Origin of the sequence: Paracoccus nototheniae (assembly GCF_004335005.1) — a bacterium.
In the GTDB taxonomy this organism is placed as follows: Bacteria; Pseudomonadota; Alphaproteobacteria; order Rhodobacterales; family Rhodobacteraceae; genus Paracoccus; species Paracoccus nototheniae.
The window spans coordinates 1-51,739 of record NZ_RQRT01000026.1 but is presented as its reverse complement, the minus strand read 5'-3'; the positions used below and the strand labels follow the sequence as shown (position 1 = coordinate 51,739).

Here is a 51,739-nt window from a genome sequence, read left to right as displayed (position 1 = left end):
AAGCGGCCCCCGCGCCGCGTCCCGAGGCTGTGGATACGCCCGCACCCGAGGCCAATCCCAATCAGGATCGCCCCGCGGATACCCGGCCCATTGCGGCACCGGACGCGCCGCCGTCTGCCGTGCCTGCGCAGCCCGAGGACGATGCCCCCGAGGCCGCCCCGGCCCGCAACCCGCAGCGCCAGCAGCCCGCCGCCGAAGCCCCCGCAGAGGCACCTGCAGAGGCACCCGCAGCGGCCCCCGCTGACGCGCCGGCCGAAGCACCCGGCGAAACCCGCCCCCAGCCCGCCGACCGGTCGAATGCTGAACAGCCCGAGGCGGAAAGCCAGTTGAACGATCTGGTTGAGGCATTGGGAGGCGAGGCGCCCGCCGATGCCGACACCCCTCCGGCTGCCGCCCCCGGTGCGGGCTTTACCTTGGCCACGGGCGGTGTGCAGACCGACCGCGCCGCACAGCTGCCGGGTCTGGCGGCCGTTCTGAACCGCGAGGCGTCTGCCGGGCTGGACCCCAGCACGCTGACCTGCCTGTCGGGCGGCGCGGCCCCCTGCGCCGGTGACGGTCGCGCGATGACCCCCGAGGGGGTTGTGGTCGAACCCAACGGCTCGGGCGCATGGCGTCTGGCCCCGACCGAAGCGCAGATGTACCGCGTCGGTGAGAATGGCGAGATGGTGCAGCGCGCCGCCGAAGAGGACACCCGCGAAACCGAAGCCTCGCGCGAGGCCGCCGAAGGCACCGCGCCGCCGACTGCCGCTGCGCTGGATGCGGCGGAAGGCTCGGGCGAGGTCACCGAACAGCAGGTGACCGAGGATTCGGCCCGATCCTCGTCCGAGGATTTCACCACCAACCTGCGCGACGCGCTGGCAGGCGCCACGGGTGCACAGCCCGAGGCGCGCGAAGAGGATGACGACGACAACAACAACCTGCGCAACGCCCTGCTGCTGGGTCTGGGTGCGGTCGCCGTCGGCAGCTATCTGAACAACAATCGTCAGGTCGCCCTGTCCGCCCCCGACCGCGTGGTCGTCACCCGCGCCGATGGCAGCCAGGAGGTCATCAAGGACGAGGTCGCGCTGCTGCGTCAGCCCGGCTCGACCGTCGCGACCGAAAATTTCGACGACGGTTCCTCGCGGACCATCGTGACCCGTCAGGATGGCAGCCGCGTGGTCACCATCCGCGACGCCAACCTGCAGGTGCTGCGCCGGACGCTGGTCTCGGCCGATGGCACGACGACGCAGTTGATCGACGACACCACCGATGTGCAGCCCGTCAATATCGGCCAGCTGCCCGCCCCCGCCCCCGTCCAGACCGGCAACACGCCCCTGAACGAGGACGAGCTGCGCGACGCCCTGCAACGCGAATCAGGCATCGATCGCCGCTTTACCCTGTCCCAGATCCGCAACATCCCCGAGGTGCGGGCGCTGGTGGCACCGGTGAACATCGACGCGATCACCTTCGACACGGGTTCTGCGGCGATCCGTCCCGAACAGGCGCAGGCCCTGCAGGGGCTGGGCCGGGTCATTCAGGACCAGATCGCCCAGAACCCGCGCGAGATCTTCATGATCGAGGGTCACACCGACACGGTCGGATCGGATGCCGCGAACCTTGCGCTGTCGGATCGCCGTGCGGAAACGGTCGCGCTGGCATTGGCCGAATATTTCGACGTGCCGCCGGAAAATCTGGTGACCCAGGGCTATGGCGAGCAGTTCCTGCGCATCCGGTCCGAGGGTGACATCCGCGAAAACCGCCGCGCCTCGGTCCGCCGGATCACCGAATTGCTGGCTCAGCAGTAAGCGCCTGACATGATCAGGAAGGCTCCGGGCAGCGATGCCCGGGGCCTTTTGCGTTCAGGGTTCCGGATCATCAGCCGCCAGAAAGCCCCCCGACTGCCGGTGCCACAGCCGGGAATACAGCCCGCCCTGCGTCAGCAGGTCGGCATGCGTCCCCTCTTCGATGATCCGGCCCCGGTCCATGACGATCAGCCTGTCCATCGCGGCGATGGTGGACAGGCGATGCGCGATGGCGATGACGGCCTTGCCCTGCATCAGCACTTCCAGCCGCGACTGGATCGCGGCCTCGACCTCGCTGTCCAGCGCGCTGGTCGCCTCGTCCAGCACCAGAATCGGGGCGTCCTTCAGTGCGACCCGCGCGATGGCGATGCGCTGGCGCTGACCGCCCGACAGCTTGACGCCGCGTTCGCCGACATGCGCATCGAGGCCGCGCCGCCCGGCGCTGTCGGACAGTTCGGGGACAAAGCCCTGTGCTTCGGCCATGCGCAGCGCATCCTGGATCTGATCCTCGGTCGCGTCCGGGCGGCCATAGGCGATGTTGTCGCGCACCGACCGGTGCAGAAGAGAGCTGTCCTGAGTCACCACCCCGATGGCCGCGCGCAGGCTGTCCTGCGTCACATGGCCGATATCCTGCCCGTCGATGGTGATGCGCCCGTCCTGAATGTCGTGAAACCGCAAGAGCAGGTTGATCAGCGTCGATTTCCCCGCCCCCGACCGTCCGACCAGACCGACGCGTTCGCCGGGCCGCAGATGCAGGGTCAGATCGTCCAGCACGGCCATCGGCGCGCCCACCGCCCCGCCGCCGCCATAGCGGAAGGTCACCTTGTCAAAGCTGATCTGCGCGGGGCCCGCGCGCAGGGGCTGCGCATCGGGGGCATCGCGAACCTCGCGCGGCAGGGACAGGCTGGTGATGCCGTCACGCACCGTGCCGATGTTTTCGAACAGCGCCGCGAATTCCCACATTATCCAATGAGACATATTGTTCAGCCGCAGCGCCAGCGGCACGGCCACCGCCACCGCCCCCACCGCGATATCGCCTTGCGTCCACAACCACAGCCCCAGACCGGCAACGCTGGCCACCAGCCAGACATTCAGCAGGTTCAGCACGATATCCTGCAGGCTGGACAGCCGCATCTGAGCGTGGACGGTGCGCAGAAAGCCGTCCATGCCGTCGCGCATCCAGCGTTCCTCGCGGTCGGAATGCGAGAACAGCTTGACCGTGGCGATATTGGTATAGCTGTCGACGATGCGCCCGGTCATTGCGCTGCGGGCATCGGCCTGCGCCTGCGCCACCCGGCCAAGGCGTGGCACGATCTGCCACAAGAGCGCCGCATAGGACAAAGCCCAGATCAGGAACGGCATCGCCAGCCGCCAGTCCTGACTGGCCGCCAGCACCATCGCGCCCAGAAAATAGATCAGCACATAGCTGCCCACATCCATGATCTTCATCGCGACCTCGCGCACCGCCAGCGCGGTCTGCATCAGGCGCTGCGCGATGCGGCCTGCGAATTCGTCCTGAAAATAGCCGACCGACTGGCGCAACAGCCAGCGATGCGCCTGCCAGCGAACGCGCTGCGGCAGGTTGCCCATCAGCGACTGATGCAGGATCAGCGCGCTGAGGACATTCAGCAGCGGCACCACCGCCAGCAGCACGACCGCCATCATCGCGATCCGCCCGCCCTCCTGCGCCCAGAAAAGGTCACGGGGCGTGTCCGACAGGCGGTCGATCATCTCGCCCAGCCAGCCGAACAGCATCACCTCGACCAGTGCGATCAGCCCCGAGCCGATGGCCAGCAGGCACAGCCACAGAACCGAGCCGCGGCAATAATGCAGCACAAAGCGCCACAGCCCCGCCGGTGGCATGACCGGCGGCTGATCGGGATAGGGGTCGATCCGTCGTTCGAACCAGGCGAACATCATTCAGCCTTTGCGCTGTCCGGGTTGGCGGCCAGTACTGTCGCGGGTGGCCGGTAAAATCAAGCGATGCCGGGTGGCTGTGGTTGATCTTTGTCTGGTTCAGGGAACGGGGGCGCGGGCCGGTCGTTGAGGGGCAAGGATCGTCCATTGAAAGGCATCATCATGACCATCAAGAACCTCAAGGATCTGTATATCGACCAGCTGAAAGATCTGTATTCGGCCTGTAAGCAATCGATGCCCATCGTCACCGACATGGGCCGCGCCGCCCATTCGCGTGAGTTGGCCGAAGCGCTGATCGCAGGCAACGAGGGCATCGGACGCGGCATGGAGGCCTTGGCGCGTCTGTGCAACGATCACGGCGAAGACCCCACCGGCGAACATTGCAAGGGCATGGAGGGTCTGGTGACCGAGGCCCGCAAGCATGCCGTCGATGCCGAATTCGGGGATGACGACACGCATGACGCGGCGATCATCACCCAGTATCAGCGGCTGGCCCATTACGCGATTGCGGGCTATGGCTGCCTGCGCAGCTTTGCCAACCGGCTGGAGCTGGATGGCGACGGGGCGATCCTGCAGGACTGTCTGGATCACACCCGCAGCGGCGATCAGCACATGACCGCCATTGCCGAGGGCGGAGTCAACGCCGCCGCCGCGCAGGCCTGAGACGCCGGAGGGGGCTTCCCGCCCCCGCCGTGGCAAGCCACGGCCCCCCCGGGGGATATTTCTGCCAAGATGAAAGGCCCGGCCGGTTGATCCGCCGGGCTTTTTCATGGCTTGGCTATTGGTAGCGGCCGCCGCGCTGGATGACCTCGATCTGATAGCCGTCGGGGTCGGCGATGAAGAAGAACCGTGCAATCACGGTGCCACCGGGCGCGAAATCGGTCAGCTTACGGGGGGCAAAGCCCTCGGCGGTCAGGCGGGCATGGAGGGCGTCGAGATCCTCGACCGAGACCGCGATATGGCCGTAGCCATCGCCCAAATCATAGGGATCGGTGCGGGATTTGTTCACCGTCAGCTCCAGCTCGGTCCCGCTTTCGGGGTCGGAGAGATAGATGAGGGTGAAATCGTCGAAATCCAGACGGTCGGCGACCTGAAGATCGAAACAGCGCCGGTAGAAATCGACCGAGCGCGCCTCATCGAGGATGCGGATCATCGAGTGGATGTATTTTGCCATGTCGGTGCTTTCTGTGGGTGGGATCACGGCCCGCGGACCGGGGCCGTTGCCGGGTGGCGGCGCATGGCAAAGGGGCCGCCCTTTCGGGCGGCCCCTGATGTGGTCCATGGGCGGGCGGGGTCAGCCGCGCGCCGTCAGGATCACTTGATGATTTTCGACACCACGCCGGCGCCGACGGTGCGGCCGCCTTCGCGGATGGCGAAGCGCAGCTTTTCTTCCATCGCGATCGGGGCGATCAGCTCGACCTCGAACTTGAGGTTGTCGCCGGGCATGACCATCTCGGTGCCCTCGGGCAGCTTGACGGTGCCGGTCACATCCGTCGTGCGGAAGTAGAACTGCGGGCGGTAGTTGGCGAAGAACGGCGTGTGACGGCCACCCTCTTCCTTGGTCAGGATATAGGCCTCGGCTTCGAAGACCGTGTGCGGGTTGACCGATTTCGGCTTGCACAGAACCTGCCCACGCTCGACGCCCTCGCGGTCGATGCCGCGCAGCAGAACGCCCACGTTGTCGCCGGCCTCACCACGATCCAGCAGCTTGCGGAACATTTCCACGCCCGTGCAGGTGGTCTTGCGGGTGTCGCGGATGCCGACGATTTCCAGTTCGTCGCCGACGTTCACGGCGCCACGCTCGATGCGGCCGGTGACCACGGTGCCACGGCCCGAGATCGAGAACACGTCCTCGATCGGCAGCAGGAAGGGCTGGTCGATCGCACGCTCGGGCGTCGGGATGTATTCGTCGACGGCCGCGATCAGCGCGCGGATCGAGTTCTCGCCGATCTCGGGATCGCGGCCTTCCATGGCTGCCAGCGCCGAACCCTTGATGATCGGGATGTCGTCGCCGGGATAGTCGTAGCTGGACAGCAGCTCGCGCACTTCCATCTCGACCAGTTCCAGCAGCTCCTCGTCATCCACCTGGTCGACCTTGTTCAGGTAGACGACCATGTAGGGGATGCCGACCTGGCGACCCAGCAGGATGTGCTCGCGCGTTTGCGGCATCGGGCCGTCGGCAGCGTTCACGACCAGGATCGCGCCGTCCATCTGGGCGGCACCGGTGATCATGTTCTTGACGTAGTCGGCGTGGCCCGGGCAATCCACATGCGCATAGTGGCGCGCTTCGGATTCGTATTCCACATGCGCGGTCGAGATCGTGATCCCGCGGGCCTTTTCTTCGGGCGCGCCGTCGATCTGGTCATAGGCGCGGAATTCGCCAAAATACTTGGTGATCGCCGCCGTCAGCGTCGTCTTGCCGTGGTCAACATGGCCGATCGTGCCGATGTTGACGTGCGGTTTGTTCCGTTCAAACTTTGCCTTGCCCATGGAATGGCTCCTTGTTCTTCAATGCTTGTAAAGTGGCGGGGCTGATGCCCCGCCGCAAGATCAGGCGTATTTCTTCTGGATCTCGTCCGAGATGTTCTGCGGCACGGCCTCGTAGTGGTCGAACTGCATCGAGAACACCGCACGGCCCGACGACATCGACCGCAGGTTGTTGATGTAACCGAACATGTTGGCCAGCGGCACGAAGCAGTCGATGACATTCGCGTTGCCGCGGCTGTCCTGCCCCCGGACCATGCCACGACGGCTGGTCAGGTCGCCGATGATCGAACCGGTATATTCTTCCGGCGTGACGACCTCGACCTTCATGATCGGTTCCAGCAGCTTGGCACCGGCCTTGCGCAGACCTTCGCGCATCGCGGCACGGGCCGCGATCTCGAATGCAAGCACCGACGAGTCGACGTCGTGGAAGGCGCCATCCGTCAGAGCGACCTTGAAGTCGATGACCGGGAAGCCGGCCAGCGGCCCCGAATCCATCACCGATTTGATGCCTTTTTCGACACCGGGGATGTATTCCTTCGGTACGGCGCCGCCCACGATCTTGGATTCGAACGAGTAACCCTCGCCCGGCTCGGTCGGCATGATCGTCAGCTTGATGCGGGCGAACTGGCCCGTACCACCGGTCTGCTTCTTGTGGGTATAGTCGATATCGGCCTGCTGGCTGATCGTTTCACGATAGGCCACCTGAGGGGCACCGATATTCGCCTCGACCTTGAACTCGCGCTTCATGCGGTCGACCAGGATGTCGAGGTGAAGTTCGCCCATGCCCTTCATGATCGTCTGGCCCGATTCAAGATCGGTTTCGACGCGGAAGGACGGATCTTCGGCAGACAGGCGCTGAAGGGCAAGGCCCATCTTTTCCTGATCGGCCTTGGACTTGGGTTCAATCGCGATCTCGATGACCGGCTCGGGGAAGGTCATGGTTTCCAGAACCACCGGCTTGGCCGGGTCGCACAGGGTGTCGCCCGTGGTCGTGTCCTTGAGGCCGGCCAGCGCGATGATGTCGCCTGCAAAGGCTTCCTCGATTTCCTCGCGGTTGATCGAGTGCATCATCATCATCCGGCCGACGCGTTCGCGCTTGCCCTTGGTGGCGTTCAGCAGCTGATCGCCTTTTTTCATCGTGCCCGAATAGATCCGGGTGAAGGTCAGCGAACCGACAAAGGGGTCGTTCATGATCTTGAACGCCAGACCCGAGAAGGGCATCGCATCGTCCGCACGACGTTCGATGTTGCGCGTCTCGGTCTCGTCGCCCGGCGTGAAGCCCATATAGGCCGGCACGTCCAGTGGGTTCGGCAGATAGTCGATGACCGCGTTCAGCAAAGGCTGCACGCCCTTGTTCTTGAACGCCGAACCGGCGGTGACCGGGAAAAAGGACAGCGACAGCGTGCCCTTGCGGATCAGACCGCGCAGGGTTGCCTCGTCCGGCTCGGTGCCGTCAAGATAGGCCTCCATCGCCGCATCGTCCTGCTCGACGACCAGCTCCAGCAGGTTCTTGCGCCATTCGTCGGCCAGATCCTTCAGCTCGTCACGGATCGGACGGCGGAACCAGGATGCGCCAAGGTCTTCACCTTCCCACACCCATTCTTCCATCTTGATCAGGTCGATGATGCCTTCCAGCTTGTCCTCGGCGCCGATCGGCAGAGCGATCGGGCACGGGGTACCGCCGGTGCGTTCCTTGATCATCTTCACGCAGTTGAAGAAGTCGGCGCCGATCTTGTCCATCTTGTTGACGAACACGATCCGCGGAACCTTGTAGCGGTCGGCCTGACGCCAGACGGTTTCGGTCTGCGGCTCGACACCGGCATTGGCGTCCAGCAGACAGATCGCACCATCCAGAACCGCCAGCGAGCGTTCGACTTCGATGGTGAAGTCGACGTGGCCGGGGGTGTCGATGATGTTGAACCGGTATTTCGTGTCCGAAGTCCCCTCGGTGGTGGGGTCTTCCTGACGCTGCCAGAACGTGGTGGTCGCGGCAGACGTGATCGTGATGCCGCGCTCCTGCTCTTGCTCCATCCAGTCCATGGTCGCAGCGCCGTCATGCACTTCGCCGATCTTGTGCGACTTGCCTGTGTAGTAAAGGATGCGCTCGGTCGTTGTCGTTTTTCCGGCATCGATGTGGGCCATGATGCCGAAGTTGCGATAACGCGGAAGCTGATATTCGCGTGCCATGAATTGGATCCTTTCGCCTTACCAGCGGTAGTGGCTGAACGCTTTGTTGGCGTCGGCCATCTTATGCGTGTCTTCGCGCTTTTTCACGGCAGTGCCGCGGCCGTTGACGGCATCGGACAGCTCGCCTGCAAGGCGCTCTTCCATCGTGTTTTCGTTGCGCTTGGCCGCGGCGGTGATCAGCCAGCGAATGGCCAGAGCCTCGCGACGGATCGGACGAACCTCGACCGGCACCTGATAGGTGGCACCGCCGACGCGGCGCGAACGCACCTCGACCGAAGGTTTCACGTTTTCCAGCGCTTCGTGGAAGACTTCGATCGGCTCGCGCTTGAGACGCGTCTCGACGCGCTCCAGCGCGTTGTAGACGATCCGCTCGGCGGTCGATTTCTTGCCATCAACCATCAGGTTGTTCATGAATTTGGTCAGCACGCGATCGCCATATTTGGCGTCGGGCAGAACTTCGCGCTTTTCAGCGGCGTGACGACGGGACATATCTGCCTCTCCTTATTTCGGACGCTTCGCGCCGTATTTCGAACGACGCTGGCGACGATCCTTGACGCCCTGGGTATCCAGCACACCGCGCAGGATGTGGTAACGGACACCCGGAAGGTCTTTGACGCGGCCGCCGCGGATCAGCACGACGCTGTGCTCCTGCAGGTTGTGCTTTTCGCCCGGAATATAGGAGATGACCTCGAAACCATTTGTCAGGCGCACTTTGGCGACCTTCCGCATGGCCGAGTTCGGCTTTTTCGGCGTCGTGGTGTAGACGCGCGTGCAGACACCGCGTTTTTGCGGGCAGCCCTGAAGGTGCATGGATTTAGACCGCTGCACTCTCGGCTGCCGCGGCTTGCGGATCAGCTGTTGGATCGTCGGCATTCGGTTCCCCGTCTTGCTCTGTCAATACTCGCAACCGATCGGTTGCGCCGCTTCTCGACGGTGCCCTGCGCGAATCGCAAAACACCAAGCCCGACCGGCCCTTACAGGGCTGGCGGGCATTGTTCCAGAGGATCGGGGCGTTTCGGCCCGGATCGTGACCTCACAGGTTCTGGCACCCGTTGCGGTTTCCCGCCGGGTCGCGTGGCTATAGGAGGATTCCGGGGGGCTGTCAACCAGCGCACCCTGCCCCGCCCGACCCAAAGGACGTCAGAGCAGCTGTCGAGACAGCGCGGCCAGCGCCCCGCGTCGCAGCCCGAAACGCTGGCGCAGCAGGCGGTTGATCGACCCCTCTTCGGGCTTCCACGGCAGGCCCGGTCCCATATCGCCCGAGTCGCTGTCGCCGTGGATCGACCGGATGAACATCAGCGGACGGCTGATCTGCACCCCCGGCATCCATTGCGCCAGCTTGGTGTGGTTGAAATGCAGCGCGGTCTGTTCGGCCTGGGGCGGCAGAAACACGGTCAGGGCCACGCCCATATTATGGCAGATGCGGGGGGTAAAGCGCAGCTGCCCCTCGCGGGCCTCCATCATCAGGCCGCGCCCGTAATCCAGCGACAGCTTGCCCTCGGCCTGCCACAGTCCCTGCACCTGCGCGAAATCCCGACGCGTCAGCGCGACGTAATCCAGCGCCACGGCATCGTCGTCATCATGACGGAAATGGCCGATCACGTCGGCCTGCGGGTCCAGATGCGGCGCGATGGCGGCGCGGCAGGCCTGCAGGTGATAATCCATCGGCTCGACCAGTGACAGGCGCAGCTGCGCCACGCTGTCGCATAACGCGCGAAGCTGGCCCAGCCACGGCTCGGGCAGATCGGGTCCGGTCATCACGACCAGTGTGAAATCCGGATCGGTCTGTGCCAGCCAGCCCGGCAGGGCGACCGTCGTGAACCACAGCCAGCGCCGGGCCAGCCGGTCGGGATCGTACAGATAGGCGCGCCGCGCCTCGATGCTGTCATGTTCGACCTGATAGCCGCGCAGCCCCAGATAAGAGAACCGGCACAATCCCAGCATCTGAACCCGCATCACCGCCGCCGTCCCAATTGCGCCTCGCGCCAGATCGTATAGATGCCCGCGCCCACGACAAGCCCCGCCCCGACCCATGTCCACAGATCGGGCCATTCGCCAAAGACGACCAACCCCAGCAGGATCGCGGTCAGCAGCGAGGTATAGCGAAAGGGCGAGACGGCGGCGATTTCGCCGACCCGCATGGCGGCGACCGCACCGACATAGCCGACGGTCAGGAAGGCGCTGCCAAGCGCCAGCAGCGCCACCTGCCCCGGCTGCGGCATGATCCAGCCCTGCCCCAGACTGAGGATGAACCCCGTCAGCGTGACCAGCGCCGCCGCATAAAAGGCGATGGTGGACGAGGCGATGTCGCGGGCAAAGCTGCGCGTGACCAGATCGCGCAGCGCCACCATCATCATCGCGCCAAGCGCCACCAGAGACCAGATGCCAAAGGTGCCGCTGCCGGGTCGCAAAATGATCAGGACGCCCGCCATGCCAATCAGCACCGCGACGATGCGGCGCCAGCCCAACGTCTCGCCATAAAACAATGCCGCACCCAGCATGACCACCAGCGGCAGCGATTGCATCACCGCAGTCAGATCGCCGATCGCCATGCGTTGCAGCGCGTTCAGAAACAGCAGGGTCGAGCCGATCTCGCCGATCAGGCGCAGGGTCATGGGCAGGCGCGCGCCGGGCGCGATGCGCAGCTGCAGCCCGCCGCTGCGCCAGGTCAGCAGGATCAGCGCCAGCATGACGAACGCGCCCCGCATGGTGATCGCCTGATACAGCGGCATGTCCTGCGTGACGAACTTGATCACCGCATCGTTGCAGGTAAAGGCGATCATCGACATCGTCATCAGCGCCGCCCCGCGCAGATTGTCGCCCGGCTGCAGCGGTGCAGGCCGGATCGAGGCGGGCCGCGTGCGGCGCAGGGGGGAAATCAGGGGCGAGACCATGGATGCGTCCGGGCGATGAAGGGGATGAGGGGTCACCGGCAAGGCCGGCAAACGGGGCGATCAGGTCATCGCTGCGGGTCGGGGGCCTGCGGGTCCGAGATCTGGCGGTCAGGGGTCTGGCTGGCAGGTGTCAGGCTGTCGGGGGCCACAGGGTTGTGGGCCCGAGGTTTGGGGGCTTGAGGTTTGGGAGTCGTCAGGTCGGCTTCCTGCGGATCGCGAACAGGCAGAGGCTGATCCAGCGGCAGGGTCAGCGCGGCGCGCACCGCTGCCGGGTTCAGTCCGAAGCGGCGGCGCAGCATGCGGGTCAGTTCGGCCTCGTCGGTGGGAAGGCGGTTGTTGCCGATCAGATGGCCGCGACTGTCATTCACGTCGTGATGTCCCCGGATCCACATGATCCGGCCCGGAATGGCGATGGTCGGCGCCGTCGCCCAGACCTTGTCGTGACGGTAATTCATCAGGGACCGCACCTCGCCCCCCGGGAAATAGAAGGTCTGCGCCAGACCCCAGTTCTGCGCCTTTTCGGCATGCAGATGCAGGCGGCCCTGCTTCAGCTCGACCACCATTCCGCTGGTATAGTTGATGACCACCGGATGATGCGGCCCGGCCAGGGGGGCGGCAAGGGCGTGATCCTCGCGGATGCGCTGGACGTAATCGCGCGCCACCGCATCGTCATCATCCATGCGGAACTGCGCGACGATATCCGCCAAGGGATCAGCGTGCCGCGCCAGCGCCTGACGGCACAGGGCCGCATGGCGACCGGGGTCGAACTGTTCGATGCGGATCTGCGGCACGGCCTGCGCGCAGGCCCGGAGCCGCCCGATCCACGGCTCGGGCAGGTCCGTGCCGGTCGCAACGATCAGGGTGAAATCGGGATCGCCTTGCGCGGCCAGCGACGGCACGCACAGGGTTTCGAACCAGCGCATCCGCCGTTCCAGCCGGGCTGGATCGTACAGAATGGCCCGGTTGCGGTCCAGATCCTCGCCGGTGGTCTGGAAATCCCCCTGCACCAGCAGGGAAAATCGGCACAGGCCAAGAACTTGGATGCGCATTGCGGTTCCTTGTTGGACGGGGGCCAGTATGTGGCCCGCGCAAGGGGGGTCAACCCGAAAGACGAAGGCCCGGCACTTGCGTGCCGGGCCTTCGGGTTCGTTTCAGAAGGGACCGATCAGTCCTCGCTGCCGCCTTCGGGCAGATCGACGGGCTCGGGGGCAGCAGCCACCGTTTCCACGACCGGCTCGGGGGCTGCCAGGGCGGCAGCGGCCTCGGCCTCGGCGCGGCGTGCCTCGATCACCTCGGCATCCCGCTCGGTCGCGATGCGACGCAGGCGGCTGGTCGCGCCACCGGTGCCCGCCGGGATCAGCCGGCCCACGATGACGTTCTCTTTCAGGCCGACAAGCTTGTCGCGCTTGCCCTGCACGGCCGCCTCGGTCAGCACCCGGGTGGTTTCCTGGAAGGACGCCGCCGAGATGAAGCTGCGGGTCTGCAGGCTGGCCTTGGTGATGCCCAGCAGAACCGGTTCGCCCGTGGCGGGACGTCCGCCGCGTGCCTCGATCTTGGCGTTCTCCTCGTCGAACTCGTCGCGCTCGACATGCTCGCCCTTCAGCAGCGTGGTCTCGCCGCTGTCGAGGATCTCGATCTTCTGCAGCATCTGGCGGACGATCACTTCGATATGCTTGTCGTTGATCTTCACGCCCTGCAGACGATAGACGTCCTGCACTTCGTCGATGAGATAGTCGGCCAGGGCCTCGATCCCCATGATGCGCAGGATGTCATGCGGCGCCGGGTTGCCGTCCATGATGTAATCGCCCTTTTGCACGAAGTCGCCTTCCTGCACCGGGATATGCTTGCCTTTCGGCACCATGTATTCGACGGCGGTGTTGCCCTCTTCCGACGGCTCGATGCTGATGCGGCGCTTGTTCTTATAGTCCTTGCCGAACCGCACATAGCCGTCGATTTCCGCGATGATCGCGTGATCCTTGGGACGACGCGCCTCGAACAGTTCCGCCACGCGGGGAAGACCCCCGGTGATGTCCTTGGTCCGGGCACCTTCGCGCGGGATGCGTGCCACCACGTCGCCCGGCTGGATCTCCTGGCCTTCCTCGATCGACAGGACGGCATCCACCGACATCGGATAGCTGACCGGGTTGCCCTGGTCGTTGCGCACCGGTTCGCCATTGGCGTCCATGATGATGATCTCGGGCTTCAGCTCGTTGCCTTTCGGCGCCGAACGCCAGTCGGTCACGATCTTCTGGGTCATGCCGGTCGCATCGTCGGTCTCGTCGCGGACCGAGATCCCCGACACCAGATCAACGAACTTGGCCGTGCCGCCCTTTTCCGCGATGATCGGCAGGGTATAGGGATCCCATTCGAACAGCTTGGCGCCGCGCACGACCGGATCGCCGTTCTTCACGAACAGCTTCGAGCCGTAGAACAGCTTGTGGCTGGCCAGTTCCTGACCGTGTTCGTCCACGACCAGCAGCTGCATGTTGCGCGACATGACGACATTGTCGCCGCTGGCATTGCCCAGCAGGTTCTCGTTGCGGAACTGCACGAAGCCTTCATGCGACGCCGCCTGGAACGATTGCTGGCCACCCTGCGCGATGCCGCCGATGTGGAAAGTCCGCATCGTCAGCTGCGTGCCGGGTTCGCCGATCGACTGCGCGGCAATGATGCCGACAGCCTCGCCGATATTGACCAGCGTGCCGCGCGCCAGATCGCGGCCATAGCACAGCGCGCAGATCCCGTCGTCGGATTCGCAGGTCAGCGCCGAACGGATGCGCACGGTCTGCACGCCCGCCGCCTCGATGGCGTCGGCCTTGCGTTCGTCGATCACCTCGTTGGCACGGATGATGATCTCATCGCTGCCCGGAACCAGCACATCCTCGGCCGTGGTGCGGCCCAGGACGCGTTCGGACAGCGGGCTGATCACCTCGCCATCGTTCACGGCAGCCGATGCCGTGATCGCACGCTCGGTTCCGCAATCATGTTCGCGGATGATGCAATCCTGCGCCACGTCCACCAGACGCCGCGTCAGATAGCCCGAGTTCGCCGTCTTCAACGCGGTGTCCGACAGACCCTTCCGGGCGCCGTGGGTCGAGTTGAAGTATTCAAGAACGGTCAGACCTTCCTTGAAGTTCGAGATGATCGGCGTCTCGATGATCTCACCCGACGGCTTGGCCATCAGGCCGCGCATGCCGCCCAGCTGCTTCATCTGGTTGACCGAGCCACGCGCACCGGAATGCGCCATCATATAGACGCTGTTCGGCTCCATCTCGGCGCCGTTCTCGTCGAATTTCTTCGACGAGATGGTGGTCATCATGGCCTCGGTCACGCGGTCGTTGCACTTCGACCACGCGTCCACGACCTTGTTGTACTTTTCACCCTGGGTGATCAGGCCGTCCAGATACTGCTGTTCGAACTCTTTGACCTGATCCTGAACCTCGCCCACGATCGGCCATTTGCTTTCGGGAACGACCATGTCGTCCTTGCCAAAGCTGATGCCGGCCTTGAACGCCTCGCGGAAACCAAGCGTCATGATCTGGTCGCAGAAGATCACCGATTCCTTCTGACCGCAGTAGCGGTAGACGGTGTCGATGACGACCTGAACGTCCTTCTTGCGCAGAAGCTGGTTGACCAGATCGAACGGCGCCTTGGCGTTCAGCGGCAGAATCGCGCCTGCGCGGATCCGGCCCGGCGTGGTCTCGTAACGCTTGAGAACCTCGTTGCCGTTTTCGTCGATCTGCTTGATGCGCGCCTGAATCTTGGCGTGCAGATGCACCTCTCCGGCGGCCAAGGCGTGTTCGACCTCGTCCACGTTCGAGAAGATCATCCCCTCGCCCTTCATGCCTTCGCGCATCATCGTGACGTAATAGATGCCCAGAACCATGTCCTGCGAAGGAACAATGATCGGCGCACCGTTGGCGGGCGACAGCACGTTGTTCGTCGACATCATCAGGACGCGCGCTTCCAGCTGGGCCTCAAGGCTCAGCGGAACGTGCACGGCCATCTGGTCGCCGTCAAAGTCGGCGTTGAAGGCCGAACAGACCAGCGGGTGCAGCTGGATCGCCTTGCCTTCGATCAGGATCGGTTCGAACGCCTGAATGCCAAGACGGTGCAGCGTGGGCGCACGGTTCAGCAGAACCGGATGCTCGCGGATGACCTCGTCTAGGATGTCCCAGACCTCGGGGCGTTCCTTTTCGACCAGCTTCTTCGCCTGCTTGACGGTGGACGAAAGTCCCTTCGCCTCAAGCCGCGAATAGATGAACGGCTTGAACAGCTCCAACGCCATCTTCTTGGGCAGACCACACTGATGCAGCTTCAGTTCCGGGCCGGTCACAATGACCGAACGACCCGAAAAGTCGACGCGCTTGCCCAGAAGGTTCTGGCGGAAACGGCCCTGCTTGCCCTTGAGCATGTCCGACAGCGACTTCAGCGGGCGACGGTTGTTGCCCGTGATGACCCGGCCGCGACGGCCGTTGTCGAACAGCGCATCAACCGATTCCTGCAGCATCCGCTTTTCGTTGCGCACGATGATGTCGGGGGCGCGCAGCTCGATCAGCCGCTTGAGGCGGTTGTTGCGGTTGATGACCCGGCGATACAGATCGTTCAGATCCGAGGTCGCGAAGCGGCCACCGTCCAGCGGCACCAGCGGGCGCAGTTCCGGCGGAATGACCGGGATGACGGTCAGGACCATCCATTCCGGACGGTTGCCCGATTCCAGGAAGGACTCGACGATCTTCAGACGCTTGATGATCTTCTTGGGCTTCAGCTCGCCGGTGGCGGCCTTCAGATCCTCGCGCAGCTGATCGGCGGTCGCCGCCAGATCGATATTGGCCAGCATGGCGCGGATCGCCTCGGCCCCGATATCGGCCTGAAACGCGTCGGCGCCATAATTGTCCTGCGCGTCAAGGAATTCCTCTTCGCTCAGCAACTGGCCATAGGACAGATCGGTCAGACCCGGCTCGATGACGACATAGTTTTCGAAATACAGAATGCGTTCCAGATCGCGCAGCGTCATGTCCAGCATCAGACCGATGCGGGACGGCAGCGATTTCAGGAACCAGATATGCGCGACGGGTGCGGCCAGTTCGATATGGCCCATGCGTTCGCGGCGGACCTTCTGCAAGGTCACCTCGACGCCGCATTTCTCGCAGACGAGTCCGCGATATTTCATCCGCTTGTATTTGCCGCACAGGCATTCGTAGTCCTTGATCGGACCAAAAATGCGCGCGCAGAACAACCCGTCACGTTCCGGCTTGAACGTGCGATAGTTGATGGTTTCAGGCTTTTTCACTTCGCCGAAGGACCAGGCGAGGATCTCCTCGGGCGAGGCCAGCGAGATCTTGATCTCGCTGAACTGACGCGGCGCGGCCAGCGGGTTCAGGTGATTGGTGGCGAGTTCCTGGTTCATTTTCAATTCCTAATGAAGGGCACGGGGAAAGGCGAAGGGAGGGCTTGCGCCCTCACTCCTCCTCTTCCGCATCCAGGAGTTCCATGTTGAGGCCCAGACCCCGGACCTCCTTGACCAGCACGTTGAACGATTCCGGCACACCAGCCTCGAAGTTGTCCTCGCCCTTGACGATGGACTCGTAGACCTTGGTGCGGCCGGCCACGTCATCGGACTTGACGGTCAGCATTTCCTGCAACGTATAGGCGGCGCCATAGGCTTCCAGCGCCCAGACCTCCATCTCGCCAAGACGCTGGCCACCGAACTGGGCCTTACCACCCAGAGGCTGCTGCGTGACAAGGCTGTACGGACCGGTCGAACGGGCGTGCATCTTGTCATCGACAAGGTGGTGCAGCTTGAGGACGTATTTCATCCCCACGGTGACCTTGCGGGCGAACTGTTCGCCCGAACGGCCATCGAACACCACCGACTGCCCCGAGGTGTCGAACCCGGCACGCGTCAGCGCATCGTTCACGTCAGCCTCTTTCGCACCGTCGAAGACCGGCGTGGCGATCGGGACGCCCGTGCGCACCATGTCGGCGTGCTCGCACAGGATCGCGTCTTCCATGCCTTCGAACGTGTCGGCATACATCTCGTCGCCATAGCCGATGCGCATCGCCTCGCGGACCGGGGTCATGTCGCCATTGCGGCGATAATCTTCCAGCGCCTCGTCGATCTTCAGACCCAGTGCACGGCTGGCCCAACCCATATGGGTTTCCAAAATCTGACCCACGTTCATGCGCGACGGCACGCCCAACGGGTTCAGAACCAGATCGACGGGGGTGCCATCCGCCAGGAACGGCATGTCCTCCATCGGGACAACCTTGGACACGACGCCCTTGTTGCCGTGACGACCGGCCATCTTGTCGCCTGCCTGCAGCTTGCGCTTTACGGCAACGAACACCTTGACCATCTTCATAACGCCCGGCGGCAGATCGTCGCCCTGACGGACCTTCTCGACCTTGTCCTCGAAGCGGGCATCCAGCAGCTTTTTCTGAGTGTCGTATTGCTGGTTCAGCGCCTCGACATCCTTGGCCACATCCTCTTCGCCGACGGCAAAGTGCCACCACATGCCACGGCTCATCGTGCCCAGCAGGTCTTCGGTGATCTCGCTGCCCGAACGGATCCCCTTGGGGCCTTTCAGCGCGGTCTTGCCGGTGATCAGGGTCTTGAGCCGCGAATAGATGTTGCGGTCCAGAATGGCCTGTTCATCGTCACGGTCGCGCGACAGACGCTCGACCTCTTCGCGCTCGATCTGCAGCGCGCGTTCGTCCTTGTCCACACCGTGGCGGTTGAACACGCGAACCTCGACGATCGTGCCATAGGCGCCGGGCGGCAGACGCAGGGACGTGTCGCGCACGTCGCTGGCCTTTTCACCAAAGATGGCGCGCAACAGCTTTTCTTCCGGCGTCATCGGGCTTTCGCCCTTGGGGGTGATCTTGCCCACAAGGATGTCGCCCGGCCCGCATTCGGCACCGATATAGACGATGCCGGCTTCATCCAGATTGCGCAGGGCTTCTTCGCCCACGTTCGGGATGTCGCGGGTGATCTCTTCCGGGCCCAGTTTCGTGTCGCGGGCCGCAACCTCGTATTCGTCGATATGGATCGAGGTGAACACGTCGTCGCGGTGGATCCGCTCACTGATCAGGATCGAGTCCTCATAGTTGTAGCCGTTCCACGGCATGAACGCGACGACCACGTTCCGACCGATGGCCAGCTCACCCTGATCGGTCGAGGGACCGTCGGCGATGACCTGATTGGCGACGACCTTTTCACCCACCTTGACCAGCGGACGCTGGTTGATGGTCGAGGACTGGTTCGAACGCTTGAACTTGCGCAGACGATAGATGTCCACGCCCGCATCGCCCGCACCCAGATCTTCGGTCGCGCGCACAACGATCCGCTGTGCATCGACCTGATCGATGATGCCGCTGCGACGCGCCATGATCGCGGCGCCCGAATCGCGGGCCACGGTCGCTTCCATGCCGGTGCCGACAAACGGCGCCTCGGCCCGCAGCAGCGGAACCGCCTGACGCTGCATGTTCGAACCCATCAGGGCGCGGTTGGCGTCGTCGTTTTCAAGGAACGGGATCAGCGCCGCGGCGACCGAGACCAGCTGCTTGGGCGACACGTCGATCAGATCGATCGCATCCACCGGGTTCAGCATGAAATCGCCCGACTGGCGGGTGCTGATCAGTTCATCGACGAACTTGCCGTTGGCATCCAGCGTCGCGTTGGCCTGCGCCACGGTGTGACGCATTTCCTCGGTCGCGGACATATAGACCACGTCGTCGGTCACATGGCCGTCGATCACCTTGCGGTAAGGCGTTTCGATAAAGCCGTACTTGTTGACCCGCGCAAAGGTGGCAAGGCTGTTGATCAGACCGATGTTCTGACCTTCCGGCGTTTCGATCGGGCACATCCGGCCATAGTGGGTCGGGTGAACGTCGCGAACCTCAAAGCCTGCACGCTCGCGCGTCAGACCGCCCGGCCCAAGGGCCGACAGGCGACGCTTGTGCGTCACTTCGGACAGCGGGTTGGTCTGGTCCATGAACTGCGACAGCTGGCTGGAGCCGAAGAATTCACGCACCGCCGCCGCTGCGGGTTTGGCGTTGATCAGATCCTGCGGCATGACCGTGTCGATCTCGACGCCCGACATGCGTTCGCGGATCGCCCGCTCCATGCGCAGCAGGCCGACGCGGTACTGGTTTTCCATCAGCTCGCCGACGGACCGGACACGGCGGTTGCCCAGGTGGTCGATGTCGTCGATCTCGCCCTTGCCGTCGCGCAGTTCCACCAGCCCGCGGATGCAGGACACGATGTCTTCGTGGCGCAGCGTGCGTTGGGTGTCGGGCGCGTCCAGGTTCAGACGCATGTTCATCTTGACCCGGCCCACGGCGGACAGATCATAACGCTCGCTGTCGAAGAACAGCGAGTTGAACAGGTTCGACGCGGCCTCGACGGTGGGCGGCTCGCCCGGGCGCATGACGCGATAGATGTCCATCAGCGCGCCTTCGCGGCCAAGGTTCTTGTCGGCAGCCATGGTGTTGCGGATATAGGGGCCGACATTGACATGGTCGATGTCCAGCACCGGAACATCGGTGATGTCATTGTCCAGCAGCACCTTCAGAAGGCCGCCCGACATCTCGCCCTGCTTGTCGTATTCCGCCGTGATCTCGTCGCCCGCTTCGGCAAAGATGAAGCCGGTCTCGTCGTTGACGATGTCCTTGGCAACAAAACGACCCACGATCCGCTCGAACGGAACATACAGGTTCAGCTGTTCTTCCGAATCGACCAGTTTCTTGACCAGACGCGGGGTGACCTTTTCGCCCGCCTTGCTGATGATCTCGCCGGTTTCGGCGTTCACCAGATCAAAGGCCGGACGGGTGCCGCGCACGCGCTCGGGGAAGAACCGCGTGACCCAGCCCTGCTCGCGCCCCTCGCGGCGCAGGGTATAGGTGACGGTCTCATAGAACTTGTCCATGATCGCTTCCTGATCCATGCCGAGGGCATAGAGCAGCGTCGTCACCGGCAGTTTGCGGCGGCGGTCGATGCGCGCGAACACCAGATCCTTGGCGTCGAATTCGAAATCCAGCCACGAGCCGCGATAGGGAATGATGCGGCAGGCGAACAGCAGCTTGCCCGAGCTGTGCGTCTTGCCACGGTCATGGTCGAAGAACACGCCGGGCGAACGGTGCATCTGCGACACGACCACGCGTTCGGTGCCGTTCACGATGAACGTGCCGTTCGTCGTCATCAGGGGCATGTCGCCCATGAAGACGTCCTGTTCCTTGATGTCCTTGACGGATTTCGCCCCGGTGTTTTCGTCGACATCGAACACGATCAGACGCAGGGTGACCTTCAGCGGCGCGGCATAGGTCATGTCGCGCTGCTGGCACTCGTCCACGTCGTATTTGGGCTTTTCCAGCTCGTATTTGACGAATTCCAGCGTGGCCGTCTCGTTGAAGTCCTTGATCGGGAACACCGACTGGAAGACGCCCTGGATGCCGTCGCCATCGTTGTGACCGCTTCCCTCGCCCGAGTTCAGGAACAGATCATAGGAAGATTTCTGAACCTCGATCAGGTTCGGCATCTCCAGAACTTCACGGATGTTGCCATAATAGCGGCGGATCCGCTTTTGGCCGACATAAGCTTGCGCCATGGGGTCTTGTCACCTTTCGTCTTCGCGCGCGTCCGGGTCGGGGCCCCCGGAACGCACCTACGAATGCAGGGGTGAGGTTCCATTCGTGCCACGCGTCCCACCGCGCGGCTCCCGAACCTCGAACATGCCCTGAAGGATTGTCCGTGCCCGGACTGCCCTTCAAGACAGGTTCGGCAGGGACCGGGAAACCCCGGACCCTGCCTCAATCATCAAACGATCCGGGGATCGATTACTTCAGCTCGACCTTGGCACCAGCCGCTTCGAGTTTCTTCTTCACTTCTTCGGCATCAGCCTTGGAAGCGCCTTCTTTGACTTTGCCGCCAGCTTCGACCAGATCCTTGGCTTCTTTCAGGCCCAGACCGGTGATGCCGCGAACTTCTTTGATCACGTTGATCTTGTTCGGGCCGGCTTCGGTCAGGACGACGTCGAATTCGGTTTTCTCTTCGACGGCTTCGGCAGCAGCGGCCGGGCCAGCCATCATGACGGCGCCACCGGCTGCCGGCTCGATGCCGTATTCGTCCTTCAGGATCGTTTTCAGTTCCTGAGCTTCCAGCAGGGTCAGGCCCACGATGTCTTCGGCAAGTTTCTTCAGATCAGCCATTTTTCCGTTCTTTCCAGTTAATGTTCCAACGTCGGGTGTTCAACCACGAGTCAGGAATAGGTTGCTTACGCAGCCTCACGTTCCTCAAGGGTCGTAAGAATGCTCGCGATGTTCGAAGCAGGCGCACCAATGGCACCGGCGATGTTGGAAGCAGGCGCACCAAGGCACGACACGATCTGAGCAATCAGCTCATCACGCGACGGCATCAGGGCGACGGCTTTCACACCGGCCGGATCCAAGGCCGCGTCACCCATCGCACCACCCAGGATCACGAAGCGCTCGTTATCCTTGGCGTACTTGTCGGCGATCCGCGCAGCAGCGGTGGGATCCTCCGAATAGGCAATCACGGTCATGCCCGTCAGATAGTCGGCGATGCTTGCGCAAGGCTTTCCCTCCAGGGCGATCTTGGCGAGCTTGTTCTTGGCAACGCGAACGGAACCACCGGCATCGCGCATGCGCGCGCGGAGGTCCTGCATATGTGCAACCGTCATCCCCTCGTAGTGGGCAACCACAACGACGCCAGAGCTTTCGAAGATCTGGCCGAGTTCGTCGACCAGCTGTTCTTTCTGTGCTCTATCCACGGTTTCACTCCAAGTTGGGGGTTTCCCCCCGCTCTCACTTTTCCCGGTCTCGAACGGGACCGGGTCGGGTCCGTTAGGGCAAGATCACCCGAGGGTCGGAACCTTCGGAAAAACGCTTCCCCATCTCAGGAAGGCAATTAAGCAAGGTTTCCCCCGCACCCTCCGTCTCGGACAGGACAGGGCCGCGTGCGGCCCCGCCATCCCCCATCCCTCTCAGGATGGGGAAATTCTGTGGTCTCAGTTGGCGGTTGCCGAAACAACATCCACCGACACGCCCGGACCCATGGTCGAGCTGATCGAGACCTTTTTCATGTAGGTGCCCTTGGCACCCGCCGGCTTGGCGCGGCTGACCGCGTCCACGAAGGCGCGCAGGTTCTGGATCAGCTTGTCCTCGTCGAACGAGACCTTGCCGATGCCTGCATGAACCACGCCGGCCTTCTCGGCCTTGAACTGGACTTCGCCACCCTTGGCTGCTTCGACGGCCGATTTCACGTCCATCGTCACGGTGCCGACCTTGGGGTTCGGCATCAGGTTGCGCGGGCCCAGGATCTTGCCCAAGCGACCGACCAGCGGCATCATGTCCGGCGTTGCGATGCAACGGTCGAACTCGATCTTGCCGGACTGGATGGTTTCCATCAGGTCTTCGGCGCCGACGATATCCGCACCGGCGGCCTTGGCTTCATCAGCCTTGGGGCCACGGGCGAACACGGCGACGCGAACGTCCTTGCCGGTGCCTGCGGGCAGCGTGACCACGCCGCGGACCATCTGGTCTGCGTGACGCGGATCGACGCCAAGGTTCAGCGCGATTTCGACGGTCTCGTCGAACTTGGCGGTGGCCTGCGACTTGACCAGCTTGATCGCGTCTTCGACGGTCAGGTTGGACTTGCCTTCAAAGGCTGCGCGCGCGGCGGTCTTTTTCTTGGAATGTGCCATGATCAGCCCCTCACCTCGATACCGACCGAACGGGCCGAGCCGACGATGATCTTCATCGCGGCTTCGATGTCATTGGCCGAAAGATCCGGCATCTTGGCTTCGGCGATTTCGCGGATCTGCTTGACCGTCACGGAACCGGCATTCGCACGGCCCGGCTTGTCCGAACCCTTGGCGCGGTTGCGCTTGCCAACGGGCTTCAGACCAGCGGCCTTCTTCAGCAGGAACGACGCCGGGGGCGTCTTCGTGACGAAGGTGAACGACTTGTCGGCATAATAGGTGATGACGACGGGCACCGGGGAACCGGGCTCCATCTCTTGCGTCTTGGCGTTGAATTCTTTGCAGAACGCCATGATGTTCACGCCGCGCTGACCCAGAGCCGGGCCAACGGGGGGCGACGGGTTCGCTTGGCCCGCCTTGATCTGCAGCTTCAGGCTGCCAACAACTTTCTTGGCCATCTGGCCTTCTCCTTATCATCAGGCCCGCAAGCAGGCCGATTTAGCGGTGCGGCTCATCGCCTCCCGCAACACCTCACGAGGTCTTGGAGACCTGCGTGAATTCCAGTTCGACCGGCGTCGGCCGGCCAAAGATCGACACGGTGACCTTCACGCGCGACGAAATCTCGTCCACTTCCTCGACCATCCCCGAGAACCCCTCGAATGGGCCATCGGTCACGCTGACCTTTTCGCCCACATCAAAGCGGATCAGGTTGCGCGGCGCCGCAGGCACCCCGTCACCCGAACGGTTCAGCATCGTGTTCACCTCGTCGTCGCGCATGGGCATCGGCTTGCCCTGCGCGCCCAGAAAGCCGGTGACGCGGTTGATCGAGTTGACCAGATGATAGGTGCGGTCGGACATTTCCATGTGAACCAGCACATATCCCGGCATGAAGCGACGTTCGGACGTCACCTTCTTGCCGCGACGGATCTCGATCACTTCCTCGGTGGGCACCAGGACCTCATCGATATGCTCTTCCAGACCCTTCTCGGCGACGGACTGGCGAATCGCCTCGGCGACCTTCTTTTCGAAGTTCGACAGGACGCTGACCGAATACCAACGCTTTGCCATGTCTGGATCGACCCCTGCTCATCTTATATCGGGAATCACGCGAAGCCGCGCCAACCCTTTGAATTCCATGATGTCCGAAAAAATCGAAATCGGCGCGCACGACAAAACGCTGCACGCCGCCTTCCGGACAGTCGGGGGCAAATACCGCCCCCGGCCGGCAATTGCAAGCCCCGATCAGCCGCTGATCAGGCGCAGCCCCTGTGTCAGACCGGTGCGGATCGCCAGATCCACAAGGAAAAAGAACAGGCTGGTGATCGAGGCAAAGATCAGCACCATGATCGTGGTGGTGATGACTTCGCGCCGGGTCGGCCAGGTGATCTTGGCAGCCTCGGCGCGGACCTGATTGATGAATTGGACGGGATTGGCCACGGCGGGCTCCTTGGGCAAGTGCTGGCGCGGGTCTATCGGGACCGGCGCGGCTTATCAACCCTGAACGGCTGATCCCTGAAAGCCGGAAGGTGCCCTTGGGAGGGAGTGACGGCAGATCCGGTGGACGGACCTGGCAGGGGCAGGGGGACTCGAACCCACGACCCTCGGTTTTGGAGACCGATGCTCTACCAACTGAGCTATACCCCTGAGGTCGGGGCCTGATTAGAACCCGCCCGCGCGCCCGTCAAGCAGATAACGGGGCGCCCCTGCCCCGGTCTGCACGATACCGGCCCGCACGATACCGGCGCTTACAGAAACCGGGGAAACTCGATCTTGGGGCAGCGGTCCTGAATGACCGACACGCCCCGCGCCCGGGCCCGATCTGCGGCGGCATCGTCGCGCACGCCAAGCTGGGTCCAGATCACCTGCAGATCGGGCAGTTCCGCCAGCGCCTGATCGACGATCGCCGCCACCGCGTCCGACCGCCGAAAGACATCGACCATCTGCACCCCGGCATCCTTGGGAATCGCCGCCAGATCGGCATAGACCGTCTCGCCCAGAATCGTATGGCCTGCCTGCCCCGGATTGACCGGGATCACGCGCATGCCGCAGGCCTGAAGATAGCGCGCCACGCCCCAACTGGGCCGGTCCTCGTTGGGCGACAGGCCGACCATCGCCACGACCTTTGTCGTCCGGGCGATCCGTTCGATGTCGTGATCTTCGTCCGTGTGGATGTCCATTCCCGCCCCCTCCGGCCTGCACCACCAGAAAGGCAGGCTTACATAGAAAAGGCGCCCGGTCCATCATATGGCCGGGCGCAAGTCGCGGAACGAGGGACAGTGATCTGAACATGACCGTTCCGTGGTCATGTCCTCTGAGTTAAATGGGCATCATCGCCGAAAGTTCCAGCCGGATCGCAGATTTGTGATTCGATGGTTTCAGCGGCGCCGCCAGATCTGACGCGCCTCATCGATGATCTCTTGCGGGCGGGTTTTCAGCTGGCGTTCGGCGGCATCCGATTCCAGCAGATACAGCCGCCCGCCCACCACCGCGAAATGCCGGGGATCGCCGGGCTGGGGGTGGCCCTCGGTGATCGAGATCGGGCACATCCCGTCCAGCGCAGGGGCATAGCTGCGGGGATCGGCCTCGAACCTTGCGCGGTTCTCTTCCGAGGCAAAATGCCACAGCCGCCCTTTCCACATGGTCGAGATGTCGCTGCGCCCCGGCACGGCACGGCCCGCCGCCGTATAGCCCACCGCGTCGAACCCGCCCACGGCCCAGTCCTGCGCCGCTGCCGGAAGGGCAGAGGCCAGTGACATGATCAGGGCGAGGCACAGGGGGCGCATGGCGATCCGCGAATGAGGGTCCGGTCTTCTTGACAGCAGGCGGGGAAAATCTCAACGCGGCAGGCGGAACCGTCGCAGGGTTGTGATGGTCACGCACGTCCCGCCGCATAAAGTGCCACCGCTGCCGCGTTCGACACGTTCAGTGACCCGAAATCGGCCGCAAAGGGAACGCGCGCGACGTGATCGCAGGTCTTCATCGTCAGTTCGCGCATGCCCGGCCCCTCGGCGCCCAGCACCAGGCAGATGGCCCGCCCCGACAGATCGCCCATCAGATCGGGCAGCGATTCGGTGCCGGTGCCGTCCAGACCGACCAGAATGAAGCCCATGCTCTTCAGCTGGGTCAGCGCCTCGGCCAGATTGGGCACTCGCAGATAGGGCTGACGTTCCAACGCGCCCGACGCGGTCTTGGCCAGCGCCCCGGTCTCGGGTGCGGAATGGCGCGAGGGGGCGATGACCGCCCGCGCGCCGAACACCTCGGCCGAGCGCAGGATCGCGCCGACATTATGCGGGTCGGTCACCCGGTCCAGCGCGACCAGCAGGGGGCGCGTCTCGCCCGGGGCCTCGCGCAGGGCGACCTCGGACAGGCTGCCCCATTTCAGCGGCTTGACCTCCAGCGCGGCACCCTGATGGACGCTCTCGGTGGCCAGCCCCACGGTCTTGTCGAAAATCCGCGGATCGGTGATCTCGGGTTCCATGCCGTGCAGATCGCCAAGGCGCGTCACCGCATTCTGCGTCACCACCAGCCGCAGCTTCTCGCGCACGGGATTGGCCAGCGCGTCGCGCACGGCATGCAGACCGAACAGCCAGACGGTTTCAGCGGCGGCGGCGCGGCGGGCGCGTTCCTTGTCGATGACCCATGTGGGCTTCTTGGCGTTTCCGGGCCTGTCGGTCATGCGCGGTCTCCTGTCCTGTCCGGTTCTTCTGTGCGCGGGATGGACGGTTGGCGCAAGCCCCGGAAATCCGCTTGACGCCCCCCGACGGGGCCGCTAATCACCCCCCACGCCGAAAGCGATCGGCGGGCGACGTGCTGCAAGGTGCGGCAGCGGACTGTAACTCCGCCGGGGAGACCCACGCCTGGTTCGATTCCAGGGTCGCCCACCATTTCCCCCCTCTTTCAGACCGTTTTCACCCGGCTGCCCATGACTTGGGCGAGCGCCAGGCGCCCATGCCTCCTGCGGTTGAAGAAAATGCAGCGTGTGATCCGGCGGGGGTTTTGCTGGCCTGGTGCGGGGGTTAGGCTGACCATCAAGTCAAGAGTTTCGGGGGCACCGGTGTCAGTCCAAATCAATACCCAACCCAATCTGCTGATCGTCGCCCAGTCCGGCAGGCTGGAATACGAGGCGGTCATCTTCATGGCCAGCCTGCGCGCGCATGCGCCGGACTGGACGGGCCGGGTGATCGTCGCCGAGCCCATGCCCGAGGGCGCATGGGCCGGGCATGACACGCGCATCTCGGACCCCTGCCGCGAGATCCTGACCCAGTTGGGGGCCGAGATCACTCCCTTTGTCGCCCGCCATTTCGGCGCCGCCTATCCGCAGGGCAACAAAATCGAGGCGCTGGCCCTGCTGCCCGCGAACGAACCCTTCGTGTTTTTCGACACCGACACGCTGATCTGCGGACCGCTGGATCGGGTCGGCTTCGATACGGCGCACCCTTCCGCCTCGATGCAGCGCGAGGGGACATGGCCGCTGCCGCCGCTTTACGGGCCGGGCTATGGCGGGATCTGGAAATCGATCTTTGACCGCTTTGACGTGCCCTTCGAGGATACGCTGGATCTGAGCCAGCCGGACGAGCATTGGGAACGCTATCTGTATTTCAACGCGGGCTGGTTCTTTGGCGCCGATCCGACCGAATTCGGACAGCGGTTTCTGGACTGGGCGCTGGCCCTGCGCAACGACCCCCACGAGGCGCTGGCCAGCCAGGTGCTGGAGCCGTGGCTGGATCAGGCGGTGCTGCCGGTGGTCATCCGGTCCTTTGGCGGTGGGCGCCCGGGGCCGGAACTGGTCGGTCTGGATGGCGATATGACCTGTCATTATCGCAAGCTGCCGCTGCTTTACGCCCAGCATTCCGACGCCGCGATCGCCGCGCTGGAAAGCGCCGTGGCCCCCAACCGGATCAAAAAGGTGCTGCGCCTGTGGGAACCGGCGCGCAAGCTGGTCTATCAGGAAAAGGGCCGTGACAAGGTCCGCCCGATATTCGCCGGCATCCCCGGTGGCGCGCCCGAACGGATGATCCGCAACCAGTTGAAGTCCAAAGGCTGGTGGCTGGTCTAGATCCGCCGCACCCGGGCCTCTGCCTGTTCTCGGGCAGAGGCAGGGAAACCGGGGACGCTCGGGCCTCCCGCCCGGCAGCCCCCTCGGTCAACTGCCATCATCCGGCGCCGACAGCCGGATGGGGCCGCGCGGGTCGGGGCCTGCGGGCTTGCCATTCTGGGTGATGCGCACAAGGCCCTCGGCGGCCAGTGCCAGGGCGTGCTGCCGCAAGGGCGTCATCAGCGTCCGCCAGTCTTCCCCCCGATCGCCACGCAGATCGCGGGCAATCTGGCTGGGACAGCAGGTGGTGCCGGGACGAAGACGACCGATCTGCGCAAGGATCGCCTTGCGCAGATCGGCCTCGGTCATCCCTGAACCGTGCTGGCCTGCACCGTGCTGGCCTGCACCGTCTTGGCCAGCACCGTGTCGCAGCGCGCGCAGACGCCCGGATGGCTGTGGGTGCCGACATCGGGCAGGATCTTCCAGCAGCGCTGGCATTTCGCACCCTCGGCGGTCTCGAACACCACGCCGATGCCCGGCGCCTCGGCCATGCGAAAGGCCTCGGATGGGGCCGGATCGCGGGTCAGCGCCAGATCCGAGGTGATGCAGATATCGGCGAAGGTGACCGATTTCAGCGCCGCCAGCATCTCGGCATTCTCGACATGGACAACAGGCGCGGCCTCGAGGCTGGCACCGATGGTCTTGTCGGTCCGCTTGACCTCCAGCGCCGCCGTGACGACGCGGCGGGCGCGGCGCACATGATCCCATTTCGCGGCCAGAGGCTCGTTCAGCCAATCGGCGGGCGTGGCGGGGAAGTCCTGCAGATGCACGCTGTCATCGTCGGACGGGAAACGCGACAGCCAGACATCCTCCATCGTGAAGGGCAGGATCGGGGCCAGCCATGTCACCAGCCGGTGATGCAGCATGTCCAGCACCGTCCGCGCGGCCCGGCGGCGCAGGCTGTCGGCTGCATCGCAATACAGCGCGTCCTTGCGGATATCGAAGTAGAAGGCCGACAGATCCAGCGTGCAGAACTGGAACAGGGTCTGGAACACCCCCTGGAAATCGAACTGGTCATAGCCCTTGCGGACCTGATGATCCAGCTGGGCCAGCCGGTGCAGCACCCATTGCTCCAGCTCGGGCATGTCCTCTACGGCCACCCGCTCGGCCTCGTCAAACCCGTGCAGCGCGCCCAGCAGAAAGCGCAGCGTGTTGCGCAGCCGGCGATAGCTGTCGGCGGTGCCTTTCAGGATCTCGGGGCCGATGCGCTGGTCGGCGGTGTAATCGGCCTGCGCGACCCACAGGCGCAGGATATCGGCGCCATATTGTTCGATCACCTTGGCGGGCACGATGGTATTGCCCAACGATTTGGACATCTTCATGCCCTTTTCGTCCAGCGTGAACCCATGCGTGACCACGTTGCGATAGGGCGCGCGGCCCCGCGTGGCGCTGGCCTGCAACAGCGACGATTGGAACCAGCCGCGATGCTGGTCGGTGCCCTCCAGATAGACATCCGCGATCCCGTCGGGCGCCCCATCCGCGCGGTCGCGCAGCACGAAAGCATGGGTCGAGCCGGAATCGAACCACACGTCCAGCACGTCGGTCACCTTGTCATAGGCGTCCGGGTCGGCGATGCCGTCCAGCATCTGCGCCTTGAAGTCGGGATGATACCAGACATCGGCGCCGTCCGTCTCGAACGCGGCGGTGATGCGGTCGTTCACGCGGGCATCGCGCAGCAGGAAATCGGCATCGGTGGGCTTGGCGCCGCGCTTGACGAAACAGGTCAGCGGCACGCCCCAGGCCCGCTGGCGCGACAGAACCCAATCGGGCCGGTTCTCGACCATGGAATGGATGCGGTTGCGGCCCGATTGCGGCCACCATGTGACCAGCTTGTCCACCGAGGCCAGCGCGCGCGCGCGGATCGTGTCGCCATACTGGCCCATCCCGTCGTCCAGCACCTTGTCGATGGCGGCGAACCATTGCGGCGTGTTGCGATAGATCAGCGGCGCCTTGGACCGCCAGCTGTGCGGATAGCTGTGCTTGACCTTGCCCTTGGCCAGCAAAGCGCCCGCCCAGGCCAGCTGCTTGATGACGCTGACATTGGCCGGGCCGTCCTTGCCGTCCGGCGCGATGATCGCCTGACCGCCGAAGATCGGCAGATCCTTGCGATAGCTGCCATCCGGTTCGACATTATAGGTCATCGGCAGCTTGAAGCGCAGGCCCAGCTGATAGTCGTCATCGCCATGGCTGGGCGCGGTATGAACGAACCCCGTCCCCGCCTCGTCCGTGACGTGATCGCCGGGCAGCATGGGAACGTCATAGTCCCACTCGCCTTCGGCCCCGTCGATGGCGCGGAAGGGGTGGGACAGCACCAGCCCCTCAAGATCGGCGGCAGTCACATCGGACAGGCGGGTGAACTCGGTCACCTTGGCCTGCGCCATCACGCCCTCGGCCAGCGCATCGGCCATGACCAACCGCTCGCCCGGCTCGGCGGTCGCGCCTTCGGCGGCCCCGACGACCTGATAAAGCCCATAGGCGATCGAGGGATTGAAGGCGACGGCACGGTTCTGCGGGATGGTCCAAGGGGTCGTGGTCCAGATCACGACCTTGGCGTTTTGGTTCTGAAGATCTTTACGCCGGGCGTAACTTTCTGAAATGGACTCCATCGTGTCCAGATTTTCATCTTTCCCGCCACGCAGCCCGTAGGCATCGCGCGAGACAGAGGCGATGCCAAACCGCACCCAGATCGTATGGCTGGTATGGTCGTGATACTCGACCTCGGCCTCGGCCAGCGCGGTCTTTTCGACCGGCGACCACATCACGGGCTTGGATCCCTGATACAGTGACCCGTTCATCAGCAGCTTCATGAACTCGGCGGCGATCACCGCCTCGGCATGGTAATCCATCGTCAGATAGGGGCGGTCCCATGCGCCGGTGATGCCCATGCGTTCGAATTCGTCGCGCTGGATGGCCACCCATTCCTGCGCAAAACGGCGGCATTCCTGACGGAATTCGACCATGTCGACCGCGTCCTTGTCGCGGCCCTCCTGACGGTATTTCTCTTCGATCTTCCATTCGATCGGCAGGCCGTGGCAATCCCAGCCCGGCACATAGCGCGCATCGCGGCCCATCATCTGATGGCTGCGCACGACGATATCCTTGATGGTCTTGTTCAGCGCGTGACCGATATGCAGATGCCCGTTCGCATAGGGCGGGCCGTCATGCAGCACGAAGGGGGCGCGGGCCCCGTCCGCCGCCGCGGCCTTGTCGCGCAGCCGGTCATAGATGCCGATCCGCGCCCACCGGGCCAGCCAGTCCGGTTCCCGCTGCGGCAGGCCGGCGCGCATGGGAAAATCGGTCTGGGGCAGAAAGACGGTGTCGCGGTAATCGGGGGTGTCAGAGCTGGTGGGCGCAGCCATCGGGGCATTCCTTTGAAAGACGTTCGGACAAGTCTGACCCGGCAGCGCGAAACCTCACGCCACCGGGCTGCTAATTCGGAATGCGAACGCCGGGAAATCCATCCGCCTTCTATAGAAAGCGCGGCTTGGGGCTGCAAGCGCCGAAGGTTTCGCGCTAGGCTGTCCCGGCCCGCCAAGGCCCGCCATACCCAAGGCCCGCCATACCCAAGGAACGGCCCATGCAGCCCGCCCCCCTTCGCACCCGCCTGTCCCGCCGGGACGCCGCCCTGCACCGCTTTGCCGCGCGCCGCTATGGGCTGCGGGGCACGCTCGCGCTGCACCGCCATGCGCTTGGGCTGGATCTGCTGCGCGCACCAGTGAACGTCATGCTGGCCCCGGTCGCGCTGCTGATGCAGTTGGCGGGCTGGGCGCTGGCGCGGCTTGGCGGGGGACGCGCCGGGGCGTGGCTGCGGGGCTGCCGGGTCTTTCTGCAATCCGACGTGGCCACCCGGATCGAGGCCGATCTGACCGCGCTGGTGGCCGATCTGCAGGCACAGGGCCTTGGCCCCGACGCAGCCCCCGACCGCATCGCCCGCGCGCTCGGCAGCCATGCCGAGACCCGCAATGCGGTGGCCGAGATCACCACCTCGCTGATCGTGCTGGTCCTTGGGGTCGCGCTGTTTCACCGCGCGACGCCGGGCATGATCTCGCTGGCAGGACCGATGGCCCAGATGCGCGCGCATGGGGCGGCGGTGCGCGATTTCGCCCTGGGCGACACGCTTGGCCGGGCCTGGTACTGGGCCTTTCCGGTCGAGATATCGCCCCTTTATATCCTGGCGACCGGGGTGGCGCTGGCCATGGCGGGATCGCTGATCACCACATTTGCCGGGCTTCTGGCTGATCCGGTGCAGCTGTGGACCGGCATCCATCGCCGCCGCCTGTCGCGCCTGATGGCCCGGCTGGAGGCCGGGACCGACGGCGCCGCCCCCGAACCCGAACCGCTGCTGGCGCGCTTGGGCGATGTGGTGGACACGGCGCTGATCGCGATCCGATCCTGGCGCGGCTAGCCCCGGCCGCGATATCCCGGGACGCCCTGATCAGGCAACCACAACCCCGCAGGCACAACCCCGGTCTGCCAGAACACGTCGATGGGCATGCCGCCGCGCGGATACCAATAGCCGCCGATGCGCAGCCATGCGGGCGTCAGCAGATCGGCGATGCGGCGCCCGATGCCCACGGTGCAATCCTCGTGAAAGGCGCCGTGATTGCGAAAGCTGCCCAGATACAGCTTCAGCGATTTCGATTCGACCAGCCAGTCGCCGGGCACATAATCGATCACCAGATGCGCGAAATCGGGCTGGCCGGTCATCGGGCACAGGCTGGTGAATTCGGGCTGGGTAAAGCGCACCACATAGGTCTGGCCGGGCTGCGGGTTGGGCACCCGCTCCAGCACGGCCTGATCGGGATGGGTGGGCAGGGGCGTGTCCTTGCCAAGCTGGGTCAGGCTGTCGGTGTAATGGCTCATCTCTGGCTCCTGTTTTGACCGGGTGGGCTGCGACCGGGCCTGCCCCTTAGCACCGGGGCGAAACCTCTTGCAACCACGCATCCCCTGCCCCAGATGCGGATGGATGGAGCCGCGCTTTGACATCACCGAACCCCAGATCGCCCGCGTGGTCGCGGTCTTTTACGGCGCCGTGCGCCGGCACGAGGTGCTGGCCCCGATCTTCGCCGAGCATATCGGCGACTGGCCCGCGCACGAGGCGCGCATCACCGCCTTCTGGGCGGGCGCGATCCTGCACAAGGCGGGTTATAACGGCAGCCCGATGCGCGCCCATCTGTCGGCAGGCAACGTGCGGCCCGAACATTTCGAGATCTGGCTGGCGCTCTTTGACGAGGCTTTGCGCCGCACCCTGCCGCCATGGGACGCGCGGGCATGGTCGGCAATGGCCCATCGCATCGGGCAGGGCTTGCGGGCCGGCGTGCAAAACAGCGATGCAGGCCGGAACGGCCCGCCGATCCTGCGCTAACCGCGCCGCGACAATCGCTCAGCCGCGCGTGCGAGGCGGGCCTCCCTGTCAGCCGCGCGTGCGCGGCGGGCGGGGGCGATAGACCGGCAGGCTCCATCCGAACCGCAGGCTGCCCGCGCGCAGCCCCCAGACCGCCAGCGCGCAGGCCAGCAGCGCCCCGGGCCGGGCCAAGCCCAGCCAGTCCAGCGTCACCGCCACCGCCGCCCCGCCAAAGGCCGCCGTCAGATACAGCTGCCCCTGCTTCAGGACCAAAGGCACCTCATTGCCCACGACATCGCGCATCAGCCCGCCGAACGTGCCGGTCACGACGCCCATGATGATCACGATGACCGGGCCAAAGCCGCCCTCCATCGCGACGCCGACACCCGCCGCAACGGCCACGGCCAGCGCGACACTGTCCAGCCAGACCAGCCAGACATAGCGGCTTTCGAACAGATGCGCGGTCCAGAAGACGACCAGCGCCGCCACCGCCGCGATCATGACATAGGCGGGCTGGGCGACCCAGAACACCATGTCGCGCCCCAGCAACAGATCGCGCAGCGTCCCGCCGCCCACCGCCGTCAGGGCCGCCATGAAGACGAACCCCACCGGGTCCAGCTGCGCCCGGCTGGCGACCAGTGCCCCGGTCAGCGCAAAGATCAGCACGGACCCGTAATCCAGCGCGGTGACCAGCGCCTCCAGCGTCATTTGAAGGGCGCCATTCCGGCGCGGGCCAGCTCGTCGGCGCGTTCGTTCTCGGCATGGCCCGCATGGCCCTTGATCCAGCGCCATTCGACCTTGTGGGTGGCCTGCGCCGCATCCAGCCGCTGCCACAGCTCGACATTCTTGACGGGTTTGCGGTCAGCGGTCTTCCAGCCGTTGCGCTTCCAGCCATGGATCCACTGGGTGACGCCGTTCTTCACATAGGCGCTGTCGGTGACGATCACCAAACTGGTGGGACGGGTCAGCACCTCCAGCGCACTGATCGCGGCCATCAGCTCCATGCGATTGTTGGTGGTCGCCGCCTCGCCGCCGGCCAGCTCGCGTTCCTTGATGACGGCCCCGCCATCCATCGCACGCATCAGCACGCCCCAGCCCCCGGGGCCGGGATTGCCGCTGCAGGCGCCATCGGTCCAGGCGAACAGCTCAGTCATCAAGACGCACATGACCGGGCAGCGCCGCAACCCGGTCCAGCCATTCATTGACGGCGGGGAACCGATCCATCGCGAACCCGCCCCGGCGACCGGCGGTATGGGTATAGGCATAAAGGCACAGATCGGCCAGACTGACCGCCTCGCCCACCAGCCAGTCGCGGCCCGCAAGCGCGGTCTCCATCACGCCCAGCAGGGCATGACCGCGCGCCAGCAGATCCGCCAACCGTGCGGGCGTCGCATCGGCGGCGCGATGGGGATAGCTGACCAGAGCCTGCCGCACCGCGATGACCGGCTCGTGATTGTACTGCTCCCAGAACATCCAGCCCAGCATCTGCGCTCGCACAACCGGGTCCGCAGGCCAGAACGCCGTCCCTTCGCCCAGATGGCACAGGATCGCGTTCGATTCGGCCAGCACGACCCCGCCGTCCAGTTCCAGCGCGGGCACCTTGCCGAAGGGCAGCGCCCCCGCCGCCTTGGCGGCCTCCAGCCCGGCGGATCCATATTCGCAATCCACGACCTCCAGCGGGATCCCCGCCAAAGCCGCCAGCAACCGGATCTTGTAGCTGTTGCCCGACGAGGGCATCGAATAAAGCCTCATGGCCGACCTTTCATCTTGGCAAAAATATCCCGGGGGCTTCGGGGGCTGGCCCCCGGTCTTTCCTGATATCCGGCGGGCTGGCCCCCGGTCCTTCCTGATGTCCGGCGCGCTGGCCCCCGGCCTTTTCAGACCGTCTCGCGCAAGACCCGGGGCACCTTGAACTCGACCCGCTCCACCGCCGTCTCGACCAGCTCGACGCTCACCTCATAGCGGGCACGAAAGGCGTCGACGACCTCGTTGACCAGAACCTCAGGCGCGCTGGCCCCGGCGGTGACGCCGATCGACCGGATGCCCTCCAGCGCGCGCCAGTCGATCTCGGTCGCGCGCATGACCAGCTGGGCATAGGCGCAGCCCGCGCTGCGTCCGACCTCGACCAGCCGCTTGGAGTTGCTGGAATTCTCGGCCCCGATCACCAGCAGCGCATCGACATGCGGCGCGACGGCCTTGACCGAGGCCTGACGGTTGGTCGTGGCATAGCAGATATCCTCTTTCGCCGGGCCGATGATCGCGGGAAACCGCGCCTGCAGGGCCGCGACGATGCCCGCCGTGTCATCGACCGACAGGGTGGTCTGGGTGATATAGGCCAGCCGGGCCGGATCGCGGACCTGCACCGTGGCCACGTCATCCGCCGTCTCGACCAGCACGACCTCGCCCGGCGGCAACTGGCCCATCGTGCCCAGCACCTCGGGGTGGCCGGTATGGCCGATCATGATCATCTGCAGACCTGCGGCATGGTGACGCTCGGCCTCCAGATGGACCTTGCTGACCAGCGGGCAGGTCGCATCGACATAGACCATCTGGCGGCGCGCGGCCTCGGCGGGGACGGCCTTGGGCACGCCATGGGCCGAAAAGATCACGGGGCGGTCATCAGGGCAATCGTCCAGATCTTCGACAAAGACTGCGCCTTTGTCGCGCAGCTGATCCACGACGTATTTGTTGTGCACGATCTCGTGGCGGACATAGACGGGCGCGCCCCACCGGGCCAGCGCCAGCTCGACGATCTTGATGGCGCGGTCGACGCCCGCGCAAAAGCCGCGGGGCGCGGCCAGATACAGGGTCAAAGGCGGCTTTGCATGTTCCATACCCTTCAGGTAGCGCGAAGCCCCCGCCGCGTCCAGCACCACCGGGGTCACATCGCGGACAGAACGACCACGCCCTCAGCCCGCCACGGCCAGAAGGGCGGCGACGTCCAGATGCGCCTCCAGATGGTCGGCCAGATCCTCCAGCGCGGCCTCGACCCCGGCCTCGAAACCGGGGCGCGAGGGGGCGCCCAAACGCGCCAGAAACGCGGCGCGAAAGCCGTCATCGGAAAACAGCCCGTGCAGATAGCTGCCGATGACCCGGCCATCGGCGCTGATCGCCCCATCGTGATCCGGCACCTGCGCAAAGGGCCGCGCGCAATCGGGGCCGGTCGTGCGGCCCATATGGATCTCGTATCCCGCGACCGGCTGGCCAAGGGCCCGGCCCGTCACCCGCTGCAGCCGCTTGGTCGCGGACATGACCGTTGTCACGTCCAGCAGGCCCAGCCCGGCCACCTGCCCCGCCACCCCGTCGGCGCCCGCAGGATCGTCGATCACCCGCCCCAGCATCTGATAGCCGCCGCAGATGCCCAGCACATGCCCGCCGCGCCGGTGATGGGCCAGCAGATCGATGTCCCAGCCCTGCGCGCGCAGATAGGCCAGATCGCCAAGCGTGGATTTCGAGCCCGGCACGATCACCAGCGCCGCATCGCCCGGGATCGCCTGTCCCGGCGCCAGCATGGTCAGGCGGACCCACGGTTCCGCCGCCAGAGGGTCCAGATCGTCGAAATTGGCGATGCGCGACAGGGTCAGGCAGACGACATGCAGCCCCCCCGCAGCCCCGCTGTGGCGCAGATCGACCGCATCCTCGGCAGGCAGTCGATGGGCGCCCGCGAACCACGGCACCACGCCGAAACCGGGCCAGCCGGTGCGGTCCATGATCATCCGATAGCCGTCATCGAACAGGCGCGGATCGCCCCGGAACTTGTTGATCAGAAAGCCGCGGATCATCGCCGCATCGGCGGGATCGATCACCGCCTGCGTGCCGACGATCTGCGCGATTACCCCGCCCCGGTCGATATCGCCCGCCAGCACCACGGGCACGCCCGCCGCGCGCGCAAAGCCCATATTGGCGATGTCGCGGGGGCGCAGGTTGACCTCGGCCGGGCTGCCGGCGCCTTCGACGATGATCAGATCATGGGCCGCCGACAGCCGCGCGAAACTGTCCAGCACACCCGCCAGCAGGCGCGGCTTCAGCGCCTGATAATCGCGGGCCTGCGCGCGACCGATGGCGCGGCCCTGCAGAATGACCTGCGATCCGGTCTCGGTCTCGGGTTTCAGCAGCACGGGGTTCATGTCGGTCACAGGCTCCAGCCCGCAGGCGCGGGCCTGCAGGGCCTGCGCGCGACCGATCTCTCCGCCGTCCAGCGTCACGGCGGCATTGTTCGACATGTTCTGCGGCTTGAAGGGTGCCACCGACAGGCCGCGACGCAGCGCCGCCCGACACAGACCCGCCACCAGCAGCGACTTTCCGACATTCGAGCCGGTGCCCTGAATCATCACCGCCGTCATGGGACCATCTCGCTTGCCATCACCTGCTGCGGTGACTAGATAGGCGCGTCCGCAAATGAAAGGCCGAAAGCCGTGGAAAACGTCATTCTGACCGTCCATCTGATCCTGGCCCTTGTGCTGGCCGGGGTCGTCCTGCTGCAGCGTTCCGAAGGGGGCGGGCTGGGCATGGGCGGTGGCGGTGGCGGCGCAGGGGGCGGCGTCATGTCGGGCCGGGCTGCGGCCAACCTGCTGACCCGGCTGACCTGGATGCTGGGCGTGGCCATCTTTGCGACCTCGATCACGCTGACGATTCTGGCGGCACGGCAGGCCAATAACAGCTCGATCATGGACCAGTTCGGCGGCACATCCAGCCCGCAGCAGCCCGCAGGCAGCCTGCCGGGCCTGCCCGCCTATACGCCCCCGCCGACCAGCGCGGGCAATCCGCTGGTCCCGCCCAGCCCCGATGACGGCGCCGATGCGGCGGCAGGCAGTGACGCCGAGACACCGGCGACCGCCGACCCGGTGCCCCCGCCCGCAGCGGCTGCGCCCGAGTCTGACGTTCCGGCGGCCGACGTTCCTGCGACCACGGCTCCGGCGACCGAAGCCCCCGAGGCCCTAGCGCCCCCCGCCCCCGAAGCCGACGCCCACGCGCCTGCCCCGGACGCTGCGGCACCCGCCGCGCCCGAGGCCGAGGCCGCGCCCCAGTCCGACGTTCCGGCCACGACCACCGCGCCCGCCACCAACTAAGGGCGCCCACAACAATTTGGGGCGGTCACGCGATTGCCCCACATCAACTTGCGGTCGGTTGCGACCACGGGGCGAATCGGTTATTCTGCTACTCCCGTGATGCTGGTCGTTTTCGCGACCCGCAATCCGCCAGATTTTGCATTTTCAGGACGTGGCATCCACGGCCTGCACATCACGGGGGCCTTCATGGCGCGATACATCTTCATCACCGGCGGCGTGGTCTCGTCTCTTGGCAAGGGGCTGGCCTCGGCGGCGTTGGGCGCGCTGTTGCAGGCACGGGGGTTCACGGTGCGGCTGCGCAAGCTGGACCCCTATCTGAACGTCGATCCCGGCACGATGAGCCCGTTCGAACATGGCGAGGTCTTCGTCACCGATGACGGCGCGGAAACCGATCTGGATCTGGGCCATTACGAACGGTTCACCGGCGTGGCCGCACGGCGCACCGACAGCATCAGCAGCGGACGGGTCTATTCCAACGTGCTGGAAAAGGAACGCCGCGGCGAATATCTGGGCAAGACCATTCAGGTCATCCCCCACGTCACCAACGAGATCAAGGATTTCCTGGCGATCGGCGATACCGAGGTCGATTTCATGCTGTGCGAGATCGGCGGCACGGTCGGCGATATCGAGGGGCTGCCCTTCTTCGAGGCGATCCGCCAGTTCATCCACGAACGCCCGCGCGGCGAATGCATCCTGATGCACCTGACCCTGCTGCCCTATCTGGCGGCCTCGGGCGAATTGAAGACCAAACCCACCCAGCACAGCGTCAAGGAGCTGCAATCCATCGGCCTTGCGCCCGACGTGCTGGTCTGCCGGTCCGAACATCCGATCCCGGAAAAGGAACGCGCCAAGATCGCGCTGTTCTGCAACGTGCGTCCCGACAGCGTGATCCCGGCCTATGATCTGAAGACGATCTACGAGGCGCCGATGGCCTATCACCGCGCGGGCCTTGACCGCGCCGTGCTGGACGCGTTCTCGATCAGCCCGGCGCCGCGTCCCGACCTGTCGCGGTGGGAAGACGTGATGGACCGCCTGTACAACGCCGAAGGTCAGGTCAACATCGCCATCGTCGGTAAATACACCCAGCTTGAGGATGCGTATAAATCCATCTCCGAGGCACTGACCCATGGCGGCATGGCCAACAAGGTCCGCGTCAAGGCCGATTGGGTCGACAGCGAAAAACTTGAGGGCGAGGGCGCACATCTGCTGGACGGCTATCACGGCATCATCGTGCCCGGCGGCTTCGGCGAACGCGGAACCGAGGGCATGGTCACCGCCGCCCGCTATGCGCGCGAGAAAAAGGTGCCCTATCTGGGCATCTGTCTGGGCATGCAGATGGCCGTGATCGAGGCCGCGCGCAATCTGGCGCGGATGCCCGATGCCGGATCCGAGGAATTCGACCACGAGGCGGGCAAGACCCGCTTTACCCCGGTCGTCTATCACCTCAAGGAATGGGTGCAGGGCAACTATACCGTGCAGCGCAAGGTCGGCGACGACAAGGGCGGCACGATGCGGCTTGGCGCCTATACCGCCGTGCTGGCCAAAGGCTCGCGCATCTCGGACGTCTATGGCGGCGCGACCGAGATCGAGGACCGCCACCGGCACCGCTACGAGGTCGACGCCACCTATCGCGAACAGCTGGAGGCTGCGGGTCTGCGCTTTTCGGGCATGTCGCCCGATGGCAAGCTGCCCGAGGTGGTCGAATATGCCGACCATCCGTGGTTCATCGGCGTGCAGTCCCACCCCGAGCTGAAATCCAAACCCTTCGCCCCCGCACCCCTGTTCGCAGGCTTCGTGCGCGCCGCGATGGAGGAAGGGCGGCTGGTCTGAGCCGCCGCCCGTCCCAGCCCCTTGAGGGGCGCGGGTGGCCGGGTCCGGGGCATCCGCGCCCGGCCCCCCATCGCCCAGCCAGACAGCGCCCGTGCAGGGGGGCAGCACGTCAGTGCCCTCCGCCAAATCGCTGCCCCGACAGGCTCTTGCGGCATCCCGCCGGACAGATCACGGCGCCACGAACGCTCACCCCGTCACGTGCGCCACCACCGCGGCGCCAGTCGTCATGACTCTACCCCCGCTAGACACGGCCCCGTCCCCCAGGTCGCAGCCCGCCGCCACCTTGCCCCCGCTTGCCGCCGCGCTGTCCCTGACGGCGCGATGCTACGTCCTCGAACGTCGGAAACCGGTGACCGGCAGCGCATTCGCCACCTTCTTTCGCCGCGACGTCGCCGCCATGGCCCGCGCCCTGATCGCCCCGCGTTCGGAACGGCTGCTGGTCCGCGCCAGCACCGGCGCGCCGGGCTGGGCCAGCGTGCCATGGCTGGCCTGCTTTGCCCCCCATGTGACCCGCAGCATGCGCCACGGCGTCTATGTCGCGCTGTTCATCAACGCCCGGGACGAACGGATCATCCTGTCGCTGCAACACGGCGCCGCCGACATCCTGACCCGCGATGGCACGACAGAAGGCCATCGCCACCTGCGCCGCCTTGCCGCCACGACAAGGGCGGCTCTGGTGGGCCACAATCACGGCTTCTCGACAGCCCCCCTGTCCCTCAGCTCGACCGCCAGGCTGCCTCTGGGATACGAGGCCGGATGCGCCCTGTCGCGCAGCTGGGCCGCCGATGCCCCCGATCTGACCCGGCTGGAACCCGATCTGTCGGCCATGCTGGACCTTTATCGCCACCTGACCGGCGGCTGACACATCCCTGCCGCAGCCCATGGAGGCGCAGAGCCGGACATGCCATTCCAGATCCGGCACGGCAGCTTCAAGCTGCCGACGGCCCATCTAAATAAGGGAGAAAATGGTAGCGGAAGAGGGACTCGAACCCCCGACACGCGGATTATGATTCCGCTGCTCTAACCAACTGAGCTACTCCGCCACGACTAGGCGCGATTTATGCGACAGGCGCGGGGGCGTCAAGCGGTTTTGCCCAGAAATCTCCGCCCCGTCCACAAGATCTGCCAGCTTCATCTTGGCCCAAATATCCCGGGGAGGCGCGCGGGACGCGTGGCGGGGCAGCGCCCCGTCACCGCCGCCACCGGCACCGTGTCAAAAGGTCAGTCCCGCGCCTTCACCACCTGCAAAAGCGGCATCACATCCGACATCTCGGGCCCATGCGCCTGACCGGTCACCGCCTTGCGCAGCGGCATGAACAGCCCCTTGCCCTTGCGCCCGGTGGCGGCCTTCACCGCCGTCGTCCATTCACCCCAGGTCGCGTCAGTATAGGGCGGCGGCGGCAGCAGGGTCATCGCCTCGGCGATGAACCCGGCATCCTCGGGGTCGATCTGCGGCTCGGCGCCTTGGCTGAAGATCTGCCACCAGCCATCCAGATCCTCCAGCCGGGTGATGTTCTGGGATGCCACGCGCCAGAACCGCTCGGCCTGATCGGCGGGAACGCCAAGGGCGGCAATCCGGTCGGCCACGGCGGCAAAGGGCAGCGACTGGTTGCGTTCCCGCGTCAGCGGCCATAGATCCTCGGCGTCGAACTTGGTCGGAGAGGCACCGAACTGCGACAGATCAAAGGCCTTGGCCAGCTCGTCCAGAGAGGCCAGCCCCACCGGCACGCCCGATCCCAACCGCGCCATCAGTCCGATCAGCGCCTCTGGGGCGACACCCGCCTCGCGCAGATCCTTCAGTGCCAGCGCGCCGATGCGCTTGGACAGCTCTTCGCCCTTGGAACCGGTCAGCAGGCTGTGATGGGCGAAGGAGGGCGGCGTGCCGCCGATCGCCTGAATGATCTGGATCTGGGTCGCGGTATTGGTCACATGATCCGACCCGCGCACGATATCCGTGACACCCATATCCGTGTCATCGACCGAACTGGCAAAGGTATACAGCACCTGTCCATCCGCCCGGATCAGCACCGGATCACTGACCGAGGCCGCGTCGATGGAAATATCGCCCAAGATTCCGTCGGTCCATTCGATCCGGCTCTGATCCAGCTGGAACCGCCAGTAGCCCTCGCGCCCCTCGGCCCGCAGCTTGTCCTTGTCGGCGTCCGACAGGCCCAGCCCGGTGCGGTCATAGACCGGCGGGCGGCCCATATTCAGCTGCTTCTTGCGCTTCAGATCCAGCTCGGTCGGGGTTTCGAACACCTCGTAAAGACGGCCCGAGGCGCGCAGGGCATCCGCCTCGGCGCGGTAACGCTCCAGCCGCAGCGACTGGCGTTCCACCCGGTCCCAATGCAGGCCCAGCCAGTCCAGATCGCGCTTGATGCCGTCGGCATATTCCTCCTTGCTGCGTTCCTGGTCGGTATCGTCCAGACGCAGGATGAAGGTGCCGCCAGCCTTGCGGGCGATCAGGTGGTTGAACAGCGCGGTCCGCAGATTGCCCACATGGATATGGCCGGTGGGCGACGGCGCGAAACGGGTGATGGTCATGGGCTTCTCCTGTTGGGGTTGCTCTTTCACAACGGGCGGTTTTTGTCCATATCAGGGGGGCAAAGCAGAAGGCGCGACACAATGAGTGACTGGGACGGGCGCACGGCCCCCGATGCCGCCGAGATCGAGGCCATGGCCCGCACGGCGCTGGACGGGCTGCCGCCGGAATTCCGCGAGGCCGCCGCACAGGTCGCCCTGCAGGTGGCCGAATTCGCCCCCGAGGATGTGCTGGACGAATTGCAGATCGACGATCCGTTCGAACTGACCGGCCTGTACGATGGGATCCCGCGGACCGAGAAATCGGTCAGCGACCAGCCGGGCGGGCCGGATATCATCTGGCTGTACCGCCGGCCCATTCTGGACGAATGGGCATCACGCGGGGATGTCACGCTTGGCGATCTGGTCGTGCATATCGTTACGCATGAAATGGCCCATCATTTCGGCTGGTCGGACGAGGATATCGCCAGCATCGACCGCTGGTGGGAATGACATGAGCGGGTTGGCCGGATGAGCGGGCCGGGCACATGAGCGGGCAGGCCCCGATCCTGACCGTCACGCTGAACCCGGCGCTGGATCTGTCCACCGCCGCCGACAGCGTCGTGCCCGATCTCAAGCTGCGCTGTGACAAGCCGGTGATCGATCCAGGCGGTGGCGGCATCAATGTCAGCCGCGCCATCCAGATCATCGGCGGCAGATCGACCGCGATGGTCGCGCTTGGCGGCGCTACCGGCACCCGGATGGCCGAGATGCTGAAGGCCTCGGGCCTGCAGATCCTGCGCCTGACCGCGCCGGGCGAGACGCGTCAGTCGCTGGCCGTCACCGATCGCGCCACCGGCGGGCAATACCGCTTTGTCCTGCCCGGCCCCGAATGGCACATGACTCAGGTCGCCACCGCCATGGCCGCCATCGCCGAGGCCGCGCTGGCCGGGGGCTGGGTGGTCGTGTCGGGATCGAACCCGCCCGGTGTCGCGCCGGGGTTCGAACAGATGCTGACGGTGCGGCTGAAGGACGGACGCGCAAAGCTGCTGGTCGACACCTCGGGCGATGCGCTGCGGGCTTTGGCGGGATCGTCGATCCCGGTCGACGTGCTGCGCATGGACAGTCACGAGGCCGAGGGGCTGGCCGGACGCCCCCTGCCCCTGCGCAGCGACAGCGCCGCATTCGCCGCAGGGCTGGTGCAGGGCGGCGCGGCGCGGGCGGTGATCGTGGCGCGGGGTGCCGACGGATCGGTGATCGCCGGACCGGACGGCGCCTGGCATGTCGCGGCGGCCCCGGTGCGGGTGGTCAGTGCGGTCGGTGCGGGCGACAGCTTCGTGGCGGGCTTCGTGCTGGCCATGGCCCGCGACTGGCCCGTGCAAGAGGCGCTGGCCTTGGGCGCCGCCGCCGCCTCGGCTGCCGTGATGACGCCCGCGACACAGCTGTGTCATGCCGATGACGTGCGCCATTTCTATTCGCAGCGGGTGATCACGCGCTTGTGACGCGCCGCGCCCTGCCCCATCCCGCCCGCGACGAAAAAAGGCCGCCCCGAAGGACGGCCCTGAAAAGTCGATGCGCGCAGGCTCAGGCGGCTTCGGCTTCCTCGGCTTCGGCGGCCATGCGGCGTTCGCTTTCCTCGCGCGACAGCGCGACCGAGGTCCGCACGCCCTTGGACACGAATTCCATCAGGCCCTTCACGACGCGTTCGTTCGGGTCGATCCCGGCACAGGACAACACCTCGCGCCCGTCGCGCGAGCGTGCCCAACGGGCGATCTGTTCGGGGCCGTTGCCATATTTCTTGTCATCTGCAATGGCGTCATCCAGCGCCGCCAGCACCACTGCCGCAAAAAGCTTGCGGGCACGCTGGCCTTGTTCGAAATTGAAGGCCGAGCCGTCAACAAAATCGCGCATCTTGTTTCGTCCATTCTCTTGCGGTTCTGTCAGGCGACAGAACCTTGGGGGGAAAACTTGACGCTTCCCCAGTTTCTTGAATCCGTTTCTGCGACGGTATCGCCTGCCTTAGACCTTCAGGGTGCCGATTCGGTATCCCTTCCGCCGCATGTCTGCCATGCTCTTACCGCATGCCAACAAAAATACGGTAAAAATCGCCTGTCTTCCGTTGCGTCAGCAGCCATTCGCCACATGTGGCGTCTTGACAACGCTGCAGATCCGTTCTGGTTGCCTGCGAGGTCTGGCCCAGATATAGGAGGCCGACATCGCCGTTCAACATCCGGACGGCCCGAAATTCCCGCAAACGCACGAGACCCATCCCATGCCCAAGATCAACGGCAACGAAATCCGCCCCGGCAACATTCTGGAACATGACGGCGGCCTGTGGGGCGCGGTCAAGGTCAGCCATGTCAAGCCCGGCAAGGGCGGCGCCTTCGCTCAGGTCGAGCTGAAGAACCTGCGCGACGGTCGCAAGCTGAACGAACGCTTTCGCAGCGAGGACAAGGTCGAACGCGTCCGTCTGGACCAGAAGGACCAGCAATTCCTGTATGAAACCGACGGCAAGCTGGTCTTCATGGACAGCGAAACATTCGAGCAGACCGAACTGGACGCCGACCTGCTGGGCGACCGTCGCCCCTTCCTGCAGGACGGCATGACCGCGACCATCGAATATTACGGCGAAGAGGCCCTGTCGGTGTCGATCCCGCAAAAGGTGACCTGCATCGTGGCCGAGACCGAGCCGGTCGTGAAGGGCCAGACCGCCGCCAACAGCTACAAGCCCGCCATCCTCGACAATGGCGTGCGCATCATGATCCCGCCTTTTGTCGGCGAAGGCGAGGCGATCATCGTCAATACCGAAGTGTTCGAATACAGCGAACGCGCCTGATCTGTCTGCCGGATGCCGGCGCAGGCCCCGCCTGCACCGGCATCCGGTCGTTCAGGCGGGCACCGCGTCCGCCTGCGTTCAGACCCGCGTTTCGATCAGCACCCCTAAAATCGCCTCGGCCGGGCCCTCGCCTGATCGACGTTGCCACGCGAACAGGTTCTGGACCTGTGGCGAGGTCATCCATCCCGCGCGGCGCAGCACGATCTGGCCCTGCACCTGCCGACAATCCCCGGCCCCGGACCACAGCACAAGATGCTTCATCAGCCGTTCTGGCTGCCCCGGCCCCTTGATCGATTGCGCGGAATAGACGCCCACGCGGGCATTGTCCGCCTTGACCTCGATGGCACCCGCCGAAGTCGTCGCGATCAGATAGCAGCACAGCAGCCGCCCCCGCGCCGCAATCCGCAGCGGCTGGTCCAGACCAAAGGTTTCGGCCTGCAGCACACGGTTCGAAAACACCCCGTCCGCAGGACGATCCGGCAGGGCCAGGACCAGCGACAGACCCTGAAACGCCGCCTGAGGCAGAGGCACGCGGGCCGTCTTCAAGCCGTGATGGACCAAAGCCGCGATCCAGCGCGGAAATCCGGTCCCAAGGCGATAATGCGCGTTGTCGGAATAGAAATCCGCCACCGGCAGACCCTTGCGCCCGGCATAGGCGATCAGCCCCGCATGCAGATCCAAAGCCTGCAGCCCCCGCGTTCGCAAGACCTGATCAAGGCCGCGTCGATAGGCGCCCGGGTCGAGCTGATCCATCTCGGCCCGGTTCCAGCAGACCAGCGGCACCACCTTGATCGACCGGCGGGCACACAGTTCCAGAAACCAGTCCAGATGCCGTTCCAGCGTCTCGGCTGACTGCCCGTGGCAAAAGTGGTTCTGTTCGTTCAGCGCATATTCCCAGACAATCACCGCCCCGTCGGGCACCTCCTGCGCCAGCAGACGATAGATGCCGATCAGCGTGGTGGCCGCACCCACAGAGAGATTCACCACCCGCAGGCCGGGACCGGCCAGATCAGCCAGCTGATGGCTCCACCCGCCGGTCAGCAGGCTGTTCGAGCCTCCGACGATATAGACCGTATTCGCATCAGGGGCGGCATCGGGGGCGGTCGTCATGCCAGCGACTCGACCGCAAAGCGATGGGTGGGGTTGGTGAATTCGTCCTGCGCGGCGATCAGGCGGATCTCGCGCGTTCCGGCCTCGACCGTCGCGCGCAGCACCCCGTGGACCGAGGCCGCCGCCGCCCCAAGGGCCCGCGCCACGTCGCCATCCCGCAGCACATGGACGAAGAACAGCGCCGCGACCATATCGCCGGTGCCGTTGGCGTTCAGCTGCAGCCGGGGCACCCGCACGCGCCATGCGCCGCCCGGCGTGCTGGCGATCATGTCGATGGCGTCATCCGGCGTATCCGCCGCCAGAACCGATGTCGCCAGCACGATGCGCGGCCCCATGCCGTGCAAAGCGGCCAGAGCCCGGCGCAGATCGGCGGCGCTGCGGGCGGGGCCGCCCGTCAGGTATTCCAGCTCGAAATGGTTGGGGGTGATGATATCGGCGGCGGGCACCGCCACGTCGCGCATGAATTCCGGGATGCCGGGGCGCACGAAGATGCCCCGCCCCACATCGCCGATCACCGGATCGCAGCACCACAAAGCCTGGGGATTGGCCGCCCTGACCCGCCGCGCGGCGCCCAGCACCGCATTGCCGATATCGGACGACCCCATATAACCCGACAGCACCCCCGCACAGCGGTCCAGCACGCCCCGGTCGGCAATGCCCTCGACGATCTCTTCGATGGCGGGGCCGTCAAAGACCCGGCCCTTCCACGCGCCATAGCCGGTATGGTTGGAAAACTGCACGGTGTGGATGGGCCAGACCTCGACCCCCAGCCTTTGCATGGGAAAGACGGCGGCGGCATTGCCGGCATGGCCATAGGCCACATGGGACTGGATCGACAGGATGTTCATCGGCGGACCCGCTGGTTGTTCTGCCCGGCCTTTGATAGGCGCGGCGAAGGGAATTGCAACATGGGTGCGCGGTGAACGATCTGATGAATCTGACCGGCCGGGTGCTGATCGCGCTGCTGTTTCTGGGCGGGGCGGTGCAGAAGGCGGGTGATCCGGGGCAGGTCACGCGGATGATCGAAAGCCTGGGCCTGCCCGGCCAGATGGTCTGGGCGGTCGCCGCCTTCAACCTGATCGCGGGGATCTGCCTGATCTTTGGCCCGCGCATCCGGACCTGGGCGGTCGTGCTGGCGATCTATTGCATCGCGACTAGCTGGTTTCACTGGCAGCTGCGCGCCGATCCCTGGCAGGTCACCATCGTCGTCAAGAACTGGGCCATCGCGGGGGGCCTGCTGATCCTGGCCGCGCAGGGGCCGGGCCGCCTGCGCCGCTGGCGCTAGTCGAACAGGCTCAACTGTGCGGGATCGGGATCGTCGTGATCGAACCCCGACAGGGTGATGCCCAGCAGCCGTGCCCCGCGCGGATCGGGCAGCACCCCGGTCGCCAGATCGCGGGCGATGGCCAGCAATTCGGGTTCCGAGGCCACCGCATGGCCCAGACTGCGCGCCCGCGTGATCTGCTGGAAGTCCGAGAACTTGACCTTCAGCGTGACAGTCCGCCCCCGCAGATCGTGCCGCGCCACGGCCCCCCAGACCTTGGCGGCCAGAGGGGCCAGCGCATCAAAGGCCTGATCCAGCGTCATCAGATCGGCGGAATAGGTGTTTTCCGCCCCCACCGATTTGCGGATGCGGTCGGGGCTGACGCGCCGGTGATCGATCCCGCGCGAGATGTTCCAGTAATAGCGCCCCGATTTGCCGAACCGGCGCAGCAGGAAATCCAGATCCTGCGCATGCAGGTCGGCCCCGGTGGCGATGCCCATCGCCTGCATCTTGGCGACTGTCGCAGGCCCGATGCCGTGAAACTTGCCCACCGGCAGGGACAGAACGAAATCGGGGCCCCGGTCCGGCGTGATCACGCACAGCCCATCCGGCTTGTTCTGATCCGAGGCCAGCTTGGCCAGAAACTTGTTATAGCTGACGCCCGCGCTGGCGGTCAGGCCGGTCGTCTGATGGATGCGGGCGCGGATATCCCTGGCGATCCGGGTGGCGGTGCGGCCCTCCAGATGGTCGGTGACGTCCAGATAGGCCTCGTCCAGCGACAAGGGCTCGACCAGCGGGGTATAGTCATGAAAGATCGCGCGGATCTGCTGGCTGACCTCTTTGTAAACGTCAAAGCGGTGCCGCACGAAGATCAGCCCCGGACATAACCGCGCCGCCGTGACCGAGGGCATGGCGCTGCGCACCCCAAAGACCCGCGCCTCGTAACTGGCGGCCGCCACCACGCCGCGCGCCGCCGATCCGCCGACCGCCACCGGCTTGCCCCGCAATTCGGGAAAATCGCGCTGCTCGACCGAGGCGAAGAAGGCATCCATGTCCACATGGATGATCTTGCGCAGCGCGGGCAGCGCGGGGTCGGTCATGCAGGCGTCAGCCGCGCCTCGCCCGCCTGCATCTGGGCGGCCACGCGGTCATGGCGGACATGGGCGATGGCCCGCCCGCCGGACTGGGTATAAAGCGTGCCGACCTCGCGCCCGTCCGCGGTGATGGGGGTGCCGGTCGGGGCCACACCCTCGATCGCCAGCACGGTGATGCCCTTGCGCAATTCGGTCTTGTGCTTCATCCGGGCGGTCACCTCTTGGCCGACATAACAGCCCTTGCGGAAATCGACGCCGTGCAGGCGTTCGAACCCGGCTTCCAGAATATAAGTCTCGTTCGGGATCAGCTCGATCCCGGTTTCGGGGATGCAATGGGCCACGCGGATCGCATCCCAATCGCTGCCGTCATCGCCCGCCTGCCCGTACAGCCGCCAGCCAAGCGCCGGGTGCCGGGGGTCCGGGACGGCCCCTTCGGGCGCGGGGCCGGTGCCGCGCGCCACGGGCATCTCGACGGCCTCCAGCACCACTTTCGATCGCAGCTTGTACATCGACAGCCGCCGCAGCAGGTCGGGTGCCAGCGCGGCGTCCACGTCGATCAGCAGCCCATCACCATGAGGCACGATCAGGAAATCGGCCAGATACTTGCCCTGCGGGGTCAGGATCGCGGCCCAGCAGGGGGCGCGGGCGACATCGTTGGTCACCAGTCCCTGCAGGAATTCGACACGGTCTTCGCCGGTCAGGCGGATGATCTGGCGGGTCATTCAAGCTCTCCGAATTGCAGGGCGACAAGGCGGGCATAGGTGCCGCCTTGTGCCATCAACTGGTCATGGCTGCCCTGTTCCACAACCCTGCCCGCGTCCAGCACGACGATCTTGTCGGCGCTGCGGATGGTGGACAGGCGATGCGCGATGACCAGCGTCGTGCGACCCGCCGACAGATGATCCAGCGCGTCCTGCACCAGCCGTTCGCTGGCCGTGTCCAGCGCGCTGGTCGCCTCGTCCAACAGCAGGATGGGCGCATCGCGCAGCAGCGCGCGGGCAATGGCCACCCGCTGGCGCTGGCCACCCGACAGCGACGATCCGCGCGGACCCACGGGGCTGTCCAGCGTGCGCTGATCATCGAGGAAGGTCGCGACATTGGCAGCCTTCAGCGCGGCCTGCAGATCGGCGTCCGAGGCATCGGGGCGGCCCATCATGATATTGTCGCGCAGGCTTTCGTCGAACAACGCCGATTCCTGCGCGACGGTGGAAAACTGATCGCGCAGCACGCCCAGATCATAGTCGCTGACCGGCGCACCGCCCAAGGCGACCAGCCCCCGGTCGGCATCCACCATCCGCGTCAGCAGATTGAACACGGTCGATTTGCCCGCCCCCGATGGACCGACCAGCGCGGTGGTCTGCCCGGCATGGGCGATAAAGCCCAGGCCCCGCAGCACCGGCTGACCGTCATAGGACAGCCAGACATCCTCCAGCCGGATCTCGGGCGTGTCGGGGGGCGCGGTGCGCGGGCCGGACAGAACCGTGGGGCGGGTGTCGAAGACCTGATAGATCCGCTCCAGACTGGCCGCCGCCGTCTGCCATGTGCCCGCCAGCCCGCCCAAACGGCGCATCGGCTGAAAGGCCAACGCCAGCGCTGTGAAGAACGCCATGAAATCGCCGGTGCTGCGATTGCCCTCCATCACCTGATTGCCGCCAAGCGCCAGCACCGCGACGAAACCGATGCCGGTGACGATGTCGGTCAGCGCCGGGATCACGCTGGAGGTGGCGGCCACCTTGGTTTCCGCATCGCGGATGCGGCCCACGATGCGGGCATAGCGGGCGGTCTGATCGGCCTCGGCCCGGTTCAGCCGGATCGAGGCGATGCCGTGCAGCACCTCGTCCAGCCTTGTGGCGCGCAGGCTGGCATTGACGCGGTTCTGGCGCACCTTGCGGCGGATGTAACGCTGGACCAGCGCCGCCGGCATGATCAGGATCGGCGCCCCGATCAGCGCGCCCACCGTCCACAGGGGATCGATGCTCAGCGCGACCCCGAACAGCATCACCAGCGAGATCACGTCGCGCGTGGCCCCGGTGATCAGCGTGGCCCAGACCCCCTGCACGGCGATCGTGTCGCCCTGAATGCGCTCGATCATAGCGCCGGGGGAATTGTCGCGGAAAAACCGGCTGTCCAGCGTCAGGATATGGGACAGAAGCTGCGTCTGCATCATCGTCGAGACCGACAGCGAGATCCGCGTCAGCAAGGCCCGGCTGGCCACCAGCGTGACCGCGCGCAGCAGAAAGATGCCGAATATCGCCCCGCCGACCCACCAGATCGCGCCGGGCTGCTGGCCGGTAAAGACCAGATCGAACAGCGGCTTCAGCATCCAGCTGATCAGCGCCAGCGTCGATCCCTCCAGCGTCATCAGGAAGAAGGCAAAGGCCATGCGGGCCTTGTGCGGGCGCAGGTAATCGTCCCACAGCCGCCTCAGCAATCCGCGCACTTTGTCGGGATCGGGGGGCAGATGCCTGCCCGGATGCGCGGTGGCGGCGGCAATCAGGCGGTCGGGGCTGTCTTGGCGCGGGTCCACGGGTCGGGCGGCCTTTCGGTCATGCGGTCGGGTCGTCCGGATCGGGCCGCCCTTCGGGATGGCC

The 51,739-nt window shown here is 65.3% G+C and carries 47 protein-coding genes and 3 tRNA genes; 13 read left to right on the top strand and 37 right to left on the bottom strand.

Features of this window, described 5'->3' with window-relative positions; all coding sequences use genetic code 11:
- On the top strand, positions 1–1,784 hold a 1,784-nt coding region (locus tag EG885_RS11335), incomplete at its 5' end, for an OmpA family protein (protein WP_242679616.1).
- Between the two features lie 54 nt (positions 1,785–1,838).
- Here the strand turns inward: EG885_RS11335 and EG885_RS11330 are convergent.
- Positions 1,839–3,698 (bottom strand): ABC transporter ATP-binding protein, encoded by a 1,860-nt coding sequence (locus EG885_RS11330; RefSeq protein ID WP_131574589.1) that lies wholly within the window; start codon positions 3,696–3,698, stop codon positions 1,839–1,841.
- A 162-nt stretch (positions 3,699–3,860) separates the two neighbouring features.
- Here EG885_RS11330 and EG885_RS11325 point away from each other — a divergent pair, with 162 nt between their 5' ends.
- The gene (locus EG885_RS11325; protein WP_131574585.1) at positions 3,861–4,361 is read left to right on the top strand and encodes a YciE/YciF ferroxidase family protein; all 501 of its coding nucleotides are present in this window, start codon (positions 3,861–3,863) and stop codon (positions 4,359–4,361) included.
- A 115-nt stretch (positions 4,362–4,476) separates the two neighbouring features.
- On the opposite strand, the gene EG885_RS11320 is transcribed toward EG885_RS11325, so the two are convergent.
- The 20 genes from EG885_RS11320 to rlmB form a co-directional block, all read right to left on the bottom strand.
- A complete protein-coding gene (locus EG885_RS11320; protein ID WP_131574584.1) occupies positions 4,477–4,872 on the bottom strand; it encodes a VOC family protein in 396 nt (131 codons plus the stop codon).
- A gap of 140 nt (positions 4,873–5,012) precedes the next feature.
- On the bottom strand, positions 5,013–6,188 hold the full coding sequence (gene tuf / locus EG885_RS11315; RefSeq protein ID WP_131574583.1) for an elongation factor Tu: 1,176 nt from the start codon (positions 6,186–6,188) through the stop codon (positions 5,013–5,015).
- Positions 6,189–6,248: 60 nt separating this feature from the next.
- The gene (fusA, locus tag EG885_RS11310; protein WP_131574582.1) at positions 6,249–8,372 is read right to left on the bottom strand and encodes an elongation factor G; all 2,124 of its coding nucleotides are present in this window, start codon (positions 8,370–8,372) and stop codon (positions 6,249–6,251) included.
- A gap of 18 nt (positions 8,373–8,390) precedes the next feature.
- On the bottom strand, positions 8,391–8,861 hold the full coding sequence (gene rpsG, locus EG885_RS11305) for a 30S ribosomal protein S7 (RefSeq protein ID WP_131574581.1): 471 nt from the start codon (positions 8,859–8,861) through the stop codon (positions 8,391–8,393).
- Positions 8,862–8,873: 12 nt separating this feature from the next.
- Complete coding sequence (gene rpsL / locus EG885_RS11300) at positions 8,874–9,245, bottom strand: 30S ribosomal protein S12 (protein ID WP_042252808.1); 372 nt, start codon at positions 9,243–9,245, stop codon at positions 8,874–8,876.
- 267 nt (positions 9,246–9,512) lie between these two features.
- The gene (locus EG885_RS11295; protein WP_242679615.1) at positions 9,513–10,328 is read right to left on the bottom strand and encodes a glycosyltransferase; all 816 of its coding nucleotides are present in this window, start codon (positions 10,326–10,328) and stop codon (positions 9,513–9,515) included.
- Positions 10,328–11,266 carry a DMT family transporter gene (locus tag EG885_RS11290; RefSeq protein ID WP_131574580.1) on the bottom strand — a complete coding sequence of 313 codons (939 nt, stop codon included), beginning with the start codon at positions 11,264–11,266 and terminating at the stop codon, positions 10,328–10,330. The genes EG885_RS11295 and EG885_RS11290 overlap by 1 nt, the downstream gene beginning before the upstream one ends.
- Before the next feature lie 65 nt (positions 11,267–11,331).
- A complete protein-coding gene (locus EG885_RS11285) occupies positions 11,332–12,315 on the bottom strand; it encodes a glycosyltransferase (protein ID WP_131574579.1) in 984 nt (327 codons plus the stop codon).
- Positions 12,316–12,431: 116 nt separating this feature from the next.
- A complete protein-coding gene (rpoC, locus tag EG885_RS11280) occupies positions 12,432–16,676 on the bottom strand; it encodes a DNA-directed RNA polymerase subunit beta' (protein ID WP_131574578.1) in 4,245 nt (1,414 codons plus the stop codon).
- Between the two features lie 52 nt (positions 16,677–16,728).
- Positions 16,729–20,874, bottom strand: a complete 4,146-nt coding sequence (gene rpoB / locus EG885_RS11275; protein ID WP_131574577.1) for a DNA-directed RNA polymerase subunit beta — start codon at positions 20,872–20,874, stop codon at positions 16,729–16,731.
- A gap of 229 nt (positions 20,875–21,103) precedes the next feature.
- Positions 21,104–21,475 carry a 50S ribosomal protein L7/L12 gene (gene rplL, locus EG885_RS11270; RefSeq protein ID WP_131574576.1) on the bottom strand — a complete coding sequence of 124 codons (372 nt, stop codon included), beginning with the start codon at positions 21,473–21,475 and terminating at the stop codon, positions 21,104–21,106.
- 65 nt (positions 21,476–21,540) lie between these two features.
- Positions 21,541–22,056, bottom strand: a complete 516-nt coding sequence (gene rplJ / locus EG885_RS11265) for a 50S ribosomal protein L10 (protein ID WP_131574575.1) — start codon at positions 22,054–22,056, stop codon at positions 21,541–21,543.
- A gap of 237 nt (positions 22,057–22,293) precedes the next feature.
- Positions 22,294–22,989 carry a 50S ribosomal protein L1 gene (gene rplA, locus EG885_RS11260; RefSeq protein ID WP_131574574.1) on the bottom strand — a complete coding sequence of 232 codons (696 nt, stop codon included), beginning with the start codon at positions 22,987–22,989 and terminating at the stop codon, positions 22,294–22,296.
- A gap of 2 nt (positions 22,990–22,991) precedes the next feature.
- A complete protein-coding gene (gene rplK / locus EG885_RS11255) occupies positions 22,992–23,444 on the bottom strand; it encodes a 50S ribosomal protein L11 (RefSeq protein ID WP_131574573.1) in 453 nt (150 codons plus the stop codon).
- Between the two features lie 73 nt (positions 23,445–23,517).
- Positions 23,518–24,054, bottom strand: coding sequence for a transcription termination/antitermination protein NusG (gene nusG / locus EG885_RS11250; protein WP_131574572.1), 537 nt, complete (start codon positions 24,052–24,054; stop codon positions 23,518–23,520).
- A gap of 174 nt (positions 24,055–24,228) precedes the next feature.
- Complete coding sequence (secE, locus tag EG885_RS11245; protein WP_131574571.1) at positions 24,229–24,423, bottom strand: preprotein translocase subunit SecE; 195 nt, start codon at positions 24,421–24,423, stop codon at positions 24,229–24,231.
- 131 nt (positions 24,424–24,554) lie between these two features.
- Positions 24,555–24,630: transfer RNA gene (locus tag EG885_RS11240), tRNA-Trp, on the bottom strand.
- A 101-nt stretch (positions 24,631–24,731) separates the two neighbouring features.
- Positions 24,732–25,163: a CoA-binding protein gene (locus EG885_RS11235; protein WP_131574570.1), complete on the bottom strand. Its 432-nt coding sequence runs from the start codon at positions 25,161–25,163 to the stop codon at positions 24,732–24,734.
- 198 nt (positions 25,164–25,361) lie between these two features.
- A complete protein-coding gene (locus EG885_RS11230) occupies positions 25,362–25,769 on the bottom strand; it encodes a YHS domain-containing (seleno)protein (RefSeq protein ID WP_131574569.1) in 408 nt (135 codons plus the stop codon).
- A gap of 89 nt (positions 25,770–25,858) precedes the next feature.
- Positions 25,859–26,662, bottom strand: a complete 804-nt coding sequence (rlmB, locus tag EG885_RS11225) for a 23S rRNA (guanosine(2251)-2'-O)-methyltransferase RlmB (protein WP_131574568.1) — start codon at positions 26,660–26,662, stop codon at positions 25,859–25,861.
- A gap of 124 nt (positions 26,663–26,786) precedes the next feature.
- Here rlmB and EG885_RS11220 point away from each other — a divergent pair.
- Both EG885_RS11220 and EG885_RS11215 read left to right on the top strand, forming a co-directional pair.
- Positions 26,787–26,870: transfer RNA gene (locus EG885_RS11220), tRNA-Tyr, on the top strand.
- A gap of 170 nt (positions 26,871–27,040) precedes the next feature.
- A complete protein-coding gene (locus EG885_RS11215; protein ID WP_131574567.1) occupies positions 27,041–28,042 on the top strand; it encodes a hypothetical protein in 1,002 nt (333 codons plus the stop codon).
- 87 nt (positions 28,043–28,129) lie between these two features.
- Here EG885_RS11215 and EG885_RS11210 read toward each other — a convergent pair whose 3' ends face one another.
- Complete coding sequence (locus tag EG885_RS11210; protein ID WP_131574566.1) at positions 28,130–28,390, bottom strand: DUF3253 domain-containing protein; 261 nt, start codon at positions 28,388–28,390, stop codon at positions 28,130–28,132.
- Positions 28,387–31,440 (bottom strand): isoleucine--tRNA ligase, encoded by a 3,054-nt coding sequence (gene ileS / locus EG885_RS11205; RefSeq protein WP_131574565.1) that lies wholly within the window; start codon positions 31,438–31,440, stop codon positions 28,387–28,389. The genes EG885_RS11210 and ileS overlap by 4 nt, the downstream gene beginning before the upstream one ends.
- 218 nt (positions 31,441–31,658) lie before the next feature.
- On the opposite strand from ileS, the gene EG885_RS11200 reads away from it, so the two are divergent.
- Complete coding sequence (locus tag EG885_RS11200; protein WP_131574564.1) at positions 31,659–32,486, top strand: DUF6635 family protein; 828 nt, start codon at positions 31,659–31,661, stop codon at positions 32,484–32,486.
- Here EG885_RS11200 and queF read toward each other — a convergent pair.
- Entirely contained in the window at positions 32,483–32,944 is a 462-nt protein-coding gene (gene queF / locus EG885_RS11195; protein ID WP_131574563.1) for a preQ(1) synthase, read from the bottom strand. The genes EG885_RS11200 and queF overlap by 4 nt on opposite strands.
- Positions 32,945–33,047: 103 nt before the next feature.
- Here queF and EG885_RS11190 point away from each other — a divergent pair, with 103 nt between their 5' ends.
- Entirely contained in the window at positions 33,048–33,446 is a 399-nt protein-coding gene (locus EG885_RS11190; protein ID WP_131574562.1) for a group III truncated hemoglobin, read from the top strand.
- A 48-nt stretch (positions 33,447–33,494) separates the two neighbouring features.
- Here EG885_RS11190 and EG885_RS11185 read toward each other — a convergent pair whose 3' ends face one another.
- The 5 genes from EG885_RS11185 to EG885_RS11165 all read right to left on the bottom strand — a co-directional run bounded on the left by EG885_RS11185 (position 33,495) and on the right by EG885_RS11165 (position 37,768).
- Positions 33,495–34,133 carry a trimeric intracellular cation channel family protein gene (locus EG885_RS11185; protein ID WP_131574561.1) on the bottom strand — a complete coding sequence of 213 codons (639 nt, stop codon included), beginning with the start codon at positions 34,131–34,133 and terminating at the stop codon, positions 33,495–33,497.
- Positions 34,130–34,579 carry a ribonuclease HI gene (gene rnhA, locus EG885_RS11180; RefSeq protein ID WP_131574560.1) on the bottom strand — a complete coding sequence of 150 codons (450 nt, stop codon included), beginning with the start codon at positions 34,577–34,579 and terminating at the stop codon, positions 34,130–34,132. The genes EG885_RS11185 and rnhA overlap by 4 nt, the downstream gene beginning before the upstream one ends.
- Positions 34,572–35,177, bottom strand: coding sequence for a glutathione S-transferase family protein (locus EG885_RS11175; RefSeq protein ID WP_131574559.1), 606 nt, complete (start codon positions 35,175–35,177; stop codon positions 34,572–34,574). The genes rnhA and EG885_RS11175 overlap by 8 nt, the downstream gene beginning before the upstream one ends.
- Before the next feature lie 125 nt (positions 35,178–35,302).
- Entirely contained in the window at positions 35,303–36,259 is a 957-nt protein-coding gene (gene ispH, locus EG885_RS11170) for a 4-hydroxy-3-methylbut-2-enyl diphosphate reductase (RefSeq protein ID WP_131574558.1), read from the bottom strand.
- A 75-nt stretch (positions 36,260–36,334) separates the two neighbouring features.
- A complete protein-coding gene (locus tag EG885_RS11165; RefSeq protein WP_131574557.1) occupies positions 36,335–37,768 on the bottom strand; it encodes a cobyric acid synthase in 1,434 nt (477 codons plus the stop codon).
- Between the two features lie 72 nt (positions 37,769–37,840).
- Between EG885_RS11165 and secG the strand changes: the two genes are divergently transcribed.
- From secG to EG885_RS11150, 3 genes are all read left to right on the top strand, one after another.
- Positions 37,841–38,494 carry a preprotein translocase subunit SecG gene (secG, locus tag EG885_RS11160; protein WP_131574556.1) on the top strand — a complete coding sequence of 218 codons (654 nt, stop codon included), beginning with the start codon at positions 37,841–37,843 and terminating at the stop codon, positions 38,492–38,494.
- A gap of 186 nt (positions 38,495–38,680) precedes the next feature.
- Complete coding sequence (locus EG885_RS11155; protein WP_131574555.1) at positions 38,681–40,324, top strand: CTP synthase; 1,644 nt, start codon at positions 38,681–38,683, stop codon at positions 40,322–40,324.
- Between the two features lie 226 nt (positions 40,325–40,550).
- On the top strand, positions 40,551–41,186 hold the full coding sequence (locus EG885_RS11150; protein WP_131574554.1) for an MrcB family domain-containing protein: 636 nt from the start codon (positions 40,551–40,553) through the stop codon (positions 41,184–41,186).
- A 104-nt stretch (positions 41,187–41,290) separates the two neighbouring features.
- Here the strand turns inward: EG885_RS11150 and EG885_RS11145 are convergent.
- Positions 41,291–41,367: transfer RNA gene (locus EG885_RS11145), tRNA-Met, on the bottom strand.
- Positions 41,368–41,545: 178 nt separating this feature from the next.
- Positions 41,546–42,868 carry a glutamate--tRNA ligase gene (gene gltX, locus EG885_RS11140; RefSeq protein WP_131574553.1) on the bottom strand — a complete coding sequence of 441 codons (1,323 nt, stop codon included), beginning with the start codon at positions 42,866–42,868 and terminating at the stop codon, positions 41,546–41,548.
- An 81-nt stretch (positions 42,869–42,949) separates the two neighbouring features.
- Here gltX and EG885_RS11135 point away from each other — a divergent pair, with 81 nt between their 5' ends.
- Both EG885_RS11135 and EG885_RS11130 read left to right on the top strand, forming a co-directional pair.
- The gene (locus EG885_RS11135) at positions 42,950–43,357 is read left to right on the top strand and encodes a metallopeptidase family protein (protein ID WP_131574552.1); all 408 of its coding nucleotides are present in this window, start codon (positions 42,950–42,952) and stop codon (positions 43,355–43,357) included.
- A 35-nt stretch (positions 43,358–43,392) separates the two neighbouring features.
- Entirely contained in the window at positions 43,393–44,346 is a 954-nt protein-coding gene (locus tag EG885_RS11130) for a 1-phosphofructokinase family hexose kinase (protein WP_131574551.1), read from the top strand.
- 82 nt (positions 44,347–44,428) lie between these two features.
- Here the strand turns inward: EG885_RS11130 and EG885_RS11125 are convergent, their stop codons facing one another.
- Positions 44,429–44,755, bottom strand: coding sequence for a DUF6280 family protein (locus EG885_RS11125; RefSeq protein ID WP_042251710.1), 327 nt, complete (start codon positions 44,753–44,755; stop codon positions 44,429–44,431).
- A 361-nt stretch (positions 44,756–45,116) separates the two neighbouring features.
- Between EG885_RS11125 and efp the strand changes: the two genes are divergently transcribed.
- Positions 45,117–45,680, top strand: coding sequence for an elongation factor P (efp, locus tag EG885_RS11120; protein ID WP_131574550.1), 564 nt, complete (start codon positions 45,117–45,119; stop codon positions 45,678–45,680).
- A gap of 78 nt (positions 45,681–45,758) precedes the next feature.
- On the opposite strand, the gene EG885_RS11115 is transcribed toward efp, so the two are convergent.
- Both EG885_RS11115 and pdxY read right to left on the bottom strand, forming a co-directional pair.
- Positions 45,759–46,790, bottom strand: a complete 1,032-nt coding sequence (locus tag EG885_RS11115) for an SGNH/GDSL hydrolase family protein (RefSeq protein WP_131574549.1) — start codon at positions 46,788–46,790, stop codon at positions 45,759–45,761.
- Positions 46,787–47,638 carry a pyridoxal kinase PdxY gene (gene pdxY / locus EG885_RS11110; RefSeq protein WP_131574548.1) on the bottom strand — a complete coding sequence of 284 codons (852 nt, stop codon included), beginning with the start codon at positions 47,636–47,638 and terminating at the stop codon, positions 46,787–46,789. Before pdxY ends, EG885_RS11115 begins: the two co-directional genes overlap by 4 nt.
- A 71-nt stretch (positions 47,639–47,709) precedes the next feature.
- Between pdxY and EG885_RS11105 the strand changes: the two genes are divergently transcribed.
- Complete coding sequence (locus tag EG885_RS11105; RefSeq protein ID WP_207392262.1) at positions 47,710–48,075, top strand: DoxX family protein; 366 nt, start codon at positions 47,710–47,712, stop codon at positions 48,073–48,075.
- On the opposite strand, the gene dinB is transcribed toward EG885_RS11105, so the two are convergent.
- The 3 genes from dinB to EG885_RS11090 are packed head-to-tail and all read right to left on the bottom strand — an operon-like array spanning position 48,072 to position 51,735.
- Positions 48,072–49,154, bottom strand: a complete 1,083-nt coding sequence (gene dinB, locus EG885_RS11100) for a DNA polymerase IV (protein ID WP_131574547.1) — start codon at positions 49,152–49,154, stop codon at positions 48,072–48,074. The genes EG885_RS11105 and dinB overlap by 4 nt on opposite strands.
- Positions 49,151–49,870, bottom strand: a complete 720-nt coding sequence (gene ygfZ, locus EG885_RS11095) for a CAF17-like 4Fe-4S cluster assembly/insertion protein YgfZ (RefSeq protein ID WP_131574546.1) — start codon at positions 49,868–49,870, stop codon at positions 49,151–49,153. The genes dinB and ygfZ overlap by 4 nt, the downstream gene beginning before the upstream one ends.
- The gene (locus EG885_RS11090; RefSeq protein WP_423227215.1) at positions 49,867–51,735 is read right to left on the bottom strand and encodes an ABC transporter ATP-binding protein; all 1,869 of its coding nucleotides are present in this window, start codon (positions 51,733–51,735) and stop codon (positions 49,867–49,869) included. The genes ygfZ and EG885_RS11090 overlap by 4 nt, the downstream gene beginning before the upstream one ends.
- Between the last annotated feature and the right edge of the window lie 4 nt (positions 51,736–51,739).

Excerpts from the sequence above, each read along its gene's own strand:
- rpoB (WP_131574577.1), bottom strand. The coding sequence starts at position 20,874 with ATGGCGCAAGCTTATGTCGGCCAAAAGCGGATCCGCCGCTATTATGGC.
- EG885_RS11155 (WP_131574555.1), top strand. The coding sequence starts at position 38,681 with ATGGCGCGATACATCTTCATCACCGGCGGCGTGGTCTCGTCTCTTGGC.
- rpoC (WP_131574578.1), bottom strand. The coding sequence starts at position 16,676 with ATGAACCAGGAACTCGCCACCAATCACCTGAACCCGCTGGCCGCGCCG.
- ispH (WP_131574558.1), bottom strand. The coding sequence starts at position 36,259 with ATGGAACATGCAAAGCCGCCTTTGACCCTGTATCTGGCCGCGCCCCGC.
- EG885_RS11150 (WP_131574554.1), top strand. The coding sequence starts at position 40,551 with ATGACTCTACCCCCGCTAGACACGGCCCCGTCCCCCAGGTCGCAGCCC.
- EG885_RS11320 (WP_131574584.1), bottom strand. The coding sequence starts at position 4,872 with ATGGCAAAATACATCCACTCGATGATCCGCATCCTCGATGAGGCGCGC.
- rplL (WP_131574576.1), bottom strand. The coding sequence starts at position 21,475 with ATGGCTGATCTGAAGAAACTTGCCGAAGACATCGTGGGCCTGACCCTG.
- ileS (WP_131574565.1), bottom strand. The coding sequence starts at position 31,440 with ATGGCTGCGCCCACCAGCTCTGACACCCCCGATTACCGCGACACCGTC.
- efp (WP_131574550.1), top strand. The coding sequence starts at position 45,117 with ATGCCCAAGATCAACGGCAACGAAATCCGCCCCGGCAACATTCTGGAA.
- queF (WP_131574563.1), bottom strand. The coding sequence starts at position 32,944 with ATGAGCCATTACACCGACAGCCTGACCCAGCTTGGCAAGGACACGCCC.
- EG885_RS11135 (WP_131574552.1), top strand. The coding sequence starts at position 42,950 with ATGAGTGACTGGGACGGGCGCACGGCCCCCGATGCCGCCGAGATCGAG.
- EG885_RS11125 (WP_042251710.1), bottom strand. The coding sequence starts at position 44,755 with ATGCGCGATTTTGTTGACGGCTCGGCCTTCAATTTCGAACAAGGCCAG.
- tuf (WP_131574583.1), bottom strand. The coding sequence starts at position 6,188 with ATGGGCAAGGCAAAGTTTGAACGGAACAAACCGCACGTCAACATCGGC.
- EG885_RS11130 (WP_131574551.1), top strand. The coding sequence starts at position 43,393 with ATGAGCGGGCAGGCCCCGATCCTGACCGTCACGCTGAACCCGGCGCTG.
- dinB (WP_131574547.1), bottom strand. The coding sequence starts at position 49,154 with ATGACCGACCCCGCGCTGCCCGCGCTGCGCAAGATCATCCATGTGGAC.
- EG885_RS11115 (WP_131574549.1), bottom strand. The coding sequence starts at position 46,790 with ATGACGACCGCCCCCGATGCCGCCCCTGATGCGAATACGGTCTATATC.
- rplA (WP_131574574.1), bottom strand. The coding sequence starts at position 22,989 with ATGGCACATTCCAAGAAAAAGACCGCCGCGCGCGCAGCCTTTGAAGGC.
- EG885_RS11185 (WP_131574561.1), bottom strand. The coding sequence starts at position 34,133 with ATGACGCTGGAGGCGCTGGTCACCGCGCTGGATTACGGGTCCGTGCTG.
- EG885_RS11210 (WP_131574566.1), bottom strand. The coding sequence starts at position 28,390 with ATGACCGAGGCCGATCTGCGCAAGGCGATCCTTGCGCAGATCGGTCGT.
- rnhA (WP_131574560.1), bottom strand. The coding sequence starts at position 34,579 with ATGACTGAGCTGTTCGCCTGGACCGATGGCGCCTGCAGCGGCAATCCC.
- EG885_RS11235 (WP_131574570.1), bottom strand. The coding sequence starts at position 25,163 with ATGGACATCCACACGGACGAAGATCACGACATCGAACGGATCGCCCGG.
- rpsG (WP_131574581.1), bottom strand. The coding sequence starts at position 8,861 with ATGTCCCGTCGTCACGCCGCTGAAAAGCGCGAAGTTCTGCCCGACGCC.
- fusA (WP_131574582.1), bottom strand. The coding sequence starts at position 8,372 with ATGGCACGCGAATATCAGCTTCCGCGTTATCGCAACTTCGGCATCATG.
- EG885_RS11285 (WP_131574579.1), bottom strand. The coding sequence starts at position 12,315 with ATGCGCATCCAAGTTCTTGGCCTGTGCCGATTTTCCCTGCTGGTGCAG.
- EG885_RS11200 (WP_131574564.1), top strand. The coding sequence starts at position 31,659 with ATGCAGCCCGCCCCCCTTCGCACCCGCCTGTCCCGCCGGGACGCCGCC.
- EG885_RS11230 (WP_131574569.1), bottom strand. The coding sequence starts at position 25,769 with ATGCGCCCCCTGTGCCTCGCCCTGATCATGTCACTGGCCTCTGCCCTT.
- gltX (WP_131574553.1), bottom strand. The coding sequence starts at position 42,868 with ATGACCATCACCCGTTTCGCGCCGTCGCCCACCGGCCATATCCATGTG.
- EG885_RS11290 (WP_131574580.1), bottom strand. The coding sequence starts at position 11,266 with ATGGTCTCGCCCCTGATTTCCCCCCTGCGCCGCACGCGGCCCGCCTCG.
- EG885_RS11325 (WP_131574585.1), top strand. The coding sequence starts at position 3,861 with ATGACCATCAAGAACCTCAAGGATCTGTATATCGACCAGCTGAAAGAT.
- EG885_RS11295 (WP_242679615.1), bottom strand. The coding sequence starts at position 10,328 with ATGCGGGTTCAGATGCTGGGATTGTGCCGGTTCTCTTATCTGGGGCTG.
- EG885_RS11190 (WP_131574562.1), top strand. The coding sequence starts at position 33,048 with ATGGAGCCGCGCTTTGACATCACCGAACCCCAGATCGCCCGCGTGGTC.
- rlmB (WP_131574568.1), bottom strand. The coding sequence starts at position 26,662 with ATGACCGACAGGCCCGGAAACGCCAAGAAGCCCACATGGGTCATCGAC.
- nusG (WP_131574572.1), bottom strand. The coding sequence starts at position 24,054 with ATGGCAAAGCGTTGGTATTCGGTCAGCGTCCTGTCGAACTTCGAAAAG.
- EG885_RS11330 (WP_131574589.1), bottom strand. The coding sequence starts at position 3,698 with ATGTTCGCCTGGTTCGAACGACGGATCGACCCCTATCCCGATCAGCCG.
- EG885_RS11175 (WP_131574559.1), bottom strand. The coding sequence starts at position 35,177 with ATGAGGCTTTATTCGATGCCCTCGTCGGGCAACAGCTACAAGATCCGG.
- rplK (WP_131574573.1), bottom strand. The coding sequence starts at position 23,444 with ATGGCCAAGAAAGTTGTTGGCAGCCTGAAGCTGCAGATCAAGGCGGGC.
- rpsL (WP_042252808.1), bottom strand. The coding sequence starts at position 9,245 with ATGCCGACGATCCAACAGCTGATCCGCAAGCCGCGGCAGCCGAGAGTG.
- pdxY (WP_131574548.1), bottom strand. The coding sequence starts at position 47,638 with ATGAACATCCTGTCGATCCAGTCCCATGTGGCCTATGGCCATGCCGGC.
- ygfZ (WP_131574546.1), bottom strand. The coding sequence starts at position 49,870 with ATGACCCGCCAGATCATCCGCCTGACCGGCGAAGACCGTGTCGAATTC.
- EG885_RS11165 (WP_131574557.1), bottom strand. The coding sequence starts at position 37,768 with ATGACGGCGGTGATGATTCAGGGCACCGGCTCGAATGTCGGAAAGTCG.